42 protein-coding genes and 5 tRNA genes are annotated in these 47156 nt (G+C 55.9%); 4 read left to right on the plus strand and 43 right to left on the minus strand.

Going from position 1 to position 47156, the window contains the following annotated elements; translation table 11 throughout:
- A partial coding sequence (locus AAAX34_RS08480) for a hypothetical protein (protein ID WP_349110878.1) occupies positions 1–285 on the minus strand: 285 nt, incomplete at its 3' end.
- Between the two features lie 405 nt (positions 286–690).
- On the opposite strand from AAAX34_RS08480, the gene AAAX34_RS08485 reads away from it, so the two are divergent.
- On the plus strand, positions 691–1212 hold the full coding sequence (locus AAAX34_RS08485) for a DUF6273 domain-containing protein (RefSeq protein WP_349110880.1): 522 nt from the start codon (positions 691–693) through the stop codon (positions 1210–1212).
- 508 nt (positions 1213–1720) lie between these two features.
- Here AAAX34_RS08485 and AAAX34_RS08490 read toward each other — a convergent pair.
- From AAAX34_RS08490 to AAAX34_RS08640, 31 genes are all read right to left on the minus strand, one after another.
- Positions 1721–1797, minus strand: a tRNA-Pro gene (locus AAAX34_RS08490).
- Positions 1798–1877: 80 nt separating this feature from the next.
- On the minus strand, positions 1878–3092 hold the full coding sequence (gene coaBC, locus AAAX34_RS08495; protein ID WP_271734674.1) for a bifunctional phosphopantothenoylcysteine decarboxylase/phosphopantothenate--cysteine ligase CoaBC: 1215 nt from the start codon (positions 3090–3092) through the stop codon (positions 1878–1880).
- 2 nt (positions 3093–3094) lie between these two features.
- On the minus strand, positions 3095–3814 hold the full coding sequence (locus tag AAAX34_RS08500) for a hypothetical protein (RefSeq protein WP_195521525.1): 720 nt from the start codon (positions 3812–3814) through the stop codon (positions 3095–3097).
- Entirely contained in the window at positions 3811–4620 is an 810-nt protein-coding gene (locus AAAX34_RS08505) for a Nif3-like dinuclear metal center hexameric protein (RefSeq protein WP_349110882.1), read from the minus strand. Before AAAX34_RS08505 ends, AAAX34_RS08500 begins: the two co-directional genes overlap by 4 nt.
- Positions 4617–5795 carry a cysteine desulfurase family protein gene (locus AAAX34_RS08510; protein ID WP_195521521.1) on the minus strand — a complete coding sequence of 393 codons (1179 nt, stop codon included), beginning with the start codon at positions 5793–5795 and terminating at the stop codon, positions 4617–4619. Before AAAX34_RS08510 ends, AAAX34_RS08505 begins: the two co-directional genes overlap by 4 nt.
- Positions 5796–5801: 6 nt before the next feature.
- Entirely contained in the window at positions 5802–6473 is a 672-nt protein-coding gene (gene rpe, locus AAAX34_RS08515; RefSeq protein ID WP_195521520.1) for a ribulose-phosphate 3-epimerase, read from the minus strand.
- Between the two features lie 18 nt (positions 6474–6491).
- Positions 6492–7499, minus strand: coding sequence for an NAD(P)H-dependent glycerol-3-phosphate dehydrogenase (locus AAAX34_RS08520; protein WP_195521519.1), 1008 nt, complete (start codon positions 7497–7499; stop codon positions 6492–6494).
- A 9-nt stretch (positions 7500–7508) separates the two neighbouring features.
- On the minus strand, positions 7509–8192 hold the full coding sequence (gene plsY, locus AAAX34_RS08525) for a glycerol-3-phosphate 1-O-acyltransferase PlsY (protein ID WP_195521518.1): 684 nt from the start codon (positions 8190–8192) through the stop codon (positions 7509–7511).
- On the minus strand, positions 8185–9519 hold the full coding sequence (gene der, locus AAAX34_RS08530) for a ribosome biogenesis GTPase Der (protein ID WP_195521512.1): 1335 nt from the start codon (positions 9517–9519) through the stop codon (positions 8185–8187). Before der ends, plsY begins: the two co-directional genes overlap by 8 nt.
- Before the next feature lie 10 nt (positions 9520–9529).
- Complete coding sequence (locus AAAX34_RS08535) at positions 9530–10972, minus strand: DUF512 domain-containing protein (RefSeq protein ID WP_349110885.1); 1443 nt, start codon at positions 10970–10972, stop codon at positions 9530–9532.
- 2 nt (positions 10973–10974) lie between these two features.
- On the minus strand, positions 10975–11874 hold the full coding sequence (locus tag AAAX34_RS08540) for a 4-hydroxy-3-methylbut-2-enyl diphosphate reductase (protein ID WP_349110887.1): 900 nt from the start codon (positions 11872–11874) through the stop codon (positions 10975–10977).
- Positions 11875–11876: 2 nt separating this feature from the next.
- Positions 11877–12605, minus strand: a complete 729-nt coding sequence (locus tag AAAX34_RS08545) for a lysophospholipid acyltransferase family protein (protein WP_349110888.1) — start codon at positions 12603–12605, stop codon at positions 11877–11879.
- Between the two features lie 3 nt (positions 12606–12608).
- Positions 12609–13295, minus strand: coding sequence for a (d)CMP kinase (gene cmk / locus AAAX34_RS08550; protein ID WP_117769690.1), 687 nt, complete (start codon positions 13293–13295; stop codon positions 12609–12611).
- A gap of 66 nt (positions 13296–13361) precedes the next feature.
- Positions 13362–14294, minus strand: coding sequence for a pseudouridine synthase (locus AAAX34_RS08555; protein ID WP_349110890.1), 933 nt, complete (start codon positions 14292–14294; stop codon positions 13362–13364).
- Positions 14295–14316: 22 nt separating this feature from the next.
- Positions 14317–15045 (minus strand): SMC-Scp complex subunit ScpB, encoded by a 729-nt coding sequence (gene scpB, locus AAAX34_RS08560; protein WP_349110891.1) that lies wholly within the window; start codon positions 15043–15045, stop codon positions 14317–14319.
- An 11-nt stretch (positions 15046–15056) separates the two neighbouring features.
- Complete coding sequence (locus AAAX34_RS08565; protein ID WP_349110892.1) at positions 15057–15869, minus strand: segregation/condensation protein A; 813 nt, start codon at positions 15867–15869, stop codon at positions 15057–15059.
- Positions 15870–15953: 84 nt separating this feature from the next.
- The gene (locus tag AAAX34_RS08570) at positions 15954–16637 is read right to left on the minus strand and encodes a site-2 protease family protein (RefSeq protein ID WP_349110893.1); all 684 of its coding nucleotides are present in this window, start codon (positions 16635–16637) and stop codon (positions 15954–15956) included.
- 9 nt (positions 16638–16646) lie between these two features.
- Entirely contained in the window at positions 16647–16943 is a 297-nt protein-coding gene (locus AAAX34_RS08575) for a hypothetical protein (protein ID WP_271760416.1), read from the minus strand.
- The gene (locus tag AAAX34_RS08580; protein WP_349110894.1) at positions 16930–18957 is read right to left on the minus strand and encodes an ABC-F family ATP-binding cassette domain-containing protein; all 2028 of its coding nucleotides are present in this window, start codon (positions 18955–18957) and stop codon (positions 16930–16932) included. Before AAAX34_RS08580 ends, AAAX34_RS08575 begins: the two co-directional genes overlap by 14 nt.
- Positions 18958–19032: 75 nt before the next feature.
- Positions 19033–19105 (minus strand) — tRNA-Ala (locus AAAX34_RS08585).
- A gap of 553 nt (positions 19106–19658) precedes the next feature.
- Positions 19659–19734 (minus strand) — tRNA-Ile (locus AAAX34_RS08590).
- 197 nt (positions 19735–19931) lie between these two features.
- Positions 19932–20004, minus strand: a tRNA-Ala gene (locus tag AAAX34_RS08595).
- Positions 20005–20477: 473 nt separating this feature from the next.
- Positions 20478–21635, minus strand: coding sequence for a hypothetical protein (locus AAAX34_RS08600; protein ID WP_349110895.1), 1158 nt, complete (start codon positions 21633–21635; stop codon positions 20478–20480).
- 379 nt (positions 21636–22014) lie between these two features.
- A tRNA-Val gene (locus AAAX34_RS08605) sits at positions 22015–22089 on the minus strand.
- A gap of 138 nt (positions 22090–22227) precedes the next feature.
- Complete coding sequence (locus tag AAAX34_RS08610; RefSeq protein WP_349110896.1) at positions 22228–23016, minus strand: DUF3825 domain-containing protein; 789 nt, start codon at positions 23014–23016, stop codon at positions 22228–22230.
- 753 nt (positions 23017–23769) lie between these two features.
- The gene (locus tag AAAX34_RS08615) at positions 23770–24069 is read right to left on the minus strand and encodes a nucleotidyltransferase domain-containing protein (protein WP_349110897.1); all 300 of its coding nucleotides are present in this window, start codon (positions 24067–24069) and stop codon (positions 23770–23772) included.
- 367 nt (positions 24070–24436) lie between these two features.
- Complete coding sequence (locus tag AAAX34_RS08620) at positions 24437–25114, minus strand: RloB family protein (RefSeq protein ID WP_349110898.1); 678 nt, start codon at positions 25112–25114, stop codon at positions 24437–24439.
- On the minus strand, positions 25107–26402 hold the full coding sequence (locus AAAX34_RS08625; RefSeq protein ID WP_349110899.1) for an AAA family ATPase: 1296 nt from the start codon (positions 26400–26402) through the stop codon (positions 25107–25109). The genes AAAX34_RS08620 and AAAX34_RS08625 overlap by 8 nt, the downstream gene beginning before the upstream one ends.
- 198 nt (positions 26403–26600) lie before the next feature.
- Positions 26601–27530, minus strand: a complete 930-nt coding sequence (locus AAAX34_RS08630) for an FRG domain-containing protein (protein ID WP_349110900.1) — start codon at positions 27528–27530, stop codon at positions 26601–26603.
- Positions 27531–27782: 252 nt separating this feature from the next.
- A complete protein-coding gene (locus AAAX34_RS08635) occupies positions 27783–28877 on the minus strand; it encodes a hypothetical protein (protein WP_349110901.1) in 1095 nt (364 codons plus the stop codon).
- 193 nt (positions 28878–29070) lie between these two features.
- Positions 29071–29802, minus strand: coding sequence for a hypothetical protein (locus AAAX34_RS08640; protein WP_349110903.1), 732 nt, complete (start codon positions 29800–29802; stop codon positions 29071–29073).
- Positions 29803–30125: 323 nt separating this feature from the next.
- On the opposite strand from AAAX34_RS08640, the gene AAAX34_RS08645 reads away from it, so the two are divergent.
- Positions 30126–32105 carry a hypothetical protein gene (locus tag AAAX34_RS08645; protein WP_349110905.1) on the plus strand — a complete coding sequence of 660 codons (1980 nt, stop codon included), beginning with the start codon at positions 30126–30128 and terminating at the stop codon, positions 32103–32105.
- 333 nt (positions 32106–32438) lie between these two features.
- Here AAAX34_RS08645 and AAAX34_RS08650 read toward each other — a convergent pair whose 3' ends face one another.
- Positions 32439–33764, minus strand: coding sequence for a hypothetical protein (locus AAAX34_RS08650; RefSeq protein ID WP_349110906.1), 1326 nt, complete (start codon positions 33762–33764; stop codon positions 32439–32441).
- Between the two features lie 114 nt (positions 33765–33878).
- Between AAAX34_RS08650 and AAAX34_RS08655 the strand changes: the two genes are divergently transcribed.
- On the plus strand, positions 33879–35042 hold the full coding sequence (locus AAAX34_RS08655; protein WP_349110908.1) for a hypothetical protein: 1164 nt from the start codon (positions 33879–33881) through the stop codon (positions 35040–35042).
- Positions 35043–35125: 83 nt separating this feature from the next.
- On the opposite strand, the gene AAAX34_RS08660 is transcribed toward AAAX34_RS08655, so the two are convergent.
- Positions 35126–35437, minus strand: a complete 312-nt coding sequence (locus tag AAAX34_RS08660) for a hypothetical protein (protein ID WP_349110909.1) — start codon at positions 35435–35437, stop codon at positions 35126–35128.
- Positions 35438–35588: 151 nt separating this feature from the next.
- Between AAAX34_RS08660 and AAAX34_RS08665 the strand changes: the two genes are divergently transcribed.
- On the plus strand, positions 35589–36809 hold the full coding sequence (locus tag AAAX34_RS08665) for an AbiH family protein (RefSeq protein ID WP_217108071.1): 1221 nt from the start codon (positions 35589–35591) through the stop codon (positions 36807–36809).
- 139 nt (positions 36810–36948) lie between these two features.
- On the opposite strand, the gene AAAX34_RS08670 is transcribed toward AAAX34_RS08665, so the two are convergent.
- The 9 genes from AAAX34_RS08670 to AAAX34_RS08710 all read right to left on the minus strand — a co-directional run.
- On the minus strand, positions 36949–38163 hold the full coding sequence (locus AAAX34_RS08670; protein ID WP_349110910.1) for a Coenzyme F420 hydrogenase/dehydrogenase, beta subunit C-terminal domain: 1215 nt from the start codon (positions 38161–38163) through the stop codon (positions 36949–36951).
- Positions 38164–38172: 9 nt separating this feature from the next.
- Complete coding sequence (locus AAAX34_RS08675) at positions 38173–39678, minus strand: lipopolysaccharide biosynthesis protein (protein WP_349110911.1); 1506 nt, start codon at positions 39676–39678, stop codon at positions 38173–38175.
- Positions 39671–40750 (minus strand): polysaccharide pyruvyl transferase family protein, encoded by a 1080-nt coding sequence (locus AAAX34_RS08680; protein WP_349110913.1) that lies wholly within the window; start codon positions 40748–40750, stop codon positions 39671–39673. Before AAAX34_RS08680 ends, AAAX34_RS08675 begins: the two co-directional genes overlap by 8 nt.
- Before the next feature lie 8 nt (positions 40751–40758).
- Complete coding sequence (locus AAAX34_RS08685) at positions 40759–42045, minus strand: hypothetical protein (protein WP_349110915.1); 1287 nt, start codon at positions 42043–42045, stop codon at positions 40759–40761.
- Positions 42042–43397, minus strand: coding sequence for a hypothetical protein (locus AAAX34_RS08690; protein WP_349110917.1), 1356 nt, complete (start codon positions 43395–43397; stop codon positions 42042–42044). Before AAAX34_RS08690 ends, AAAX34_RS08685 begins: the two co-directional genes overlap by 4 nt.
- Positions 43394–44731, minus strand: a complete 1338-nt coding sequence (locus AAAX34_RS08695) for a glycoside hydrolase family 99-like domain-containing protein (protein ID WP_161116196.1) — start codon at positions 44729–44731, stop codon at positions 43394–43396. The genes AAAX34_RS08690 and AAAX34_RS08695 overlap by 4 nt, the downstream gene beginning before the upstream one ends.
- A complete protein-coding gene (gene wecB / locus AAAX34_RS08700; RefSeq protein WP_148346689.1) occupies positions 44728–45861 on the minus strand; it encodes a UDP-N-acetylglucosamine 2-epimerase (non-hydrolyzing) in 1134 nt (377 codons plus the stop codon). Before wecB ends, AAAX34_RS08695 begins: the two co-directional genes overlap by 4 nt.
- A gap of 1 nt (position 45862) precedes the next feature.
- Entirely contained in the window at positions 45863–46975 is a 1113-nt protein-coding gene (locus AAAX34_RS08705; RefSeq protein WP_349110918.1) for a glycosyltransferase, read from the minus strand.
- On the minus strand, positions 46972–47156 hold a 185-nt coding region (locus tag AAAX34_RS08710; RefSeq protein WP_349110919.1), incomplete at its 5' end, for a hypothetical protein. The genes AAAX34_RS08710 and AAAX34_RS08705, both read right to left, overlap by 4 nt.

Raw genomic sequence — 47156 nt, forward strand, 5'->3', positions numbered from 1 at the left:
GGTTGTCACGAGACCGGCGATAACTTCTGCGGTGCCAGCAAGGTAGGGATCGCGCAGGCAAGCCTCCTCCTTCGCGTCCAGCTTGACCTTGTGAGGGACGGTGCGGTTATTTGCAAATCCGTGAGAATCGCACCACGCCTTGGAATATGAATCCGTGCAGCGCCCGCGCTCAAAAGGGGATATATCGTAATTTTCGTCGTAGTTGTCTCCGACGTAGATCTCGCTGCTCTCGGCGGGAGATCCCTCGTCGGCATGGGCTGCCGCAACGGGCACAAATGGTGTCATGACAAGGGAGAGGCAAAGAGCTGCTGAGAGATGGAGGGCAGGCACTTCTTCATGGCTGGCTCCTTAATCTGGCCTTTGATAGTTACTCGATGTCGCCTCCTTCCGCTTTATATCCGTTGTATTCGGCGTATTTCTTTAATAAGGCAAGAGGTTCTTCCTCTCCTTCGGATGGGCCGATGATGTTTCCTTGATCATCCAGTATGAATACGGACGAAATATGCTCAAGTTCATATTGGTCATACACAGCCTTATCTTAATCTATGTATATGGGAAAGTCTCCTTCATGGACCGAGGCTTCTTCAATTGTGCTGTCCTCGGAAACAGTGAAAAGGTTCTTCCTTAAGGCCGCGAAATTATCAAGTTGTTGCATATCCTCTATGAGAGATTCGCAGTGCGAACACCACGATGCCCAGATACCGCGTCATCGGTATCAACCATGACGACCTCGCCGACGGTAGCGGCAAGGCGGGGCTGACGTTTGAGACGACCAACGATGTCCTATACAAACACATCTGGAACGACACAAAGACCAATGTCGGCGGTTGGAGGTCCTCTAAGCTCCGCGCCCGCCTGAACTCCGGTGACCTCTGGGCGCTCCTGCCGGCCGAGCTCCAGTCCAAGGCGAAGGCCGTCACGAAGATGACGGACAACGAGGGCGGCGGTAGCGCCGGCACTCCGACGGCAACGAATGACAAGGTCTTCATCCTCTCGACGACCGAGATTTACGGAGACCTCCAGTCTGACGCCGCCCAGTACGAGTACTATGCGACGTCGAGGTATTCTGGACCTGAGATTGTGTGCTATTTCAGCACTCGTTCCGTGCCTCCGAGTGACTCAACGGACTTTATCTATGTTGACCCTTTCGGTCGCTGGAGCAGCGGTAGTGCCAACAGTGCCGGCAACGTGTTTCCCGCTTGGTGCTTCTAGATTTTCTAGTGCAAGGCCCGCGCGACTCCGCGCGGGCCTATCTTTTGGCAAGTGTACGAACGGTTTAGGTTCGCGGCACAGGTATTCGGTTTGAGGAGAAATGGGGTCATACAGCGGCTCTCAGAGCGCCTGCTGCACTCCCCCGCCATTACCCCTGCGGCGTCCTCGTATGGAGCCCATCCTGGTTGGCATATCGTTGCAATCGCTCACTTGTCCACCGGTCAAGTGAACTACTGGAATAAATACAGCGACACGCTTGTCCGTTACAGTCGCTATATCTGTGTAAATCGCCGCGATAAATACAGCCCGTACTCGGCTGTATACCAGCTACGCGTATGTAGATTCATATCGCGTTAATAAATCGGCTCAAGCGCGTGCAAAACGCGCAAGTAGCCGCAAAAGGCGAATATCGCGTAGGTAGATTTTTAGCACCCTGTTGCTTAATCAAAATTAAGCAATTGCTTAAAACAAAAAAGGTCAGGCACTAGGTGCCTGACCTGCAAACTTCTGGTCGGGACGACTGGATTCGAACCAGCGACCCCTTGACCCCCAGTCAAGTGCGCTACCAAGCTGCGCCACGTCCCGAAGCTTTTGTTTGTTGCTCTGCTCTCGCTCGCAACAGGGAGTATATTAACCCGAAACTTTGCCCTTGTGCAAGAACTTTTTTAAATATTTTGAAGCAAGTCCAAAATTGTATCTGCGAGCTGGGGTTTTGTTAGCACGGGGAGTTCTTGCGTGCCCGCTGTGCTCACAATCCAGGCCTTGTTGGTATCGGTTCCAAAGCCCGAATCGGCGCGCGAGACATCGTTGGCGATAATGGCATCGCAACCCTTGTGGGCGAGCTTTCGCTGAGCGTACTCCACGACGTTATCGGTCTCGGCCGCAAAGCCGATCACGCACCGCTCCCCCTTCTGACGCGAGAGCTCAGCCAAAATATCGACCGTCTCGACCAGTTCGATGCAATCCAGGCGCTCGTTGGCCTTTTTGAGTTTGTGGTCCGCAGGGGCGGCAGGCGTGTAGTCGGCGACGGCGGCCGCGCAAATGGCCACATCGGCCGTCTGAAAGGCGCTCAGAGCCGCCTGTAGCATCTCTGCTGCGGTCTGTACGCGCACGCACTCCACACCGCGGGGAACGTCGAGCGATGTCGGTCCCAGCACGAGCGTGACGGCGGCACCGCGACGTGCGGCCTCCCCCGCCAGGGCGATACCCATCTTGCCCGAAGAACGGTTGCCAATGAAGCGCACGGGGTCGATCGGCTCATGCGTGGGGCCGGCGGTAATCACGACGCGCTTACCTGCCAGGTCCTGAGGCGCGGGGTCGAGCACCTCGCAGACGGCCTCGACGATGTCCTCGGGCTCGCTCATGCGTCCCGTGTCCACGTCGCCGCAGGCAAGGTAACCGCTGCCGGGTCCCACCACATGGACACCGCGCTCGCGCAGCGCGGCAATATTGGCCTGCGTTGCCGGCGCCTTCCACATACCGTTGTTCATGGCGGGGGCGAGCACGATGGGTCGCGGCGTGGCAAGCAGCGTAGTAGAGATGAGGTCATCGGCGATACCGTTTGCCATCTTGGCGATGATATTGGCCGTCGCGGGCGCCACGACCGCCAGATCGGGCTCCTGCGCCAGCGAAATGTGGTGGATGGGGTCGGAGGGGTCGTCGAACAGGCCCACGGCAACCGGCTCGTTGGTGAGCGCACGGAAGGTGAGCGGGCCCACAAACTCGGTGGCATGCTCGCTCATGACAACCTTGACGTGCGCGCCGCGCTTTTGCAGCAGGCGCACGATATTGCACGACTTATAGGCGGCGATCCCGCCGGTAATTCCCAGCAGGATCGTTTTTCCCTCAAGTTGCATTGAATTGTTGGGTACCGCCGTCATCGTTAGGCTTCCTTGCTGGGGAGCACGAGCAGGCGGTGGCAGTACGGGCAGTGCGTGATCTCGCTACCGTCGTGGTTGAGGTCGCTCATGGACGACGCCTGCAGCGCGGTGTGGCAGACTGTGGGGATGTTGCCCTTGATGGTCTCGACTGCCAGGCCGCGGAACTGCTTGAGAAGACGCTCGTAATCGGTGAGGACGTCGGTCGGCAGCGTGGCGGCAAGCGCGGTGCGCTCCTTGGTGGCGGCATCAATCTGTGCCTGGAGGTCGGCGGCCTTGGCGCGGGCGGCCTTGGTATCGGCCTTCACGCCCTCCTCGAACTTGGCGATGATGGCCTGCGCACGAGCCTCGCGGTCGAGCGCCTCCTTATGGGCGATGACGACGTCCTTGCGGGTGTGCTCGATCTTGTCCAGGCGCTTGGCCAGGGTGGCGAGCTCGTTCTCCAGGTCCTGAACCTCGCGGTAGTCAGAGCCGTCAACGTGGCGCTTCTTGGCGGCCTCGATGGCGTTATTGGTCTGGATCTCGGTGGTGTTGAGATCGTCGAGCTCAATATCCAGGTCCTTGCGCTGGGCGTAGAGCTTAGTCATCTCGGCCTTGAGCTTAACGTAGGTCTTGCGCTTGGAAGCGAGCTCCTTGAGCTCCGGCATATTGGCAAGTTCGCTCTTGTTGCGGGCGAGCTCCAAATCGATCTGTTGCAGCTTGAGTAGCGTAGCGCCGGCGCTCATAAGTTCTCTCCTTTTGTCACAGTCCACCATTGGCAAGGGTTCAGTATTTTAATCGCATGACGGGGGTCGATCCCGGCATTAACTGCAGAGTTCATCAATATATCAACGAACGGCTCCTCGGAGCGGTCATGGCCGAGCAAAACCACTGGCAGCCCGCGCAAGGCAAGGTCCTGCGCCACGTGGTAGCCCGCCTCGCCCGTCACGACAACATCCGCACCGGCGGCGATGGCAAGCTCGCCAAAGTCGCCGAGGGAGCCGCCCAGAATGGCGATGGTGCGGCACGGGTGATCGGCCTCGCCCCACACGCGCGGGTCGCTGCCGAACGCCGCTGCGGCGCGCGCGGCAAGGTCACGCAGGCTGCAGGGGTCGTTGAGCGTTGCAAGCGCGCCCAGGCCGGTCGCTTCGGGGTCGTCCACGTGCTCCAGCGAGCTTGCGGGTGCGGCGTCCAACAGCGTACTTAGGCAAACGCGAGCCTCATGCGAGCGGTCCAGATTGGTGTGGAGCGAGATAATACTCACCCCGCAGCGGGCAGCCTCGTAGAGCGCCGCACTGCACTGGGGGCGCGTCGCGCTGGGCGGACAAAAGGCCTTGGGCGCCTTGATATAGATGGGATGATGCGTCAGCAGAACGTTGGCGCCGGCCTCCAAAGCGCGGTGCACGTTGGCTTCGGTCGCGTCGAGCGCGCAGGCCACGTTGGTAATCTCGGCGGCAGGGTCGCCCACGGATAAGCCTACGTGGTCCCAGCCCTCGGCGTCCGCCTTAGGGTAGCGCGCCAGCAGCGCACGTTCAAGCTCGGAGACGATCATGCGGCGCCTACGATCGAGAGCAGCGTCTGGGCAAAGTCGTCCAGATCGCCCGGATTCACGCGGTCGTCGAAGGAAATGCGCAGTGCGCCCAGCGCCTGTTCGCGACCGATGCCCATCGCGCTCAAAACGTGGCTGGGGTCCATGCTGCCGCTCGAGCAAGCCGATCCGGCCGAAACCTCAAAACCGGCGGCATCGAGCTTGATGATGAGCTCCTCGGAGTCCATGCCGTCAACGTAGATCGAAACCATACCCGGCAGACGGTCTGCCTGCACGTAGTCGCCCATCGTGGCGTGAATGCGAGGATGGGCCGTAAGCGTGGCGTAGAGCTTGTCGGACAGGGTCTGCAGCGTCGCACGCTCCCGGCCCACATTCGGCAGCAACACGGAAGCGGCAGCGGCAAAAGCCAGCTGCGTGCGCAGATCCTGCGTGCCGGCGCGACGGCCGGCTTCCTGTCCACCACCAAAGATGCGCGGACGCAGCGGCGTGCGGCTCTTAAGGTAGAGTGCGCCGGATGCCACGGGACCGCCAATCTTGTGAGCGGCGACGGACATGGCGTCGACGCCCAGCTCGGCGGCATCGAGCGGAATATGCAGATAACCCTGGATGGCATCGGTGTGGAACAGGGCGCCGACAGCATGTGCAGCGGCGGCCAGCTCGCGGATGGGCTGCACCACGCCGGTCTCGTTGTTGGCAACCATGATGCTCACGAGCGCCACGTCGTCGCCGAGCAAGTCGCTCAGCGCGGCAGGCTCAATATAACCTGCACGGCAGGGCTGCACCAGGTCGACGGTAAAGCCGGCAGCACGCAGCAGCGGCAGGTTGTCCAGAATCGAATCGTGCTCGATGGCAGATACGATCACGCGGTTACGCTTGCGATCGCGCTGACGAGCGCCCTCGGCAAGACCGAGCAGCGCCAGCTGGTTGGCTTCGGTGCCGCCGTTGGTCAAAACAATCTCGGACGGGCGAACGCGCGCGCCAAAGCTGCGGGCAATCTCGCGACGCGCCACTTCCAGGCGTGCAGCGGCCTTGCGGCCGAGCGAATGCAGCGAGTTGGGGTTGACGCCGGCAAGCTCGCTGTCGTCGTACTCGCGCTGCGCAAGGCGCGCCTCGGCGCGCATGGGCGTCGAGGCGGCATAGTCAAGATTCACGGGTATGCGGTTTTGACCTGCGGTCATAAGGTTTTATGCCTCCTGTGCGGCCTCGTTGCCCAGCTTCTGCAGCAGCGCAACCTCGGCAGCGGGATCTTCGGACTTAAATACGGCGGAACCTGCGACGAGCACGTTGGCGCCAGCCTTGACGACCTCGGCGATGTTCTTGGAAGAGATACCGCCATCGACCTCGATGAGAGGCGAAACGCCGTGACGCTCGCACATGGCCTTGAGCTCGTGCAGTTTGGCAATGGTGCCCGGGATAAAGCTCTGACCGCCAAAGCCGGGGTTCACGCTCATGAGCAGCACCATGTCGACGACGTCAATGATGCTCTCGAGTACGCACACGGGGGTGGCGGGGTTGAGCACCACGCCGGCCTTGACGCCGCGCTGCTGCAGATGGGTGAGCGTGCGGTGCAGGTGCGTGGAAGCCTCGTAGTGCACGGTGATCATGTCGGCTCCGGCGTCGGCGTACCAATCGACCGTCTCGTCGGGGTTCGACACCATCAGGTGCGCGTCGACCGGCACATCGGTGGAGCGCTTGACGGCCTTAAGGATGTCAACGCCAAAGGTGAGGTTGCCGGTAAAGTGGCCGTCCATGACGTCGAAGTGCACAAGGTCGGCACCGGCGATCTTGTCGAGTTCGCCCTTGAGGTTGGCCATATCGGCCGAAAGGATGGACGGAGCGATTTTAATGGAACCCATGGTAGTAGCCTTTCTGCGCTAGTCGGTGAGTCCGTAGAACTCTTGAGAAGGGACGCGGTCGGTGAGAATCTCGAGCGCCCTATCCAAAGTAACACCGTTGTAGAGCGTTTGCTCCACGGCAAAGGTGAGCGGAATGTCTACGCCCAGCGAACGGGCGAGTTCGCTCACGCTGCGGGCGGCGACGGCGCCCTCGACAACCATATGCGTGCGCGTCTGGTACTCGTCGAGCGAAACGCCGTGGGCAAACTCGTAGCCAAAGGTGCGGTTGCGCGAATGCTCGGAGGTGCAGGTGGCAATGAGGTCACCCATGCCGGCAAGTCCCATGCAGGTCATAGCTTGACCGCCGCGGGCATGCACCAGACGGCTAATCTCGGCCAGGCCGCGCGTCATGATAAGGGCGAGCGTGTTGTCGCCGGCACCGGTGCCGGCGGAGATGCCGCACACGATGGCGATGACATTTTTCATGGCGCCGCAGACCTCGACACCGGTCATGTCTTGCGACAGATAGATGCGAAAGGCCGTGGACAGGAGCAAGTCCTTAAAGGTCTCCCCTACCTGCGTATCTTCGCTGGCGATGACGGCGGCAGAAAGACCTCCGCGGCAGATTTCCTCGGCATGGTTGGGGCCAGAAAGAGCCGCGACACGTGCCTCGTTGCCGATCTCGCTGGCGATGACCTCGCTCATGAGCAGGCCGGACTCGGGCTCAATGCCCTTTGTGAGGCAGAGCACCGGGGTATCGGCGGCGATAAAGGGCGCGGCCTGGTGGCACACGCTGCGAAGGTGCGTGGAGGGCACGGCAAAGATGATGGCCTCGGCGCCGTCAAGCGCCTGCGCCAGGTCCGTGGTGGCGACGACGCTGCCGGGCAGCTCGTAGTCCACCAGATACCGGGGATTGCGGTGCCCGCCATTGATGCCGGCGGCCGTCTGCTCGCTATGGGCCCACATGGTCACGCGCTCGGCTCGAGCGGCGGCAAGGCCGGCGACGGCGGTTCCCCAGGAGCCGGAGCCAATCAGCGCAACATTCATGACTCTCTCCTACTTATCGTCGGGCTCGGTGACGCGCTTGGTAAACGAGAGCTTGGACTCCTTACCCGTCATGAGCTTTTTGATGTTCGCGCGATGGGCCCACACCACGGTGATGCCGATCAGCGCCATGCAAAATTTGAGACCCAGGCTGCCGTACGGAAAGACCGCGCAGACGGCGATGGGAAGACCGATGGCCGCGGCAAGCGAACCCACCGACACAAACTTGGTGATGGCGACGGCCACGATAAACATGCCCAGCAGCGAAAGTCCGATGGGCCAGTACCAGGCGAGGATGACGCCCAGGCCCACGGCGATACCCTTGCCGCCATGGAAGTTGAGGTAGGGCGAGAAGATGTGGCCCCACACCGCTGCCAGGCAGATGATGCCGAGCATCCAATCGCCGGGGGCTCCAGGCGCCATGATGCTCACGGGGAAGCCATAGCCCACGCCCGCGATGAGCGGACGGGCGATAAGGACGCAGATAGCGCCCTTAAGGCAGTCGAGCAGTAGCGTGAGCGCGGCCACCTTGGGGCCGGCCACACGCAGGGCGTTGGTGGTGCCGATGTTGCCGGAGCCCGCCTTGCGAATGTCGGTGTGGTTGAACACACGGCCCAGGATCAGGCCAAACGGAATCGCTCCGATAAAGAACGAGACCACGGCGCAGATGGCGGTCAGCAGAATCGGATTATGCATCCTTTTGCTCCTTCTTCCTAAAGAAGAGTCGAATGGGCGTACCGGAAAAATCGAAGGTCGAGCGCATACGGTTCTCAACGTAGCGCTGGTAGGTGTCGTTGACCAGGTCGCTGTGGTTGACGAAGAACGTAAACGTCGGCGGGTTGACACCCGTCTGGGTCACGTAGTGCATGCGTAGGCGACGCTTGCCGTCCACCACGGTGTGGCCAAACTCGCGCAGGTCGGTGAGGAACGTGTTGAGGCGCGAGGTGGTGATCTTTTGCGAGCGCGTCTTTTCGGCAGCGTCGACCATCGCCCAGATCTTCTCGACGCTGCGGCCGGTCAGGGCCGAGATGCGCAGGTACTGGGCCCAGGGGGCCATGACGCCCAGACGGCGGTCGACGGTCTCCATGCAGGCCTCGCGCTTGCGGTCGTCGTCGAGCAGGTCCCACTTGTTGAGCAGCACCACGATGGCACAGCCGCGCTCGATGGCCAAGCCCATGACCTTCTGGTCCTGCTCGGTGACGCCCACGGAGGCGTCGACGACAAGCAGCGCCACGTCGGCGCGGTCGATGGCGCGCAGGCCGCGGACCATGGAGTAGTACTCGATGTTCTCGTACACGGTGCTCTTCTTGCGAATGCCCGCGGTGTCGACCATGCGGTAGTGCTTGCCGTCGCGCTCGACGACGGTGTCGATGGCATCGCGCGTGGTGCCGGCGATGTTGGACACGATGGAGCGGTCGGCGCCCAGGATGCGGTTAAACAGCGAGGACTTACCGGCGTTGGGGCGACCGATGATGGCTACGTTCAGCGCATCGGGGAACTCGTCGGCGACCTCGTCCTCCTCCTCGGGCAGCAGGGCCACGATGTCGTCGAGCAGGTCGCCCGTGCCGTGGCCATGCAGGGCCGAGAGCGGCGTGGGCTCGCCGATGCCGAGCGAATAAAACTCCCAGATGCTGTCGTTTTCGCGGTCGGGGTTGTCGAGCTTGTTCACCAGCAGAAAGACCGGCTTGTCGCAGCGCTTGAGCATGCGGGCGACCGACTCGTCCTCCTCGGTGACGCCGGTGCGGCCGTCGACCACAAACAGGATGACGGCGGCTTCCTCGGCGGCGGCGAGCGCCTGGTCGCGGATGGACGTGGCAAACACGTCATCGCTCTTGAGCGGCTCGATGCCGCCCGTGTCGACAATGGTGAACTCGCGGCCGTTCCAATCGGCCGTGTGATACGAGCGGTCGCGCGTGACGCCGCGAGACTCGTGGACGATGGCGTCCGAGGTCTGGGCCAGGCGGTTAACGAGCGTGGACTTGCCCACGTTGGGGCGTCCGACGACGGCGACGATAGGTTTCATCTGCTCTCCTTTAATGGGTAGGGTCAGTGGAAGTGTTAGAGTCGGCAGGCACAATGCCAAGGATGTGCTCCAGGGTATCGAGCAGCTCATGCGGCATGGTCGACACCACATGAACCTCGGCGCCGCGACTGGTAAGGCTTGCGAGTAAATCGTCACGATGATACTCGTCAAGCGTCATGCCGTCAGCGTTGAACATGAGCTTAGGCACAAAGAGCATAACCCCCGACAGATCTTGGGGCAGCTGCTCCAGTATGTCACACGCGACGATGAGGCCGGTTACGTCCACGTTGCCGCCAAAGTAGCGATTCTTGATGGCCGTGACAGTGCCGGCGAGTCCTCGGGGCGACTCCACAAAGCGGGCCACCGTGTCGCGTGCGCTGGCGCCCGAGAGGCACAGCAGGTGCTGGCTGCGAGTGGCGATGGCCTCGCGGACGCGGGCCAGTCGCTCGGCATCGGCGGCAAGCACATCGTCCGTCTCGTCTAGGTATGAGCGGATCATGCCAATGCCGTCGTAGTACTGCGGGTACCCGTCGTAAAAGTCTGCCTCGGGAGGATCGATGCCGGCGTCCAGATAGAACTCGTCGCTCATCTGGAAGGTGTGGCGGCCAAAGCGTTCGTAGGCACGATCCTGGTAGGGGCGGATCATGGCAATGGTCTCGCGCGCTAGCTCGGGCTTGTCGCTGTAGGACCAGCTAAAACGGTTCTGATGCTTGGTAAAACCGAGCGGCACAATGCCCAGGCTTGTGATTTGCTCGTGCTCCTCGCAAAAGCGCAGGGTCTTTTCCAGCTCCTCGCCGTCGTTCATGCCGGGGCACAACACGATCTGCGCGTGAATCTCGATGCCGGCGGCCATGATGGCCTCGAGTACGTCCATGCCCCGCTGGGCGTTGCGGCCCATCATACGACGGCGGACGTCGGGGCTTACGGCATGGACCGACACGTTCATGGGGCTCATGTTGCGCTGGATGACGTTTTGAACATCTTCGTCGGAGAGATTCGTGAGCGTGACGAAGTTGCCCTGTAAAAAGCTCAGACGATAGTCGTCGTCGCGAATATAGAGCGTGGAGCGGCCGCCCTTGGGCAGCATGGTCATAAAGCAGAACACGCAGGCGTTCACACAGGTGCGCATGCCGTCGAAGATGGGGCCGTCGAACTCAAGGCCCCAGTCCTCGCCCGGGAAGCGGTCGAGCTCGACGGAGGTGATGGTGTTGTCGCGCGGGTCGAGAACTTCCAACTCGACGGTGTCGTCGTCGGCCTCCCAGAGCCACACGATCATGTCGGTGAGCTGCTCGCCATTGACCGTGAGCACGCGCATGCCCGGCTCGATGCCCACATCCCATGCGGGCGATTCGGGACGCACATTCTTAACGAGCGCGCCCTCACCCGGCTCGGGGTCGCGGCTGCGCCCGTAATCGGCCACCTCGGCGGCGTATGCGGGTACGGTCTGGTCCATGATTAGCGGCAAAGCTCCTTGATGCGCGTTACGGCGCGCTCGATGTGTTCTTGCGGGGTGGAGGCTCCGGCGGTGATGCCGATGTGGTGAGCGTCGGTAAACCACGCGTCCTGGAGCTCGGAAGCTTCCTCGATGTGATGCGTGTGCTCGCAGGCGTCTGCGCAAATTTGAGCCAGGCGGCGGGTGTTGCCCGAGTTCTTGCCGCCTACGACGACCATGCAGTCGCAGCGTTTGGCAAGTGTGGCTGCTGCCTGTTGACGCTCGCTCGTGGCGGCGCAGATGGTGTTGATCACGCGCAGCTCCTGCACGCGCGGGGTGATGGCAGCCACGACCTCGGCGAGGTTCTGCGCGGTCTGGGTGGTCTGCACAACCAGGCCCACCTTGCCCTTGAACGACAAGGCGTTGGCGTCGGCGGCACAGCTCACGACCTGCGCATCATCGCCGGCGTGGCCAAGGATGCCCTCCACCTCGGGATGGCCCGGCTCACCCACGACGAGTACGCGATAGCCCTCGCGCACCAGCCGCTCGGCGGCCACGTGGACCTTCTTCACGTAGGGGCAGGTGGCGTCGACGACGTTAAGGCCACGCTCGCGAGCGGCATTGATGACCTGCGGCACCACGCCGTGGGCGCGGATGATCACGGTGCCGGTTGCTGCGTCGTCCAGGGTTTCGGCCAAGCCAACGCCTGCCTCAGCGAGCTCGCGTACCACGATGGGGTTATGGATGAGCGGACCCAAGGTATGGACCTGAGTGCACTCCCCTGCCTGCGGCGCGGCCACCAGCGCCATATCGAGCGCACGCTGTACGCCGTAGCAAGTGCCGGCGTGGGCTGCGATTTCGATGGTGGGAGCGTCTGCCTTGCCGGGCGCAGGCTCGGCAGTGTTCATGACTTCCTCGCTCATGGTTAGAACCTTCCCGGATGCTCGGCGCACAGGTCGTCGCGCATAGCGTAGACGCGGTTCATGGCCTCGGATTCAAACCAGGCCAAGCGCTCCGTGCGTTTAAGCCCGGCCGGTGCGTCGGAAAGTGAGACGGCCTTGCCGGCACGAATCCAGCACTTCTTGGGACGCATGAGCTTTTTGCCCGCGGGCGTGATGTCGGACCAGCCACAGATGGCGAGCGGGTTGACGGGCGCCTTGCCCATCTGGGCGATGAGCGCAAAGCCGCCGTGGACCTCGGGCTTGATCTCGCGCGAGCGGATGCGCGTGCCCTCGGGGAAGATCAGGACGTCCTCGCCGCGCTGCAGCGCATGCTGAGCGGCACGCAAGCACTTCATGTCGGCGGTACCGCGCTCGACGGGGATGCCGCCAACGCGGCTAAAGGCCCAGCGCACAATCTTGCTCTTGGCGAACTCGGACTTAAAAATGGGTCGAATGCGGCGGCCGCCAAAGAACAGCGCCGTCTCCACGGCCAAGAGCTCGGCCATCGAGGTGTGGTTGCAGATGACCACGCTGCCGCGGCCTTCCTGGCGCTCAAACAGAAGATCGGCGTCCTCTACCTTCCAGCGCCACATGAGCTTGGAGAAGGCCCAAAGGATGGCCATAACTACGACGACGGTGCCGCGGATGAGCGCCGGGAACTCGGCGTAGGGGGCGTTGTAATAGTCCTCGGGCGTCTGCTTAAACAGGCGCATGGGCTACCTCCTTTGGTTAATGAGGTCCTCGATTATCGAGACGACCTCGTCGATGGTGTGGGCGGTGGAGTCGACGTGCACGGCGTCCTCGGCGGGCACGAGCGGGGCGACCTCGCGGCTGCTGTCGAGCTTGTCGCGCTGCTTAAGGGCGTCGAGGGTCTCGTCGACCTCGGCTTCGAGCTGCTCGGACGTGAGTGGCTGGGCGTCGTTTTGGTGACGCTGCAGCACGCGGCGGCGGGCGCGCTCACGCGGGTCGGCGGTCAGGAAGACCTTGACCTGCGCGTTAGGGAACACGACGGTACCGATGTCGCGACCCTCGGCGACGATATCGCGGTCCTCGGCGGCGCGGCGCTGGTGGATGAGCATGGCGGCGCGCACGCCCGGATAGGCCGAGACCTTGGACACGTTGGCGTCGACCTGCGGGGTGCGGATGGCGGCCGAAGCGTCCTGGCCGTCAATGGTCAGGCGCGTGTCCTCGCCGGTGCCGTTGGTAAAGCGGATCTCGATTTGCTCGGCGAGGGCGTCGATTGCCGCCTCGTCGTCCAAATCGATGCCACGGTCGAGCGCGGCGAAGGTGACGGCGCGATACATGGCGCCCGTGTCGAGCTTGTTAAAGCCCAGCTGGCGGGCGATCTCCTTGGCGATGGTGGACTTGCCGGAACCGGCGGGGCCGTCGATGGCGACGATCATGCAATGCTTCCTTTCGATGATTGACGTGCTGGTATGGTTCGCGGGCGTTAGGGCGCGGCGGGTTGCCTAGCCCGTGTAGCGCTCGCGGTAGGTGTTGCGCTTGGGTGCGGAGCCGTGGCTGCCGTGGTGACGCGTGCGGGTCGCGGGGTTGACTGCTGTCGCGTTGGGGTCGTCCCGCTTGGAGCTGGCCTGCTTGGGCGGGATGCCGCCGGCCTTGAGAATCTGCACCTCGCGGTCGGTGAGCTCGCGCCACGAGCCCTTGGCCACGTCCTTGAGTTCCAGGCCGGCAAAGTTGCAGCGGTGCAGTCGGATCACCGGGTGGTGGATCTTGCTCAGCATGCGCTTGACCTGGTTCTTGCGGCCCTCGCGGATGATGACCTCAACGGCGGTGGTGCCGGGCTTGACGCCTTGCGGGGCAACGGCCTCGGCCTCGCGCGCGTTGATGACGCGGCAGATCGCCGGCTGGCACAGGCCGTCATCGAGCTCGATACCGCGACGGAGTGGTTCCAAGTCGCGGTCGGTCAGGTGGCCGTCCACCAGCGCCTGGTAGGTCTTGTAGACGTGCTTGCTGGGGTGCAGCAGGTCCTGCGACAGGTCGCCGTCGGTGGTAAAGAGCAAAAGGCCCGTGGTGTCGCAGTCCAGACGACCCACCGGAAAGAGCCCCGGAAAGCGGTCGCGCGGGACCAGATCGGCCACGCAAGGGCGTTCCTGCGGATCGCTCATGGTGGTGAGGTAGCCGGTCGGCTTGTAGAGCATCAGGTACACGGCGCCCTGGTTGAGCTTGACGGGCATGCCGTCGACCTCGATATGGTCGCGGTCGACGTCGACCTTAGTGCCCAGCTCGGTCGCGACCTGGCCGTTGACGGTCACGCGGCCGGCAGTCATCAGGTCTTCCGATCCGCGGCGGCTCGCCACGCCCGCGCGCGCCAAAAAGCGCTGCAGGCGCATGGTGTGCGGGTAGACGGACTGGGCGTCGGTTGCGGGTACTGCGTTGCTCATGGCGCGCGTCTCCCCTACTTCGTTAGTCCTCGTCATGCAAATCCTCCGAGGTCTCGTCGACGACCAGGGTCTCCAAGTCCTCGACTGCCTCAACATCTTCAACATCGGTATCGAGCAGTTCACGCTCTTCGTCCAGGTCCTCGGCCTGCTCCTCGAGCGTGGACTGAATACTGCGGCCGCTCAGGCGTTCGCGGATAAACTGGCGCGACTGCTCGTCGGGGGCAAACTGCTCCAGATCGGGCAGGTCGCGGGTGGAGCGCAGGCCGAACTTTTCCAAGAAGGCGTTGGTCGTGCCGTAAATGATGGCCTGACCGCGCTGGGGGTCGCGGCCGAGCTCGCGCACCAGGCCCTTGTCCACGAGCGACGCGATGACGCCGTCAGAATTGACGCCGCGGATGCCCTTGATCACCTCGCGAGTCACGGGCTGGTGGTATGCGATGACGGCCAGGGTTTCGAGCGCCGCCTGCGACAGCTTTTGCGTGTCCCAGCTCAACACATAGGCCTCGACCACGTCGTGGTAGGCGGGGTGCGTAAACAGGCGCCAGCCGCCGGCGACCTCGCGCAGCTGAAAGCCGCGGTTGGCCTCCTCGTACTCAACCTTGAGCTCGGCGAGCAGCGATGCGCATTCGCCGGGGGCGATATCCAGTGCGCCGGCCAGCGCGGGCGCACTCACCGGGTCGCTCGACACCAGCAGCAGCGCCTCGAGGGCGCCTTTGAGGCTGTTTGCCTCCAGCGTGGAAAGGGTTGACATGGTTGCGGCTCCTATTCGGTGAGCTCGGGGCCCTCGCCGGGCACGTATGCCTCGGCGCCCTCGATTCGGTTGATGCAGATGGTTCCAAAGATCTCGTCCTGGCTCAGCGTGAGCGAGCCGCGCTTGGCGAGCTCCAGCATGGCCAGGAAGGTGACGACGAGCTGCTCGGTGGTGGCATCGCCGTCCAGTAGCTCGCGGAAGGTGCAGGTTTGGTGCGCCATGGTAAAGCGGTCGACTGAGGCCACGGTCAGGTCGAGCGGCACGCGATGCGGCGCCACATGCTCGGCCTCCAGCAGGAAGGTCTGGCGCTTGCCGTCCAAGTCGGCACAGATGACGGCGAGACCGCGCAGCGTGATGCCGGCAAGGTAGTCGGGCATAAGGCCTAGGAACTCGGGGTCGGGGCCGGCCACGCGCGGATGCATGCGGCTTTCGGCCTGCATGCGCGCACCGAGGGCCGCAGCCGCGCCTTTAAACTGCTTGTAGGCAATCAGGCGCTGGATCAGGACCTCGCGCAGGGCGTCGCCGTCGAGCGTGCTGAGCTCCTCGAGGTCTTCGTCGAACTCGTCATCGTCGTCATCGACTTTGCGCGGGGCCTCCTGCGGCACCAGAGAGGCGGCCTTGATGTCCAAAAGGGTTGCCGCGACCAGCAAAAAGTCGCTCGCCACGTCCAGGTCCAGCGCCTCGATGCGCTCGGCCTCGGCAAGGTACTGCTCGGCCACCTCGCTGATGGAGATGGCGCCGATATCTACTTTTTGGCGGGTTACCAGCTGCAGCAGCAGGTCGAACGGTCCGCTGTAGACCTGCGTCGACACGCGATACGACATCTTCGACCTCCTTTGACGGCGCCTTCGCGGCGCGGTTTGGGTGCATGTTGCGACCGTTTTGCACGGTCGACCTGTTAGTTTACCTTAGATACCGGCGATTGCGAAGTTGAGCAGCTGCTCAGCAAGCGGATACACGGTAACGTCGAAATAGCGGCCGATTACATCGATGCCGGTCCACATAGGCAGCAGGTATAGAACCAGGATGAGTATGGGCATAGCGTATTGCTGCAGGCGGTAATAGTTGTTGAGCGCCTTGCCCTTGAGGAAGAGCACGATGATCGACGAGCCATCAAGCGGCGGAATCGGGATGAGGTTGAAGAACGCGAGCGACAGGTTGACCACGATAAAGGTGGCTCCGAAGTTCATGATCTGTGACGCCAGGGCAAAGGACATGCTGGTGTAGAGGCTGCCATAGGCTAGGCGCATGAGGACCGCGGCAAGACAGGCGAGCGCGATGTTCGATGCGGGGCCGGCAACGCTCACCAGGACCTCGTCGCGCTTGGGGTGCTTGAGGTTGTTGAGGTAGACAGGCACCGGCTTGGCAAAGGCGAACACCGGGCCTCCGGCGGCGAGCATCAGCAGCGGCAGGAGAATGGTACCGAATGGGTCGATATGGTTGAGCGGGTTGAGCGAGACACGACCGCGCGAACGGGCCGTCTTATCGCCGAGTGCCCAGGCCGCGGCGGCGTGCGCGCTCTCGTGGATGACGATGCCCACAATGACGGCGACGGCGCTGGCGAGCAGGTTCATGATGTAGCTGCTGGACATGGCGCTCCCCTAGCGGACGCGGCGCGAAGCGCGCGTGAGCAGGTAGTCAATTACAAACAGAATGACGGCGACGATAGCATAATCCAGGCGGAACACACCGCCAAAGGGCGACGTGATGACGCCGTAGCCGGCGATGGCGTTCGGCAGCGCGCGCGAAAGCTCAACGACAAAGCCCACGATCTGCAGCTTGGCGGTGAGGCCGCTAAAGCACAACAGCACGGTCATCGCACTCATAAAAATGCCGCAGATGCGACAGGCGATGGCGATGATGCTCATCGCCACGGCAGCGGCCTTACGAGAGTTCACGTGCGGTCTCCTCTTCGATCTGGGTGGAAAGCTCCAGCCATTCGTCCTCGAGCTTGGGCAGCTCTTGCTTAAGGCCGTTATATTCCCCCAGCGCGGCGTTGAACTTGTCCTGATCGGCATAAAGCTCTTCGCTTGCCATCAGTTCCATAAGCTCGTCATAGCGGGCTCGCTTTTTATCGAGCTCCGTCTCGATCTTCTTGAGCTGGTTGCGCACGCCCTTGAGCTTTTTGTTGAGCGCGGCACGGGCCTGAGCCTCGGCACGCTTTTGCTCCTTGGTCTTTTTGCCCTCGGCGGGCTTGGGTGCTACGACGGGGGTGTTGGCCTGGGCGGCGCAGGCGGGCTTGCCCCCCGCCGGCGCACTCTCCCCTGCCGCCTCGGCGGCGGCGCGGGCCGCGAGGTCCTCGCGCTTGTAGAGGTAGTAGTCGTAGTCGCCGTCGTAGACCGTGACGTTACCATCGCGGATGTCGATTACGCGATTGGCCACGGCACGTACCAGGTGCTCGTCGTGGCTGATCAGCACGATGGTGCCGGGGAAGCTTTGCAGGGCATTCTCGAGCATGTCCACCGAGTCGATGTCTAGGTGGTTGGTGGGCTCGTCCAGGCACAGGAGTGCCTCGGGGGCCACGAGCATCTTTGCCAGGGCCAGACGCGCCTTTTCGCCACCGGAGAGGACGCGAACCTGCTTCTCGATGGAATCGTTGTCGCTAAACAGGAAGGCGCCCAGCAGGCTGCGCTGCTGCGGCACGGTCCACTTGGGCGTAACGGTGTCGATCTCTTGCAGGACGGTATTGGACTCGGTCATGCCCTCGAGCGCGTGCTGGGCGTAATAGGCCACGCCCACGTTGGTTCCCAGGTCCCGGGTTCCGGTGGTGGGCGGTTCCAGGCCGGCGAGGATCTTCATGAGGGTGGACTTGCCGGCGCCGTTGGGGCCGACGAGCGCCACATACTCGCCGCGGTAGAGCTTGAGGTCGATGTCACTGTAGATGTGCTTGTCGCCGTATGACTTGGAGACGCCCTCGAGGCCCACGACCATATCGCCCGAGCGCGGCGGGTCGGGGAACTTAAAGTCGATATGCTTGTGGCCCTCGGGCAGGATGACGAGCTCTTTTTTGATCTGCTCGATCTTTCGGATGCGCTCCTGAGCCTGGGCAGCCTTGGTGGGCTTGTAGCGGAACTTGTCGACGAAGGCCTGCATGTGGGCGATGTCGCGCTCCTGGGCGGCTCGCTTTGCGCGCATCTGCTCCAGGTTGTCCTCGCGCTGCTTAAGGTAGCTGCTGTAGTTGCCGGTGTAGGTGGTTACGCGACGGTTTTCGAGAGCGGCGACGTGGTCGACGCAGGCGTCCATGAAGGCGCGGTCGTGGCTGACGATGAGGACGGCGCCGTCGTAGTTTGCGATAAAGCCGCGCAGCCACTGGACGCTCTCGAGGTCCAGGTGGTTGGTCGGCTCGTCCAGCAACAGCAGGTCGGGATGACGCAGGAAGAGCTTAGCAAGTGCGATGCGCATCTGCCAGCCGCCCGAGAACTCGGAGCACGGGCGCTCAAAGTCGGTGACCTTAAAGCCAAGGCCGGACAGGATCTTGCGGGCATTGCTCTCGAGTTCGTAGCCGCCCAGATGTTCAAAGCGGTCCTGGACCTGGCCGTACTCGTTGAGGAGTGCGTCGACGTCCTTGCCCTGCTCGGAGAGCTCGGTGATCTGGGCCTGCAGCTCGTTGGCGCGCTCGCCCATGCGGCGGATTTCCTTGGCGGCGGCCATGACCTCGGCAAGGATGGTGGTGTCCTTGTGCTCCAGATTAGTTTCCTGCTCTAGGTAGCCCACCTGGCAGTCCTTTGCGTACTGGACCTGGCCGGAGTCGGGACTGTCGATGCCCATGATGATTTTGAGCATGGTGGTTTTGCCGGCGCCGTTGGGGCCCACGAGCGCGAAGCGCTCGCCGGGGTTGATCTGGAAGGACGCGCCGCTAAAGAGGACGCGTGCGCCGAAGCTTTTTTCGATCTTGTCGACCAGGAGGATCATGGTGCCGCCTTTGACCTTGTGTGCCTATATGAAAAAAGGCCCCAACTTGCGTTGGAGCCTCATTCAATGCTCGGGTGGAGACGAGGGGGATCGAACCCCTGACCTCTTGACTGCCAGTCAAGCGCTCTCCCAGCTGAGCTACGCCCCCGTGCGAAAAAGTACTATACGGGAACTCGGACCACGATGCAAGGACAATTTTGGAAAAACTTTCGGCTAGGGGGGGCGCAGCCCGGCCTCGGTCGCAGGCGCGGGAACGGGCCGCGAAGCCCCGCGGTGCCCTCGGGAGACCTCGAGTTCCGCGGCCAGCCGTTTTTCGCCTCCACGGCGTGGGCCGTCATCATCCCAGCGGCCATCCCGCCTGCGCCGGGCCCATTATCGGGGCCGATCGCGCTCCCGCCCACCCGGCGATTTCAAAACCATGCCGGTTTACGGGGCCAGGCCGGGAACCCCCGAGCATGCCGTAATCGGTAAAATCAAAACCGCAGGTAGACGGCTTGCGCATTCAGCGAAATGCAGGGTATGGACGGCCGGTCCGGGTCCAGCCCCGTAATCCGGCATAGTTTTGAAATGGTTCTTGTCAACCAGCATAATCTTTTACGTGGATTTGAACTGCAAACGTTTTTCAAAGCAATTTGGCAGGCATATGGAGTGGGAACTATGGCAAAAAGAAGCCGGGCTATTTGCCCGGCCCCTCGATTCTCTGGTGGGCCCTCCGGGATTCGAACCCAGAACCCAGGGATTATGAGTCCCCTGCGCTAACCGTTGCGCCAAGAGCCCTTATAAAATGGCGCGTGCGATAGAGACCAATGGAACAGGTCCCTATCATGAACCACGTCGTGAAATACTACCATGCACGCGGCGCCCGTTCAACGCACGATCTTGTCGACCAGGAGGATCATGGTGCCGCCTTTGACCTTGTGTGCCTATATGAAAAAAGGCCCCAACTTGCGTTGGAGCCTCATTCAATGCTCGGGTGGAGACGAGGGGGATCGAACCCCTGACCTCTTGACTGCCAGTCAAGCGCTCTCCCAGCTGAGCTACGCCCCCGTGCGAAAAAGTACTATACGGGAACTCGGACCACGATGCAAGGACAATTTTGGAAAAACTTTCGGCTAGGGGGGGCGCAGCCCGGCCTCGGTCGCAGGCGCGGGAACGGGCCGCGAAGCCCCGCGGTGCCCTCGGGAGACCTCGAGTTCCGCGGCCAGCCGTTTTTCGCCTCCACGGCGTGGGCCGTCATCATCCCAGCGGCCATCCCGCCTGCGCCGGGCCCATTATCGGGGCCGATCGCGCTCCCGCCCACCCGGCGATTTCAAAACCATGCCGGTTTACGGGGCCAGGCCGGGAACCCCCGAGCATGCCGTAATCGGTAAAATCAAAACCGCAGGTAGACGGCTTGCGCATTCAGCGAAATGCAGGGTATGGACGGCCGGTCCGGGTCCAGCCCCGTAATCCGGCATAGTTTTGAAATGATACTAATTCACTAGCAGGAAAACTAGGTCGTTCTAGCGCCTTGTCGCCGGCTAATTTCCGAGTTCCAACCAGTTGCACAGAACATTTGCTCGCAGTCGCGTCTCGGCGCGCTTCATTGCCTCGGATTTGGCTTTATATCGAATCCCCAAACGACTGCAGACGCTTTTGACTATGGCGTCTAGCTGTTTTTTGTCGTTAAGCATATCGTGGGTTACCAGGAACACATCGAAACCCATGCTCTGGAGCGCAGTCATGCGCTCCGCATCTTGGTCAAGTACCGCGCCTGACCCATGGATGACCTCACCTTGGATTTCGATAATTGCTGTCTTCATTAGGATTGGGTTTACAATCACGATGTCACCGTAGCAAACCTTTTGACCTGCGATGCTTTGGGCTTCCTCGGATAGAGGGGTTAAATCGTTGAGGTATACGTATCTGAATCCTGAACCACCTAGACGTCGAGAACGACTTAGAAGCAGGACCCCCGCGACCTCGAGTGGAGATGCAGCAATGCCGATAACCTGCTGAGCGGCATCATAAAACTGCTTTCCCCACATTTGACTTTTGACCTTTTCGGCGAATCGATGCAAGTCGCTCAGTTCGATGAGTGGCTTTCTCATCCAAAGCGAAGTACCTTTGAGTTTCGTAACCTCTCTTCCATCCTCGCGATTGTTCGTTTGGCCTTCATTTGCTGGGACCTTTACGGTTGTGCGGGCATAAACTCGTTTCCAAGGAATCTCGTCTTCGCCTTCTCCAAGTTCGAACAGATCCTGCGTGCTGGAATTGCGATTCTCCTTTAACGCGATTTTTAACTGCATTTCGACAGCGGGGGTCGGCTCGAAAACAGAAAACCAGCCGCAAAGTTCGTACATAGCCAGTACGAGATCTATTTGGGACACAAAGCGTGTCATAGTAAATAGCGTGTTAAGCGGATTGGTGACGCTAAAGCCTAAATGAGTGTCGGTTGTTGTGCCGGTATCCGAAGCCCCTTCCCAGCGAATAGTAGAGCGCAATCCCGAGTGGTGATTACAACAACCTGGCGAAGCAACAGCGATAATCGGGGTCTTGAGGACGTCGGTTACGAATGGGGCTTGGGATAGAGCTCGCCAGCCTTCTTCGGAGTTGGGTAGGCGCGGGTAGAGGTCGCGCACCTGCGGTGGGCAGCGCCAATAGCGGAATGCAGTGTTTGCGCAGATGATATCGTCCATTTGTGCCTCCCCTGGTATCGGCCGTAGACCATGCGGTTGTGGTCGTGGACGATTATCTACCGGGGCATCATGCGGGTAAGTACCGGAAGCTGACCAAACGCTGACCAAAAGCTTGACGAGTTCTGCCGAAAACCGTCGTGTGATAGAAATCCGCTGGAAGGCGCTCTGGGCATGCGGTCCCTGTCTCCACATTTGCGCTCGAATCACATGGGGAGTTCAATGAAAATGCGGATGTGTTTTATACAAAACATGCGATGGCGTCAAAAAAGGGCGCGATAAAAAAATGACGCCTTATACGACTTCGAGTCGATTTTGGTGTCGGCCTTGGTGTCAAATAGAAAAAGGCCAGAGGTTTAACACCTCTGACCTACGCTTTTGATGGTGGGCGATACAAGATTCGAACTTGTGACCCCATCCGTGTGAAGGATATGCTCTACCCCTGAGCCAATCGCCCGTCGCCTTTCGGCAAAAGAGATACTAACATAGCCGTGCGTGGTTTACCAAGAACTTTTTGCTTCCGATTTTAAATTCGCGGGCGCAAACCGCGCCACAGCAATCAGGACAGCCGACAAACCCCCAGCTAAACCACCCTTTATCGCTTGATCCACGAGGTTTCGGGTCGGCAGATAAGTCGCGCGTTGTTGTAGGCCATGTCGAGCGTGAGGCAGGTGCGCGCGGCGTAGAAACCGTCCTCGCGTTGGATGGTCAGCGCCAGCTCGGGCTTGTCGCCGGTCAGGCACAGCGGTAGGAGTAGCTGGATCCGGCCGCCGTAGAACTGCGGCACCGCGAGCGTATAGTTGGCTGCGGCGCGGCGGGCGGCCTCGACGACGGCTCCCTCAAAGGCACGGCGCAGCAGCAGCGAGTTGCCCTCCCCCATCAGGCTGGCGAGAATGCGCGTAAGGTTTTCCTCGTCGCCCAGAATGTGGTCGATGTTGGAGCGGATGGGAAGGCGGTAGTCAAAGACCAGCTCGGAGGGGTCCTCGGCAAAGCGCACGCGGCACGGCAGGTACTCAAATGAGACCAGCATGGGGTCGCTCTCCTTAAAGAAGCCCTTCAAAAACCAGCGCTGGCGCGCGTCGGGCTTGGTGTTGGGCTCAAACAGGCCGTAGATGGTCTCGTAGCGGCGCGTGTACAGGCCGGTGTTAAACAGGCATCGGTCGTCGTCGAACACCAGCGGCAGGTTGGACGGCGCGGTCTGGTCCACGTCGCGCTCGGTCAAAAATACTGCGCGGCTAAACGAAAACGACAGGTAGTTTTTGAGGATGCGGTTGCCGGGACCCCAGTCCTCGGGGTCGGCGAGGTCGGCCAAGCGGTCGTAGCAGGGCTCGGGGCAAAACGCGAAGTCGTACACATTGCTGCACAGGGTGCCGGGGATTTCCATGTGGTGTCCAATCCATTCAATAACTGGCGTGCGGATGGTTTGATTCTATACGGGTGACGGGTCGCCCGCGCCCACAATGCAACCGCGGCGCAACTCTTCGGCGAGTCCACTGGTCGTGCGGCTTCCGGAAACGAGGTCCTGGATCCAAGCGTAGTACTGGTTTCGTTAGAGCGATACCCGTTATCAGGCGCGTTCGACCGCCACCTTTGCTCCTGGCTCTCCGGCAGAGTAGATATCTCTTGGTATTAGAGGCGCCTCCAATCAATGCGATTGAAAGCGCCTTCTCCGCGAGCATTGTTTTGATTGCGTTGGTCGTGCTCTGCGACCAAGGTCTTCTCGGCAGGCTTTCTTTTGATTCCGTTGGTCGCGCCTTACGACCAAAATCAAAGTCAAGCATACAAATGAATGGGAAAAGCTGCAAGGCAAACCCAGAAGTCACACGGTCGCGCTCGTCGGCTCTCGGGCTATGCCAGAAGGCTGGATAGTACCGCTATCCGTCGAAGGACAAAAATGGCGAGGTACGTACCTCGCCGATCTGGCACCTCCAAGACGGCCGTCTCTTTAGTGATTGAGTTTTCTCACATTTCAGGGGCATTTAGAGCTGCATTGATAAGGTCGGCGGAGTTGTCGAAACGACCTGGTTCTCCACTGGCAAAGAACGCATCCCCTTCGCGGATGGCCTCTAGGCTTTCGGCGTTAGGTTCTTTGGGAGGACAGGGCTGTAGGGTTGTATCCGTAAGCTCATCGTTTCGTTTATGTTGAGACATAAAGGCGTATCTCTTCCTGCTCGATGCTTTTGCGGAATGCCGGGCGCATGTGCTCTGGTGGGTTGGTGACGATATCAACCTTTCGCCCAAGTTCCCTCTCGAGCTCATGGGAGAGTTCGTAAAGCGTGCCGAACGTCATAGTGTTGCCGCATACAAGGCGCAAGTCAATATCGCTATCGGGCGTTTGCTCGCCTCGGGCAAACGAGCCAAATAAATAGGCTTCGCTGACGTCGTATTGAGCCAGCACGCGGGAGGCGACGGTAGATATGTCGGAAGGCGAAATCATGGGATATTTTCCGTTCAACAGTAGAGCGCCAGGGGGCCAGCGCGGATACCGCCGATCCGGCTTTTTGCCGTTCTGCAAGCTCGAAGATAAACGGAGCGTTTGATCTGACGAACTCGGTCAAAAAATCCAGATCGTTAGTAGAAAAACCTTCGACAATGAACCATTTGACCGCAGGCAAGAAGCATTCCGCATGGTCAGAGCCAAGGTCAACCGGACGCTCGACGGCTACGCGAACGGTCCCGTCATCTCTTGTCTCTGAGTAAGCAAACTGAGTGCCGTCATCTAGCTGAACATAGCTCCAAAGCATTGCTACCTCGTTTACAACTTTTTGAGTTAAAAGACTGCCCCTAACGCGGGTTGAATCACACTAGTTACCCGACCCAAATACGTCATCTACAAGATCAGGCAAGTCTGTCCATACTTGATAGGCGGCAACGTTGTCCGGATTCATTTCTCTTGCACGACGTTTATCATCCGTATTGTGCTTTGCGGCATTGGCCAAAGCCTGGCCCTTGTTGCCGTCAATCATTTCGAGATTTACCGACTTGAACTTTGACGCGGAGGACCTGTTGGGGTCAGTAGATTTTAGAATACCAAGGTCGCGCGCTCTTTTCTCACATTGTGGCGTCGATGCAAAAGTTTCCGGGCATGGCGACACGTGATCGATAAGCCATACTTCAAAGCATGGATTGGAGATCGCGAGCCTAACCCCTTTTGTCTTTGCTTCTCGTTCTGCTGCGGCTAGGTTTCTGAATTCATCTGAATCGACTACGATCCATGCGGAACTCAATGCTTCGATTTCGCCTGCTTTAACGGCCTTTTTATCCGAATCGAGCTCTCGCGAAAGCTGCTTGGCCACCTTCAAAGGGTCTCCGTCAATATGCCGATACGGCACGCTTCCGCGAACGTCCATTTCAGTAATAAGAAAGTTAAAATATTCGGTTTCGGTCACCTTTCCATTGGACACAATTAGGTGGCGCTTTCGCTTGGCTCTTGTCTGCTTTTTGCGGCCGCGAGCAAGCCCCCTCCTTTCTGTTTTAGCCATCTATGTCAGCGCCTTCCTTCATGAGTTGGGCTACAAGTTGATGAAAACTTGGGTTGGGCAGCGGTACGTAGACTCCGTTCATATAATTGCGCCCCAGATTCTCATTTGCGCGAGGGGAATATTCCATAGCAGCAATCAATTGCGAAGCACCTTCAGAGTCCTTTTCCACAAACCAGACCTGGTCACGTTCAAGCACCTCTTCCATAGGGCTGGTTCGCGTCATTAAGGTGACATCATGGGTCGAGAAGATTAGCTGCGCGCCCCTTGGATTAGTGCTGGGATCGGCAAACAGTGAGACAAAGTCGCGCAACAGCGTGGGATGAAGGCTCGAATCAAGCTCGTCAATTACCGTTGTGGCCCCACTGCTTAAAGAGCGTAAGGCTACCGAGAAAAACGCCAGCGCAGCTTTTGTGCCCTCCGATTCATGGGCGGAGTCCAGCCAAAAGCCATCTCCCGAGCCTTTGTGGTGGAAGAACAGGTCATAAGCGAACGACCATTTAAAGTTATCTGCTTTTTTATTGCGCGCCTCTTTTGGAATATCATCGGGTCCGATGAGTGAATCTATTAAACCAGGGACGCCTTCAGCTTGACGAACGTCCATGCCGTCAATTCCGATGTCGGCATATTTAATGAGCTGAGATAACATTTGGGCTCGAGGGTCATCGTTGATAAACAGTTTTTTAATGGTTGCAAGTTCTGCTAGATAATGCGTTGCATCGTAGAGATAGACATCGTTGGCGAGAGCGGCGAATGCCGGCTGAACCACATTATTGCCTGCCGCCGCAACAACAGATAAGAACAAAGAGTTTTTACGCGTGATATCCCAAAGCTGTTTTTTAGCGCCCGTAAAGGAGCTGCCAAATTTAATCGACTGTTTCCCGTTTACCGAAGTGCGGTCATAGAGGAGGGACGGCTGTTTCGATCGGTATACGGTGAGGTTCTCATAAGTAACCTCATTTTTGTTTACACCAAATGAAAACTCATACTTCAAATTGCTGGCGGTAAATTCAATCGAGAACTCGGTATCACTTGATCGAGACTCTGAGTCAAGTAAAAAAGGAATGACAGGTATATGAGATTTTGAATCACCTGTTGCGTAACCGTTGCGAATGAAATACGAGACAAAGTCCAGAGCGTCTAAAAAATTTGATTTGCCTGACGCGTTTGCGCCGTAAATCGCGGCTACTCGCACGGGCCCAAATTTCTTTTTGCTCGAAATCGGTTCAAACGAGAACTGCTGAGTATCTCGAAAGCTCTGAAAGTTCTTAAATGAAAAATTGAGGATCATCTTTAGAATCCTTCTCGCAAAAGTCGATTTTCACAGACATCCTTAAATAACAAGAACAATTATATAGTTTTAAAACAGGTATTTGTTAGCTTTGAACAAATATCGGTTTTAAATTGAGATTTTAGGCAATGAACCTTATAAGTACGTATGACATAATGCCTGAAGCATAATTCTCTACGCTGATATTAAGAGCAATCTTCAGTGACGGTGTCTCTTAATCTCACTCACTATGCCGGCGCATCTCTTCTCAATGCTGTCGGGAAAGAGCGAAGCTTCGGTAATGCCAAGTTTACTCAACTCGTTCAGTATTGATGCTTTTCTATCAGATGGCACTATGCAACGACCGGTTATTACGGGGCTGTCTTTGGGTAGTGGACTTATGAATTCCTCAAACGAAAAATAAGGATCTTCACCACGAATGTCATTTGGGAAAAGGATATATTGCCCCGACTGAGCGGCTTGCCTATCGAGATATCTAGTTCCGTAGACAAATAATGTGTCTTCGCAGCACTCCTTAAACCATTTTGCCTGATCGGTTGGTTCAGGGCAATTTGAAAGCACTAGATCACGTTGATAGTCAAAGTATGGTCTAGATATTGCAAGTGAAGCAAAGTCTGATAACACTTTAGAGTTCATAAACAGATGCCACGAGTCCGCGATTGCCTGACAGATGGGATATTCCTGCTTATCCCCTCCCGGTCGCCTAAAGATAAATACTTCGCCCACGTCATCCAGATTTCCGCAGGCGAAATAGAGGGCGGCAAGTGCGTTTGAAGTGACATCTAATAGTCTGGTGGGGACTCCGTAGTGCTGGAGACAGGCTAAAAGATCAATTGGAAGCAAATCTCGATTAAAAACATTTGGCAATATGCGGCACGCAGTTTCAATAATATCCGCCTCGTGCTTAAGGGTGCCTATGATAGGAGAAATGGCGTCACTTCCCGGTTTACGCCAAAGACTGTCTCTTCCGATTGACGGAACAAGATCAAACTTAGTGGATCCTTGTCCACGAAACACAAATGTAGACTCAATTGTTCTGGCGTCACCATTTATTGTTGGTGAAAGACCTTTGATGTATTTGATATACGAGGCTACATCTTCAACCTCAACTTTAGCTTCATTAGACATATATCAATCCTTTAGCGGAACAAGAAGCTTTACAAACAGTAGAATTTTGATTGTAAGTATCTTATCGCTCTGGCAGATGGGGCGTAAGGCTCAACATCGGTAACAGATCGAGAGGTAGTCGAGCTGAGAAATAGTGCCGTCGCAGCGATAGCTGAAACGGCACCAATCTCTAAGAAATTGATTTAGTAGAAGGCTAAAGACTTCTGCAATAGCTGCATTCACCTCTCCCCTGGTCTCACTTAAACGGGGGCATTAGCAACGATATACGGCTGCCAGGAGCACTGTCCCCAGAATGAAAAGCGTTAAGGAAGCGGCGATCCAGTTGCTGTCGCCGGTCTTGGGGAGCGACGACGTCGTTGCCGTAGCGGGCTTGGCCTTGGCCGTCTTGGCGACCGTGGTCTTGGTTACTGTCGTTGTTGTCTTGGTTGTCGCGGCCGCGGGTTTCAGTGCGGGATTTGCCGTGGGCCCCGTGGTGGGCTCTCCGGCAGCGGGGTTAGCATCGATGGGAGACTTGTCCGCGCTATCGCCCGGTACCTCGCTCCTGTGGGTCTCCCCCGCCGGTGGCGTGGCGACCCCGGGCTCAACCACCACATGCGGTGACACCGCACCGGAGGCATCCATCACGCCGCAAGCACCAAAGGTCCCGCCAGCAGGCGTCACAAACCGCGTGGACGCAAGCGACCCGCCCGTGCACGCAACGCCGCCGTCGGCGCCGGTCGCATCGAGCCACGAGGCGTCAACGGAAAGCTGGCAGCCGGCCGCACCATCGCCGAGGCCCGCATCTTGCAGATAAACGCCGTAGGCGCGCACGCCCGCTCCGGACCCGGCACACGCGGCAACGACGCGCCCGCCGCCGCGCACGGCCATGTCTCCTGCGATCACGCCGGCAACCGCCTCGTCGTAAATATCGGCCCCGTCTGCCCGGGCATCGACGGTGCATCCGTCCACCACGAGCGCCTGCGAGACGTGGACCCCGCACTGCGAGCCCGTCGCCGCCAGGGTCCCGGTACCGCGAAGCGTCAGGTTGCCCCACACCTCCATGCCGCACAGCGTGATGTCCGCATCGGGCGCATGCGACTCCGTCACGGAGTTCTGCCCGTCAAGCGTCAGCACCAGGTCGCCCTCGGCGCCGATGGCCTCGCCCGCGTAGCCGTTAAGCTCCAGGTGGTCGGCATCGGTCCAGGCCCAGCCGGGGCCCGACACGCCCGGCTCGTAGTACGTCGCGCCCGCGATGACGAGGCTCTCCGCGCCCGCGGCATAAGAAGGCCCGCCCAGCAAAACGCATAGGCAGGCCATGGCAACAATCGCAATGTAATGACGGCTGGTGTGGGACTCGGCAGCAAACATACCCGCTCCGATCTTCGCAGGAGCCAATAGAATGTGCACCAGAAAATGCGCTGGTAGCAGCAGCTATTAGTTTAGCGAGATCAAGGCACAAACAAAGGAAATACCCCTGAACAGTGACAATAATTAGGTGTAAATCGTTTTGCCAATCGGTGAAAGGAAATTGGATATCGTCAAGATGGCAAATCAAAATACCTTAGGCTTCGGAATTTTCTAGAGATGCATTGATAGAATCGATGGCGTTGTCAAGGCGACTGGGCTCCCCCGTTGCCAAGAACGCCTCTCCTTCGCGAATAGCCTCAAGGGTCTCTGAGCCAAGCGCTCCGTAATCAAAATGGCTCGGGATGGAGTCCGTATCTTTTAAATCAGCTGCGGCTAGCTTTACGGTTTTCCATTTCCCAGTTTTCGGGTCCTTCCATATCCGAGCGGAGACAACATCATCAGCCGCAACAGCATCCACTACGCTTATCCACTCCTTCAGGCCGCAATAGCACAAGTGCTTTTCATAGTCCTTGTCAGAGACAACAAAAAAGCCAAGCACGCAATCTGATTCATCATATGAAAACATAACAACGACCGCGGAATGAATTAGTTGGTTCGTGAGTTGTCGTAAGGAAATGGATGAAGATGTGGATTTAGTTAAGTCGAAATATCGTTCATCAATAAAGCGTTTGTTCAAGGGCGAGATGTCTTTTTGGGCTTCCTTCTTTGCAGGATATAAGTCGACCTTTAGGTTAAGCGAACCGATGCCGTCGCTTAGCTTATTTGCATCCAAGAGTAAGCGAACGGTAAAGGCGGACAACAGGAGAGCCTTTTCCAGGCGATAATCACGGTACTCGTCTTCCAGAGTGGTACAAGTGGAAAAGTCCCGTAATTCTGTTGCGTATGATCGTAAGTCATCTTTCCAATAACAGGATTCGTAAACCATCTGATATAACTCCTAGTCACAATTTGACATTGCGATTTTTGCGTAATGTCAATAAAAAGAAATGGTCAGACTATATATGTGAAATTAGCCTGGCAATAGTTTCTCCTTCAGATCGGCGACCCCATCTTCGAGGCCAAGAGGGTGGCGAGGCGGATAATTTGCCGAAGCAATACTTTGCGTCGCGCCATCGTTGACCGCCGACGAGGCCGAACCAGCGGTATTCTTATGCAGTCAGCATTACGTGAGAAAGGCTAGCGTTGCGAGACTTCAACCACACTAGGATTGTTTCCTATGGCCGCAATGACTGGGCTGTAGGAGCTTTCATGGACCGTTGTCTTCATATCCTGAAGGAGGGTCCTCACATTCAAATCGCGACGATTAATGACGCGATAGAGGCTCATCAGCTTAAGCTCACTTTTGAAACGGTCCCCGAACTGTTCAAGGAAGCTGAAGTCGGCGACGTCGCAAGAGCCGTCGCTGCGCTCTTCGCGAACGCCTGCAAGTATACGAGGGAGACGCTCGCGTCTTCGGAAATCCTTGGTATTTACGAGGAACTCGAGATGCAGTACGCCACTCAGTTCTGGGGCTTGGTGCACGCCTGCGGCGCAGAGACGCTGATCTCCGGCGAGGAAATTGACGGACTTCTTTCGCGACATGTCGAATGCTTAGCTTCTATCTTGGAGAACGACAAACTCGTCAAATTATTTGATACAGAGCTAGGAAAATCACTGATCGACAATCCGTATTATTCCGCGGAGCTGATCATCCACGAGTACGCGACGGAATCAAGGAGCCAGAACGTAATCTACCTCCCTAAATGCCTTTCCCAAGGCGACTTTGATTCGATAATGACCGGCTACCTCGACGACCAGCGCGCCAACCAGAATTGCATGGAGGCCCTTTTCAATTGGCCTTCCGGCGCAACAAAATGCAGGTTCTCTCCGTCGCCGGACGTCAAAGTGCGCGCAAAGCGGGCCCACGATAAAGCCATGGATGAGCTATTCCGGCAAGGTACTGGATTTGAGTACGGAGCCGGGGTGCTGATCGACCCTGAACAGATTGCTTGCAAGGGCGTAAAGTTCGAAGGCCTAACCTTGACCTACAGTTTTAGCGAAACGTGGCTCGCCAAATACACCGATAATGCAAGCATCATGAACAATTGCAGATATCTATTGGACGTAGTAGACCAAAGCGGTCTCATGGCCGCACCTGCTCACTCCCACGAGGAGAGAGGTCTGCTTGCGATGCTGGGTTCCCACGTGCTGGGGGAATACCGAATGAATACGATCTCCAAGGTGCGGGAATCACTAGCCAATGTCGAAGTTGTCGCATACGCAAATTTCCTCGAAAGCCGCGGTACAAGGCTCGAAGATGCACTCGAATGGACGTACAACGTTTACTTTGCAGAGGAGTACTCAATCAGTGATTTCAGCTTGGCGCTGCCGTCAAGCGGAGCTTCGTGGCTCGACAAATGCAAGTCGATAGGGCCAGAGATCGAGCGCGCCGTTAAGTCCTATTCAATATATTCGAGGATTGGAAAAATCGACGGAGACTATTTCCCCTATGAAAGCTTTAAAACTTTTGGGATCCTCAACGCGCTCTCTGAGAAAAAGTACGCAATCGACGGAGCCTGCTTTAACAGATGGGGATTCTATCTGTTCTCGGACCAGTGCATGCTGACATACAGAAGAGGCCATAACGACCATGTTCGTTGCTTCTTCGATTTGATTTCAAATGCCATGGTTACCTTCGACGATTTTGATTCTGTTTATGCCGAGGTGCTCCAGCAATTAGTTGACCGACAACTGGTAAGTGCGTGCGAAGAAACAGGCGCTCTCTCCCCAACCCCTCGATCAATTTGCCTGAAGGCCGTTTGGGATAATGGTGCAATTGCGCTTGGGGGATGTGGAGACGGTGATTTAGCGCTCATCGATGGCCTTGTCTCAGACGAAATGCTGTCATACAGCGGCAAGCTGTTCGCACCCGACGAGGCTGCATATCTCGACTACATGTTTAACGATGCCTCTTTCCCCAACTCACAAGGTCTCAGGAACAGATACGACCATGCGCATTCACCAATCGCCGACCCTGATGCGGCGAACATTCGATCCGATTACTATCGCATGCTGACCTTGCTCGTCGCGATTACACTCAAGATAAACGATGAGCTGTCGGCCAAAACGGGCCGCGGGTACCTCGAAAACTTCGTAGATTGGCCATATTACGACGAAAGCGTCTTCGAACTCGCAAAGAAATTGATCGCAACGAAGCATGAAACTGTCTGTGATGCTGAGTCAGAATAGTTCCAATGACGGTAGTTCCGAACCTGCTTGATCAGGATCGGAAAGCCTTTCCGTTTCTCCGTGGCGAATTCCTGTCAGACATCTCGATAACCATTGTGATGGCCTCAGACGGCGCAACTCGACGTCATGCAGTCGCTCTGCCGCTCCTGTACAAACGAGCAACACGAGCCCTCATGCCATACATCAGAGGAACGGTACTGGCAGTCCTTGGCCTTCACGCGCTTCATGACGCCCTGGATGGAGCTCGCGCGGAAGTTGTCGAAGCCGGTCGTTGTCAGGCGGCACGCGCCCCTGGCCGCTCCTTTTGCCGCCGTAGACGCGACAACGAACTATTTACACGTTTTGTTTAATCCACTTGTACAATGCCGTTTCCTTTAATTCGGACATAGCACATTGGCCTGTTTTGATCCGGCTCCAAAGCCAATCAAGCTCTTCTGCCGCTTTTTGGCCTAGCACAACTTCATTGTCATCAAGAAGCGTATCGGTCTCAACGCAAACATAATCAGACGCAATAGGAAAAGAGGTAATGAATGAACTAACGGGAGAGAACTCATGCGATGTATCAAAACTAGCAAGACGGCAGATGTCCGCGAGTGGAACGTTGACTCCTCCAAGCTGCTCAGCGTAATCACTCATGTCTGATAGGTACAGACCGTTTGACAGTCTTGCTGAATTGCTAAACGCATCAAGCATACCGGTTATATGAATGGCAATTACTTTCTCTGAGAATAGCGCAGTGAATAAAACAGCCGTCGCCTCATATAACGTTAACTTATCTAGCTCATCAAGAGTGTCTTCGATGTTAGACAAATCAATATAGTGCAGGTTTGAGACATTATATGTTGCCTCCTTCAACTGAGGAAATGTTGACTTAATCGCATTCACCCAATTGCGGTAATAATCTATCTCAATGTAGTGCTTAACAAACTCATTTCCCAAACATTCCTCAATAAAGCTTTGGCTGAATTCAGGCGTAATACAATCCGGAAATCTATATTCGCATTCGGGATCGCTTCTTAATATTGGGAATGGGTCGGCTGCAAGGCGAAATATCGCACAAACCTTTACTGCCGCTTTGAAATACTCAGCGAAATCTTCATGAATTCGACCTGCGCTTTCGGGGGCCATCCCATAGGGCTTGGTATAAAAGGATTCGTGACCTTGTTTGTGGATATACTTATTCGCCCGTCTATTGAGTTTGCTTATCAGCTCATCAATTTCGGGCATTTGCTCAAGGAGCTCTCTGTACTCACTGTCTGCTTCGCGCAACATTCCTGATAGCTTGGAAAATGAAGGAAAACTCTCAAGCGAGGCCCATTTCTTATATTTTGCCTCGCGTTCAGCGTTATCCAGATTCGTGAACAGCGCCCCGATAAGGATAACCTCTCCAGCCTGTCTGACGGAATAAAACGCTGCATCAAAGTAACCCTGATGAATTAGATCCAGTGAGTTGGCCAGGAGTTGGCAGGATTCAAGCAGAAACTGATTAAATGACGGCGTTTCGACCATACCACTTATAGAATCCGCCAATTCGTCAACATAGCTATATAGTTGATAGTAGTCGAGTACATTCTCTTTTGTTATGTACCGCTGAGGATGATATCTCCAGCTGAACAGCTTTCCATTTACGTCTTGATCGTTAAAGTTCATGTTGTCCATCTTTCAAATTAATTTGAGCGCTGGTCCATTTCCAATATTCACATCTATCGGCTGGAACAAAATCAAGTGCTAACGTATATTTAGCGATGTCTACCTTAGTGTAAGGTTGATTAAATGAGTGACAATAAATCTAGCCAGAACGCTCATGAAGAGCGAGTATTTAATGATGTTATCCAATTGTCTTTAGCGTCAGGCGGTTATAAGAAAAAGGCCGCAACGAAGCTGCGCGGCATTCTCCGCTCAGACGAAGAGCGCCCTGATCTCGTAATTCGAGGAGGCAATGGATCCATCATCGGACTAGAGCATTTTAGGATTGACCACCATATTAAGCGGGGACGTTCCGCTAGCTCGAAATCAGCGGAGCTAATGGCCAATATGAATGCTCAGCGCGAGAGACTAAAGCCGGCACTCAACAGAAGTGACGAGGCGCTATATGAAGCGGCCGAAGTTGTCGCCAGTTTCATATCTAAAGAGGTCTATCAGCACCACGCTGCTTGCTGCGATGATCTCTCGCGTTCGCTATCTATTAGGTTGTTTGATAAAAGGTCGGGACATGCACTCAAGCTATTAGACTACCGTAAAAACCTTATTGAGCGATATGGTGATGATCGCAATATCGAACTTGGCTATCTGATTGAAGTTCACTCTGATTTTCACAGTTTGTTTTTGCACACCGGTTCCAAGGTCGTTCGTCTACAATCGGGCCATTGCCCCTTATTTGGGGATATATTTACTCTTCTTCAGAAAGCTTCCGCTGAGGTTGATTGGATTCTTATAGGGTTTTATCCATGTCTAACAGATCAAATTGTCGATGCGGCAGTTTTAGATTGCCGTAATGATTTATTCACCGAAAGTTGCCGTAGGCAAAGTCTATATTCAACCGCCTATTTAGGGCTGGTGAAATTTGAGCCCTATTACATCCATAAGAGGGAGGGTGAAACTACGGTAAAGCAGGACGGCGATAATTACACCATTCTTTTGGAAAACCCCGCCGAGTTTATCGAACCAATTACTCTATTCCGAAACGCAATTAGTGAGGCTGCGAGAGCTTTAAACTTAAAGAAAGCTGGCAAGCCATTTACAACAACGCTATCAGTACAGATGATGTATGAATTGGTATGGATGAGGGGATCCAAGATACCTGGAACCGTAACCGAGCCGGATATTGAATCCCTATTGTTGGAGGTTGGACCCATCGAGCTTCGTTCTCGTCTTGCAGCATTTTGTGATCGCTATCAAATTTCGAACCCATCAGAGTACGCGCCTCGGATAGATTAACGAACGCTCATTTTAAAAGGCCGATGATAACGGTTAAAAATAGCGGGGGTGTATCGGCTTTAGCCGATACACCCCCGCTATTTTTAACCGTTATCAATCTTTCTAGAGAAATGGTTCGCCCGACCCAGGCAACCGCCTCTCCCCCTAGTCCCTCTTAAACAAATCTCTCGTGTACACCTTGCCGCCACGTCCGCGAGCTCGTCGCTCCAGCAGTTGGGGACGATTACGTCGCAGCCGGCCTTGAAGACCTCCAGGTCATGGGTCATCTCGGAGCCGAAGAGCTCCGGCGCGTACAGCGTGGGCTCGTAGACCACCACGGGCACGCCCTTGACATTCACGCGCTTCATGACGCCCTGGATGGAACTCGCGCGGAAGTCGTTAGAGTTCGACTTCATCGTCACGTTATAGACGCCCGCGTCCACCAATTGCCATATTTTTAATTAAGAGAATTTGCCGATAAAAAACTGCAGGCGAAAATAGGAATGATTGTTAAATAACCGATGAGTAGAATATTGCCAATTAAAGACGACGCAGGGAGAACAATAGATGACAACCGTCACAGAGCAAGGTGCGCAGAATTTTAGCTTGCCTGCCATTAATCAGAATATGAATATCCCAAATTTTAATCTTCCTGATTTTCGTCCAAATTGGCATCAGCTAATTATCATTGGTAACGGATTCGACTTAGAGTGTGGATTGCCGTCTGGGTTCAGCAGCTATATTAATGCCCGAAATATAGATTTAAGAGAATGCAAAGGTGACGAAGCTCGAAGTTACACCCTTACAATATGGGATACCATACTAGAGGGCATGCCAAATGCCAATTGGTGCGACATAGAGGGTGCCATCTCAAATTGGATGGCACCCGACGGCTTTGAGCCATTGTCAGAAGGCACGCTCTTTTCAAAGTGCCTTAACTTTCTGGTGAATCACGACCCAACTGAATTTGATTCAAAAAATGTTGAAGAGGTGGTTGCCTTTCAGCTGTTCCACCGCCTCCCAAATCACTGGTGTCATTGGACCATTAGTAGTCTACTGGATAGAACCATGAAGGACCTACATATTCTTGAAGAGGAGTTTTCGAAATACCTTCAGGAGGCAGTTTCGAAGTCGGATGACTATAAAGACCGCGCATCAAAACTCATGATTGAACTGATGGATTATGAGCGACCGTGTGAAGAAGAATATGACATTCAGGAAAGCATCCTTAGCTTTAATTACACTCGAGTCGCAGAGGATTTCCGTTCGAAAGAACATGCGATCAACTACGTTAATGTACACGGAAGACTTGGCGGTGAAATTGTATTTGGGATTGACGGTTCTCGCATAATGGGCAATGAGCTCGTTGTGCCCTTTACAAAGACATATCGAGTTATGGCATTAAATCCGCCAGATATTGAAAAAATTGTTGAAGTACCCACCAACGCAAGCACCTATGGACATGGTACGCGCGTTATAAAGTTCTACGGTCACTCTTTGGGAAAAGCTGACTATTCATATTTTCAGGCAATATTTGATGCGGTGAACCTGTATGAAGGAGAAACGAAATTGATCTTCTTTTTCAGGCCGCACGAGAAGAGATCTGGAGATTGCGGAACCGTTGAGGAGGCAAAGAAAGATGTAATGTCAAAAGCAATTGCGCTTTTGACTGCTTATGGGGCAACTCTTGATAACAAAGATCATGGAACAAATCTGATTCATAAGTTGCTAATTGAAGGCCGTTTAGTCGTTGCTTTACTACCCGATACTGTGCGTCATCCCAATTAGATTCGCTAAATCATCTTGGTGACAACAAGTATGTAGCTAAGTAGATGCGCAGGTTAATAGATCCACGTGGAACGACATATACAAACCTCGCACGCAACGGCGGGCTCACGCACCGCTTGCAGCTGCCCGTCGCATGCCGCTAGCGAATGCCCTCGCGAGCAACCTTGAGCACCTTGCGTTTGATCGCTCCGAGTTTGCCGCGGACGCGCTGCTTAAGAGACGACTTGAAGTCGTACTTAGCCATCAGTCCCTCGATACCCATCCTTGAAGCAAAATCTGCCATAAACTCATCGCACTTCGCATACGGGGCAACCGATTTGACCAGGCTAGGATTGCCAGCAAGAACCTGTTCGATGGTCGCTTCGCCACAGTCAATGGAGTTCGCAATTCCTTGAAAAGCTGCGATACCCTTATCGGTATTACAGATAACCGCAGAGACACCCTTAGAGTAGTCGACCTCAGGATGGATGCCCTGGAAACCCCAGAAGTCGCCGAGGGTGATGTCGGAGCCGCAACTTCTCTTGGCAGGACACATGAAACAAGAGGGCCTCAGCGACGCATTGGCCAGAAACGCTTTCATGTACCAGTCTTGATTGAAAATGGTGGACTCGCAAGACGAGAATGGGTCTTTCTCCGCTATGTACTCGTACATAGCGGAGTAAGACAACCATCCGGTTGTCTTACTCCGCATATTAACGTCACAGACGTTCGAATCGCGGAGCACATTCTTGTAGTCAATCCACTCCGACCATAGGCGCGGCGCCGGGACACCGTGGCAGATAACGTCAACGGTGAGGAGAAGGGCGCTCCCCCCCGTCTTTCCCAGATAGCGCTTGAGGCCCGCGACCTGGCACGCGGTACCAGCGAAGAGCACACGGCGACCCGAGCGGATTGCATCGCGAACCCCCGCGTAGACCTCCCTGCCTACGCGGCTCTGGACGTACTTGGAGCGCATGACACGATCGAGAGAGACAGCGTCCTCGATCAGCACATGCTCGACATGGCGGCAACCGTCGGCCCAGGCGGCTCCGCAGACAACACCGCCGCCCGCGATCACGCTTTCTGCTAGGAGGCCAAAGATGCCACCACTGGAGGAAGCCTCCAACAGCTCACTGGACTTGCCCTTGGCCCAGCGGATCCCGAGAGCTTCGTCGCACTTGCCCCCGCCAAGCGCGGGACATACCGAATCGCACGCATGGCACCCCACACAGGCGCCTGCATCGATAACGGGATGTAGGAAGCCAAACTTATCCTCATGCATGGAGATGCACGTCTTGGGGCACTTCGCGGCACATGCACCACAGCCACAACAGGCATCACTGAGCTTGGATATCTTCATCTCGTCATAAGACACAGCGAACTCCTAACGAAGGAACGGCAGGCGAGCAGCGAGCATGTTCTTCTCGTCGGCATCGAGTACGAACGCCCACATAGCGGCCATGAACAGGACGGTGTAGACAGCACCCCAGCAGAGGAACAACGCCCATCCAGTGACGGGCACGAAGGCTGATCCCAGCAGGCATGCTGCGAGGACGCAAGCGGAGACCAACAGCACGGGAAGGTTGCGGCGCCAGTAGAAAACCATATCGAGCCCAATCCTCTTCTGGTAATACCAGTTCATAAAGAGGCCGTTGCCCAACGAAATGCTCAGAATGTAGGCGATGGCCGGAGCCCAATAACCCAGAACAGGTGACATAGCCCAAGTGAACACAACGTTGACGCCCGCCATGCAGAGATAAACGACGGAGCGAGCCTTGTGCTTGTTCTTGGCGCGCTGAATCTCGATTCCTGTGTTCTGACACAGGGGAATTCCCAGTGGCAGCGCCATGGCGCAGATAAGCCAGTACGCGTCCATGAAGCCCTCGCCCGCCCACTTGGCAATGAAGAAGCGCCCGAGAAGGACGAATCCACAGTACACCCAGCAGAATAGGAACATCTGGTAGCGTCCCACGCGCGTCATGAGTCGGGTGAGTTTAGTGTTGTCATCGCTTGTGGCTACGATACGATTGATCATTGGAACAAAGACATTCGACATCACCGTTGAAAGGGAAACGAAGACGCTACGAACTTGAATTGAAATTGCAAACACTGATACGGTGACGGCACTCGTAAGAGCGCCAAGTAACATATTTGGAACACTCTGGTTAACCAGTTCACAAATCTGATTACCAAATATCCACGCGCTGAACGCGGCAATCGAGAGGAAGAGAGACCCGTCAAAGTGGAAAACATCAAATCTCATGCCAAGCTTTAAGACTGCGAACCTGGCGTTCAGAACCAACAGTGTCAATGCAACTGCAAGCTGCGCCGTCGCAACGCCCGCCGCCTCCATCCCAAGATTGAGCAGCACGAAAGCCACGCCAGGAGTCGCCAAAGATGTGAACATCTGCCTCGACTGTTGAAACTTGAACTGTTCATGGGCAAGAATGTACGCATCGAAGACGGTTGAAAATAGCGTCACGGCGACGTTGAACGACATTATCACCATGAGCTTACCCGCGAGTCCCACCTGGTTGTCCGTGAAACTATCTGAGAAAAATGTCCCAACATTAGCAGAAAAGAGTAGGCCCAGCGCAAGGGCCACGACACAGACCGCAATGTAAAGCATGAGATACATGCCGTTGAGCCTGCGAATGTCGCCCTCGCTACCCTTCGCTCGTTCCTGCGTATAGAAGCGGATGTAGGCCTCGGAAAAGCCGAAGGTTAGAAGTGTAAGCGAGAATACGAACGAGTTGGACGTCTGGTATACGCCGTAGTCAGCCTGGCCCACGAATGCCAGCAGCATGGGCGTATAGACGAGGTTGACCAGGTTCTTGACTATGATGTTTGCATAGCCGAGTATTGCACCGGTCTTACGTTGGCTAACCATGATAGACAATTTCTTTTCTCGATTTGCTGAACAGGGATCGATTAAGGAACGAATCGAATTTTGCGCGCTCAATTCGAAGCTTATCCTCAACATCAAAGGATTTTGGCTCCCCGCTTTCGAGGTAATTCCAATTTGCTTCACGCCAATTACCTAGGCCAAGCTTCTCAGCCAAGGTATCGAACCGATCGCTCATGTCGAATTGCGAACCTGCGCGTTCGAACATCAGAAGCGGCTTACGATATAGGAGCGTAAATATGCTTCCGTGGTAAGAATCAGTAGCAACAAGCGAGGAGTTCCTTATTAGGTAGATGAACTCAGAAGGTCCACAGGCAAAGAACCGAGGATCCCCCAGAAGATCTACGACCTCCAATCCCGCTCGTTTGCAATATTCATCGAACATCGCAACCTTGGGAGAATCACTACCGAGAAAGTACTTCAGGGCATAGCGCCTAGGAAGTAAAGCCGCAGGCGCTTCGGCGAGTTTATCCCAATCTGCAGCGTCAAGCATAAGGGTTGGATCGATCAAAACCTCCGCGTCCAACCCAGCGCATTCCTTAATCAATCTTGCGGCGTTCTTCTCCCTAACCGATATGAAATCAAACGCAGCGAGTCTTTCCCTGTATGCGCTTTTTTTCTCCATGGGCAGCTCAGGTGCAGAAATGCTAGCCGAGAGAGACACTTTCTTGACACTTTCGGCAAAGCAAAGAAACATAGCACCATTGCTATCAGGAATGTAAGGGGACCAAATCTGATCGCTTCCGGCTACAAAAGCGTCGAAACCATCAGATTTTCTCGGCGGGAAATCCGGCAAAGAATAATTCGGCTCATATTTAATATGTTCCTCATCGAATCGAAGAAAAGCTGAATGCCTCGCTCGTTTGGCCCCCCTCTTACCAGCGAAGCTATCGACAAGAAAAACTTTAACCTGGTGCTTTAGGCTGCAACGTGGCTCGCTTTGGCGAATCGTGCTCGCATCCGCTCCCCTTCTTTGAAGCAGCTCCTGAACAGCATAATTCTGCAGACGCTGACCATAATTGTCCCCAAAGGTAAAAGTAACAATCCCGACCTTCATATTACCAGTCACTCCTTAGAAAGAACCGACGTACTCTGAGCAATGGACTTCCACCTTTCGACGAGCGCAAGCCCTATAAGCAAGAACAGCAAGGCATTATTTGCCCTCGTAAAACACTGAGTGTAGATTGTCGCAGTTGCCGCAAGCGCAACAAGGGAAAGATAAAGAACGTATGGTCTGCGCCCCCGACACCCGCAAGACACGCAGAAGACATAGAAAGCAAACAGGGCAATAAGGAACCAAACGCCCAGAAGGATGACCAGCGATCCAAAATCAGCTTGGCCGAAATGAGTAAACCCGCAGAAGGCGCCCTCGTGGAATGTTGCTGCGCCCAAACCGATACCAAAAAGCCAGCTTGACGCCAAATTTAAGGCATAACCGATTATTGCAATTCTTTCTCCACTGCCCACCGCATCGGTTCCTATCGAACTAGAGCTTTCCACAAGGTCAAATAACGACAGGACATTGTCATCAAAAAAGTTTGCGAACGATGAATTGCATATGTACAGCAAGAAGACAATTCCCAGCAGGACAGCAAGAAACATCAGGCCCTTGGCGATTCTCATGAAATTGATCGATGACAAACCTTCGGCATAGAAAAGCAGAAGAACGATGGGCATCAAGGCGAACAAAGCCTTGTTGTCGTTCAAGGCGGCAATACCAAGTGAGCTAGCAAGAACCGCCGCCGCGCAACAAACGACGGGGATTCGCAACTCCCCGCTTCCATCCCGTATGCTGTTCAAATCAATGAGCAAAACGAAGCACGAGAACAACGCAACGGCATGGGTCGAAGCATACATGAAAAGACCTGAAATCAGGTCTTCATAGAAGGGAATTTGGCCCGTCATGGGGGCGGCCGCCATAAGAGAATATGGGTAATAGACCTGAATTAGGATAACCATACAGTTGACGGCATAGACAACGTTAAAGAAAACAATCCATCGCTGCTTGCCGAAATCCAGCAAATCTGACCCGTTGGTCTTCAGCATCACGATGAAGAGCGCATAGAAAAAGAAGGTCTGTATGGCTTTAAGGTTGTATGAGGTCTTACCGGGAACTATGCTCCCAGCAGAGTAACTCAAAACAAGGAGCATCGTAATTAGGCAGACGAGGAAAAGCAGCTTCTTCGGAATCTTCCAGCCACTGAAGATAAGGCGAACTCCAATGAGAAGAAAGATAACGTTATTTACGATTCCGGCCATACCAAGGTATTCAAGCAGAAAAACCTTAGCCATAATCAGACTGATTATCAGTGCATCTATCCCCGACCCTGTTTTTTTCTCAAGAATACTCATATGGCGAACTCTTGTTTTCGTTTCCGTGAATTTGCAGCCTCGATTTTTTTTCGCTCCCGACATGAATAGAAAATACGCAGCGGCAAAGAGAAGCAATTGTCTAGCCGGAATCTGTAGGTTCGGCATTGCCTCTCATTTTCGACGGCATTTTGCGCAGTCGGCATGCTCGGTTTCGCCAAAGCAATGAATGCGTCATTGGTCGCGAGGGCCATCGCGCCCCCATCGTGATTAGCGCGGAACCCGTTCAACAACTCCAGCAACTTATCAGGCTCGTCGAGCAGCTGGCACAGCTCCTGCTCCGAAGAAAGAACCTGGCCGCAATGCGTCATACTCACAAACTCAGCTATGTTACCGCTTGATGGACAAGTGATGATAAAAGCATTTGAGGCATATGCCTCCATGCAGGTGTACGAATACGTCTCTAGGCATTGAGACCAAAGTAAAGCAGCATCCACATTCTCGCGTCGCAGCTCGTCAATCATAGCATTGGGTTTTCCTGGTGAAAATTCGACGAAGACCCGTCTCATTCCGCTAGGTAAAGGCTTCGTCTCGTTATTGAACACAACGAATTCATATTTTCCCTGGCCACGAAACGCGTCAACAAGGCGACACCAACAGTCCCAGCCTTTTATAGACTGTTGTTTCCCAAGATATGCAACTTTGATCGCATGATTGGGAGGAAGCATCTCCTTGTTGTCAAGATAAATCCCGACGTATCTTTGATGTGGAATTACCGTGCAATGCCCCCTTGCTTCCGGATGGAAAGATTGCACCATTCTTTCGACAACGCTTGAAGGGCAAGCAAATACTATGCGATGAAGCTCGTTGTGCAGAAGCCTCCAGATGCAATCTTCACGAATAATGCTGTCAGCGTAATAGGCACATCCCGCGCATTGTGCGTCGCCCAATCTAGCAGATCCGCATAATTGTGTACTATCCTGTATCAAATTATAGTTTGTGCAGCACAGGTAGTAGTCATGCGCATATACGACCAGCTGGACCTTAGGATACGAAGATACTATGCCAGCAATCGATTCAAGGTTCCATCCCATGAAGTGATGGATGTAAATGCATCCCAGTTCATACTCGCCATCGAGCAAACGTCCTACCCTAGCCAAGAAAGCTTCAAGGCTGAAAACTCCTGCGAACTTACCATCGCATATCACACCGAATGAGTTGCTGAAAAGTCTCTTTGCAAATTTAGAAGAACCGCCAATGGGAAATAAGGCAACATACTTGATGCCAGCGTCATTGGCAGCAACCTGATGACTCATAACGACCTTCGGCGTACCCGTACGGTCAATAAGATAGTTCGAAAGCGTTATGGCAATGAACAGTTTCTTCTTTTTCATTCGTTCGGCCCATCCTGCATGATGGCCCGCAATGTCGCATCAAGATATGCATACCCCCACAGTGAATCAGGTTCCAGGTAGGCACCTTCTCCCCACTCGTTCCAAGCGTTTAGAAAGACCATCTTCTTGTCTAAGTCGCGCCTACGGCGCACCTCGTCAATCGTGTCCGCAAGCCATCGTCCATATAGCTCAGGCGTGCTCCCGTGAAAAATCGTTCCTCTGTGATTCCTTCGGGCCGTGTTGTCCCACATGGGCATAACGGCGGGATAGACCTTCTTATCGCGGCTCCAAGTCGCATATCGCTTATTCTCGACCAAATCCGCATAGTCGTAGACGGTGCCGCCGAAATCTTCGCGCAACGGACGCACCTGTTTGGTTATGTTGCGACAGTTGTGCTGCACCTGCTTGGGTTGGAACTCGCTCTCGGCATCAAAGCCAACTGCCGACCAATCAATGTTGGTATCACGCTCTTGCACGGCAATAAGATAGGGTTCTGAGCCGCATTCGTCCTTACAAATGCGGCGCCACTCAGAAATCACATGCTCCGGATCTCGAATAAGCGATGGGCGATACACGGATAGGACGGGCTTGCCGTCTATTCGGAGATATCGCTCATCGCTGAAATCATGGACAACATCCCTCATGAAGGCGGTGTAGTTCTCGGAACTCTGGGTGATCTCCATCAAGACATCGTTGCTCGTACCGCTGAATCGCTTTGTCCAGTTTTCATTCGCCCAGCAATAAAAGAAAGGCATGTCAAGGTTTGAGTCATCCAGAAACATATCTAAAGGTCCTTCGAGAAGTCTCTGACCACCATCGAACCAGTAGTAGTAAAAACAGAAAGCTCCTACGCCATAATTCTTCGCAAGCTCAATCTGCCTTTGCATATTGCATTTCAAGCGCAAATCGTAATAGCCGAGCTCGCCGGGCTTCCTTGGCTGATAATGCCCCGTGAACTGAGGGACGGCCTTGCAAACATTGTTCCACTCAGTGGTTCCTCGTCCCCACCAGGAGTCATTTTGAGCATTGGGGTGGAATTGCGTCAAATAATATGCCACCAACAGCACGTCCGACTTAGCCTCATCATGCCTTCGATAGCCGACGTAGCCCTCGGCACGCGCATCATAACTTTCTAGGACATGCTCGGCGTAAGAGCTCAAAAGGTCATTATCAGCCACAATACGCAAGGAGCCCGCATCGGCTGCCGCTTCGCGTTCGAGAATACGCTCATAACGCCTGACTCTGAGGTTTTCTTTAAATTCAGCGCTCAATGGGAGTTTCCAAAACAAACCTTTAAGCTTCTCGTTGATTTGTCCGCAATTAAAAAGATTCATCGACATTCACCATCACGTATTCCAGCCTCGAGAGAAGAACGACCCAAAGCTTCCGCGATCCGCTCGCTCGCATGTCCGTCGCCGTAGGGATTGGAGGCGCGGGACATGGCGACGTACTCCTCGTCGTCGCAAAGAAGCCTACTGAACTCGCGGTAGATGGCCTCCTCCTCGGTGCCGACGAGCTTCAGCGTGCCTGCTGCCACGCCCTCGGGACGCTCGGTGGTGTCGCGCATGACGAGCACGGGCTTGCCCAGGCTCGGGGCCTCCTCCTGGATGCCGCCCGAGTCGGTGAGGATGATGTGGCTGACGGCCATGAAGTTGTGGAAGTCGAGAACCTCGAGCGGGTCGATGATATGCAGCCGGTCGAAGCCGTCAAGCTCCTCGTGCGCCGCCTTGCGGACGAGCGGGTTCATGTGGATGGGGTAGATCGCCTTGGTGTCGGGGTGCTCCTCCATCACGCGGCGGATGGCGCGAAACATGCGGTGCATGGGCTCGCCCAGGTTCTCGCGACGGTGCGCCGTGATGAGGATGAGGCGGGAGCCCTCCGCCCACTCGAGCTCGGGGTGGGTATAGCCATCGCGAACGGTGGTGCGAAGGGCGTCGATTCCCGTGTTGCCGGTGACCCAGATCTTCGACTCCGGCTTGCCCTCGTCCAGAAGGTTCTTCTTGCTGGCCTCAGTGGGGGCGAAATAGTACTCGCTCACGATGTCGACCGCCTGACGGTTGAACTCCTCCGGCCAGGGGCTGAAGATGTCGTGCGTGCGCAGGCCAGCCTCAACGTGGCCCACAGGGATCTGCAGGTAGAAGCACGCGAGCGTAGCGGCGAAGCTGGTCGTGGTATCGCCGTGTACGAGCACGACATCGGGCTTCTCGTCCTCGAGGACCGCCTTGAGCTTGAGCAGCACGTCGCACGTAACGTCGAACAGAGTCTGTCCCGGCTTCATGACGGCCAGGTCGTAGGCGGGTTTGACGTCGAACACGCGAAGCACCTGGTCCAGCATCTCACGGTGCTGACCGGTGACCGTCACAACCGTGTCGAACTCGTCGGGGCGCGCCCTCAGCTCGTTCACGAGCGGGCACATCTTAATGGCCTCCGGGCGAGTGCCGAAGACGAGCATAACTTTTTTCATATCAGCCTTTCAAAGCAAGTTGATAGCCGTCGAGAGTTTTCTCAGCAGCCTTCTCCCACGTGTATTCCGTAATTACCTTTCGGCCGAAAACCTCGTCGTAATTGACGGCGTAAGCCTCATCCAGCGCAGCCCTGATGGAGGAAGGGCTGCTGACATCGCAATAAAACGCGCTGTCACCGAAATAATCCCGCGTCGTTCCTTTGGGAGATACCACGATATTGCACCCCATAGCGGCTGCCTCCAGACTCACGAGGCCCGGCGTCTCGAACCAACTAGGCAACACGCTCACACGGCACTCGCGGCACAGCTTGTAGATGTCTTCGTTGGGAATTTGCTCGATCCATTCCATGTTCGGATTGGCTTCTATCTCCGACACAACCTTGTTCGCATACTCGATATGCCCGGGAGACTTCTTTCCCACAAAGACGACCTTGTAATCCGACCCCTCCACCGCCTTGATTAGGTTGAGCTGGTTCTTGCGAATGTCGATGCGGCCGATGCAAACAATCCATCCACTGAATTGCTCGTATCCTGTTGATTCAACCTCTTTCGCGGCCTTAATGCTCGCGACGTCGACGGCGTTGGGGACGACCACATAGTTGTCGGTGCGAAAACCGAGATGAGCCGCTATCTGGTCCATCTCGGTCTTTGCATTCGGCAGGAACACATCGCAGTTGTCCAATATCTCGAGCTGCATCTTTTGGAAGCTATGTGTCATAAGGTAGCGTGCACCCTCGCTGCGCTCCCCGCGCAAGACGTACTTTCCGAAGGCCTTGAGGCGCTCCATTCCATCGACGCTAAGATGTTTTCCCAAAAAACCTCTCAGGCCGTTTGCTGCGCTTTTTTCGAAGCTGTCAGTCGGCCAGTAAATCGTGGAGAGCACGACAGGCTTTCCGGCCTCCTTGGCGTTTTTCGACTGGATGAAAGTTTCCTGGACCCGCGTGAGGTTGAACAAGTGGACCACATCGTATCCAGAAACATCGGGTCGCAAGTCCAAGGACAGGTCGACATCAATACCCTTTGATTCAAGGGCGTCCTTCGTCTTTACAAGTTGTGTCGTGTCACCGCCCGCTAGATCAAAAACGTTTTGGCGGGTCTGCATCAGTACTTTCACAGCTGCTCCATATTTGCTTTTTCAGAAGAGCCAAACAGGTATTCTTCGAGCTCATCCTCCCAGTCGGGCATGTGGAAGCCGGCAGCCTCGAGCTTGGACAGGTCGAGCGCGGAGTGGACCGGGCGCGGGGCGACGGGGCCCTCGGCGCTCGCGTAGTAGTCGGCGGTCGATACCGGCACGA

This window comes from Collinsella sp. CLA-ER-H4 (assembly GCF_040092395.1).
Lineage (GTDB): Bacteria > Actinomycetota > Coriobacteriia > Coriobacteriales > Coriobacteriaceae > Collinsella.

What these genes read in the sequence shown, in the direction of transcription:
- AAAX34_RS08485 (WP_349110880.1), top strand. Translation starts at nt 691, where the DNA reads ATGCCCAGATACCGCGTCATCGGTATCAACCATGACGACCTCGCCGAC.
- coaBC (WP_271734674.1), bottom strand. Translation starts at nt 3,092, where the DNA reads ATGACGGCGGTACCCAACAATTCAATGCAACTTGAGGGAAAAACGATC.
- AAAX34_RS08500 (WP_195521525.1), bottom strand. Translation starts at nt 3,814, where the DNA reads ATGAGCGCCGGCGCTACGCTACTCAAGCTGCAACAGATCGATTTGGAG.
- AAAX34_RS08505 (WP_349110882.1), bottom strand. Translation starts at nt 4,620, where the DNA reads ATGATCGTCTCCGAGCTTGAACGTGCGCTGCTGGCGCGCTACCCTAAG.
- AAAX34_RS08510 (WP_195521521.1), bottom strand. Translation starts at nt 5,795, where the DNA reads ATGACCGCAGGTCAAAACCGCATACCCGTGAATCTTGACTATGCCGCC.
- rpe (WP_195521520.1), bottom strand. Translation starts at nt 6,473, where the DNA reads ATGGGTTCCATTAAAATCGCTCCGTCCATCCTTTCGGCCGATATGGCC.
- AAAX34_RS08520 (WP_195521519.1), bottom strand. Translation starts at nt 7,499, where the DNA reads ATGAATGTTGCGCTGATTGGCTCCGGCTCCTGGGGAACCGCCGTCGCC.
- plsY (WP_195521518.1), bottom strand. Translation starts at nt 8,192, where the DNA reads ATGCATAATCCGATTCTGCTGACCGCCATCTGCGCCGTGGTCTCGTTC.
- der (WP_195521512.1), bottom strand. Translation starts at nt 9,519, where the DNA reads ATGAAACCTATCGTCGCCGTCGTCGGACGCCCCAACGTGGGCAAGTCC.
- AAAX34_RS08535 (WP_349110885.1), bottom strand. Translation starts at nt 10,972, where the DNA reads ATGGACCAGACCGTACCCGCATACGCCGCCGAGGTGGCCGATTACGGG.
- AAAX34_RS08540 (WP_349110887.1), bottom strand. Translation starts at nt 11,874, where the DNA reads ATGAGCGAGGAAGTCATGAACACTGCCGAGCCTGCGCCCGGCAAGGCA.
- AAAX34_RS08545 (WP_349110888.1), bottom strand. Translation starts at nt 12,605, where the DNA reads ATGCGCCTGTTTAAGCAGACGCCCGAGGACTATTACAACGCCCCCTAC.
- cmk (WP_117769690.1), bottom strand. Translation starts at nt 13,295, where the DNA reads ATGATCGTCGCCATCGACGGCCCCGCCGGTTCCGGCAAGTCCACCATC.
- AAAX34_RS08555 (WP_349110890.1), bottom strand. Translation starts at nt 14,294, where the DNA reads ATGAGCAACGCAGTACCCGCAACCGACGCCCAGTCCGTCTACCCGCAC.
- scpB (WP_349110891.1), bottom strand. Translation starts at nt 15,045, where the DNA reads ATGTCAACCCTTTCCACGCTGGAGGCAAACAGCCTCAAAGGCGCCCTC.
- AAAX34_RS08565 (WP_349110892.1), bottom strand. Translation starts at nt 15,869, where the DNA reads ATGTCGTATCGCGTGTCGACGCAGGTCTACAGCGGACCGTTCGACCTG.
- AAAX34_RS08570 (WP_349110893.1), bottom strand. Translation starts at nt 16,637, where the DNA reads ATGTCCAGCAGCTACATCATGAACCTGCTCGCCAGCGCCGTCGCCGTC.
- AAAX34_RS08580 (WP_349110894.1), bottom strand. Translation starts at nt 18,957, where the DNA reads ATGATCCTCCTGGTCGACAAGATCGAAAAAAGCTTCGGCGCACGCGTC.
- AAAX34_RS08600 (WP_349110895.1), bottom strand. Translation starts at nt 21,635, where the DNA reads ATGGACGATATCATCTGCGCAAACACTGCATTCCGCTATTGGCGCTGC.
- AAAX34_RS08610 (WP_349110896.1), bottom strand. Translation starts at nt 23,016, where the DNA reads ATGGAAATCCCCGGCACCCTGTGCAGCAATGTGTACGACTTCGCGTTT.
- AAAX34_RS08615 (WP_349110897.1), bottom strand. Translation starts at nt 24,069, where the DNA reads ATGATTTCGCCTTCCGACATATCTACCGTCGCCTCCCGCGTGCTGGCT.
- AAAX34_RS08620 (WP_349110898.1), bottom strand. Translation starts at nt 25,114, where the DNA reads ATGGCTAAAACAGAAAGGAGGGGGCTTGCTCGCGGCCGCAAAAAGCAG.
- AAAX34_RS08625 (WP_349110899.1), bottom strand. Translation starts at nt 26,402, where the DNA reads ATGATCCTCAATTTTTCATTTAAGAACTTTCAGAGCTTTCGAGATACT.
- AAAX34_RS08630 (WP_349110900.1), bottom strand. Translation starts at nt 27,530, where the DNA reads ATGTCTAATGAAGCTAAAGTTGAGGTTGAAGATGTAGCCTCGTATATC.
- AAAX34_RS08635 (WP_349110901.1), bottom strand. Translation starts at nt 28,877, where the DNA reads ATGTTTGCTGCCGAGTCCCACACCAGCCGTCATTACATTGCGATTGTT.
- AAAX34_RS08640 (WP_349110903.1), bottom strand. Translation starts at nt 29,802, where the DNA reads ATGGTTTACGAATCCTGTTATTGGAAAGATGACTTACGATCATACGCA.
- AAAX34_RS08645 (WP_349110905.1), top strand. Translation starts at nt 30,126, where the DNA reads ATGGACCGTTGTCTTCATATCCTGAAGGAGGGTCCTCACATTCAAATC.
- AAAX34_RS08650 (WP_349110906.1), bottom strand. Translation starts at nt 33,764, where the DNA reads ATGGACAACATGAACTTTAACGATCAAGACGTAAATGGAAAGCTGTTC.
- AAAX34_RS08655 (WP_349110908.1), top strand. Translation starts at nt 33,879, where the DNA reads ATGAGTGACAATAAATCTAGCCAGAACGCTCATGAAGAGCGAGTATTT.
- AAAX34_RS08660 (WP_349110909.1), bottom strand. Translation starts at nt 35,437, where the DNA reads ATGAAGTCGAACTCTAACGACTTCCGCGCGAGTTCCATCCAGGGCGTC.
- AAAX34_RS08665 (WP_217108071.1), top strand. Translation starts at nt 35,589, where the DNA reads ATGACAACCGTCACAGAGCAAGGTGCGCAGAATTTTAGCTTGCCTGCC.
- AAAX34_RS08675 (WP_349110911.1), bottom strand. Translation starts at nt 39,678, where the DNA reads ATGGTTAGCCAACGTAAGACCGGTGCAATACTCGGCTATGCAAACATC.
- AAAX34_RS08680 (WP_349110913.1), bottom strand. Translation starts at nt 40,750, where the DNA reads ATGAAGGTCGGGATTGTTACTTTTACCTTTGGGGACAATTATGGTCAG.
- AAAX34_RS08685 (WP_349110915.1), bottom strand. Translation starts at nt 42,045, where the DNA reads ATGAGTATTCTTGAGAAAAAAACAGGGTCGGGGATAGATGCACTGATA.
- AAAX34_RS08690 (WP_349110917.1), bottom strand. Translation starts at nt 43,397, where the DNA reads ATGAAAAAGAAGAAACTGTTCATTGCCATAACGCTTTCGAACTATCTT.
- AAAX34_RS08695 (WP_161116196.1), bottom strand. Translation starts at nt 44,731, where the DNA reads ATGAATCTTTTTAATTGCGGACAAATCAACGAGAAGCTTAAAGGTTTG.
- wecB (WP_148346689.1), bottom strand. Translation starts at nt 45,861, where the DNA reads ATGAAAAAAGTTATGCTCGTCTTCGGCACTCGCCCGGAGGCCATTAAG.